The 52,451-nt window shown below is 64.6% G+C and carries 44 protein-coding genes and 1 riboswitch; of the genes, 29 read left to right on the forward strand and 15 right to left on the reverse strand.

The genetic code is table 11. The features are described 5' to 3' along the window. Positions 1-139: 139 nt before the first annotated feature. Together putA and CC207_RS26715 are read right to left on the reverse strand one after the other, a co-directional pair. Positions 140-4,090 carry a trifunctional transcriptional regulator/proline dehydrogenase/L-glutamate gamma-semialdehyde dehydrogenase gene (putA, locus tag CC207_RS09950; protein WP_062360185.1) on the reverse strand — a complete coding sequence of 1,317 codons (3,951 nt, stop codon included), beginning with the start codon at positions 4,088-4,090 and terminating at the stop codon, positions 140-142. A gap of 96 nt (positions 4,091-4,186) precedes the next feature. Beyond that, positions 4,187-4,450 carry a hypothetical protein gene (locus CC207_RS26715; protein WP_143496106.1) on the reverse strand — a complete coding sequence of 88 codons (264 nt, stop codon included), beginning with the start codon at positions 4,448-4,450 and terminating at the stop codon, positions 4,187-4,189. Here CC207_RS26715 and putP point away from each other — a divergent pair. The 9 genes from putP to CC207_RS09995 all read left to right on the forward strand — a co-directional run bounded on the left by putP (position 4,449) and on the right by CC207_RS09995 (position 15,202). After that, on the forward strand, positions 4,449-5,927 hold the full coding sequence (gene putP / locus CC207_RS09955) for a sodium/proline symporter PutP (RefSeq protein ID WP_028688306.1): 1,479 nt from the start codon (positions 4,449-4,451) through the stop codon (positions 5,925-5,927). The genes CC207_RS26715 and putP overlap by 2 nt on opposite strands. 142 nt (positions 5,928-6,069) lie before the next feature. Next, positions 6,070-6,906 (forward strand): 23S rRNA (adenine(2030)-N(6))-methyltransferase RlmJ, encoded by an 837-nt coding sequence (locus CC207_RS09960; RefSeq protein ID WP_028688305.1) that lies wholly within the window; start codon positions 6,070-6,072, stop codon positions 6,904-6,906. A gap of 196 nt (positions 6,907-7,102) precedes the next feature. Beyond that, on the forward strand, positions 7,103-8,860 hold the full coding sequence (locus tag CC207_RS09965) for a carbamoyltransferase (RefSeq protein WP_028688304.1): 1,758 nt from the start codon (positions 7,103-7,105) through the stop codon (positions 8,858-8,860). Further along, the gene (locus tag CC207_RS09970; RefSeq protein ID WP_088852028.1) at positions 8,844-9,974 is read left to right on the forward strand and encodes a glycosyltransferase; all 1,131 of its coding nucleotides are present in this window, start codon (positions 8,844-8,846) and stop codon (positions 9,972-9,974) included. The genes CC207_RS09965 and CC207_RS09970 overlap by 17 nt, the downstream gene beginning before the upstream one ends. Next, entirely contained in the window at positions 9,974-10,870 is an 897-nt protein-coding gene (locus tag CC207_RS09975; RefSeq protein WP_088852029.1) for an antimicrobial resistance protein Mig-14, read from the forward strand. The genes CC207_RS09970 and CC207_RS09975 overlap by 1 nt, the downstream gene beginning before the upstream one ends. Before the next feature lie 2 nt (positions 10,871-10,872). Beyond that, entirely contained in the window at positions 10,873-12,300 is a 1,428-nt protein-coding gene (locus tag CC207_RS09980) for a PIG-L deacetylase family protein (RefSeq protein WP_088852030.1), read from the forward strand. Next, the gene (locus CC207_RS09985) at positions 12,297-13,259 is read left to right on the forward strand and encodes a glycosyltransferase (protein ID WP_088852031.1); all 963 of its coding nucleotides are present in this window, start codon (positions 12,297-12,299) and stop codon (positions 13,257-13,259) included. Before CC207_RS09980 ends, CC207_RS09985 begins: the two co-directional genes overlap by 4 nt. A 22-nt stretch (positions 13,260-13,281) precedes the next feature. Then, the gene (locus tag CC207_RS09990; RefSeq protein WP_088852032.1) at positions 13,282-14,049 is read left to right on the forward strand and encodes a glycosyltransferase family 2 protein; all 768 of its coding nucleotides are present in this window, start codon (positions 13,282-13,284) and stop codon (positions 14,047-14,049) included. Then, entirely contained in the window at positions 14,042-15,202 is a 1,161-nt protein-coding gene (locus CC207_RS09995) for a hypothetical protein (RefSeq protein WP_088852033.1), read from the forward strand. Before CC207_RS09990 ends, CC207_RS09995 begins: the two co-directional genes overlap by 8 nt. 66 nt (positions 15,203-15,268) lie before the next feature. Here the strand turns inward: CC207_RS09995 and CC207_RS10000 are convergent, their stop codons facing one another. Next, positions 15,269-15,907 carry a phosphotransferase gene (locus CC207_RS10000; RefSeq protein WP_088852034.1) on the reverse strand — a complete coding sequence of 213 codons (639 nt, stop codon included), beginning with the start codon at positions 15,905-15,907 and terminating at the stop codon, positions 15,269-15,271. Between the two features lie 109 nt (positions 15,908-16,016). Between CC207_RS10000 and msbA the strand changes: the two genes are divergently transcribed. Together msbA and hldE are read left to right on the forward strand one after the other, a co-directional pair. Beyond that, entirely contained in the window at positions 16,017-17,819 is a 1,803-nt protein-coding gene (msbA, locus tag CC207_RS10005) for a lipid A export permease/ATP-binding protein MsbA (RefSeq protein WP_088852035.1), read from the forward strand. Between the two features lie 132 nt (positions 17,820-17,951). After that, positions 17,952-19,373 carry a bifunctional D-glycero-beta-D-manno-heptose-7-phosphate kinase/D-glycero-beta-D-manno-heptose 1-phosphate adenylyltransferase HldE gene (hldE, locus tag CC207_RS10010; RefSeq protein WP_028688295.1) on the forward strand — a complete coding sequence of 474 codons (1,422 nt, stop codon included), beginning with the start codon at positions 17,952-17,954 and terminating at the stop codon, positions 19,371-19,373. Positions 19,374-19,436: 63 nt separating this feature from the next. Here hldE and CC207_RS10015 read toward each other — a convergent pair whose 3' ends face one another. The 4 genes from CC207_RS10015 to CC207_RS10030 all read right to left on the reverse strand — a co-directional run bounded on the left by CC207_RS10015 (position 19,437) and on the right by CC207_RS10030 (position 22,828). Next, positions 19,437-20,405 carry a hypothetical protein gene (locus tag CC207_RS10015; protein ID WP_028688294.1) on the reverse strand — a complete coding sequence of 323 codons (969 nt, stop codon included), beginning with the start codon at positions 20,403-20,405 and terminating at the stop codon, positions 19,437-19,439. 37 nt (positions 20,406-20,442) lie between these two features. Beyond that, the gene (locus CC207_RS10020; protein WP_088852036.1) at positions 20,443-21,255 is read right to left on the reverse strand and encodes an aldo/keto reductase; all 813 of its coding nucleotides are present in this window, start codon (positions 21,253-21,255) and stop codon (positions 20,443-20,445) included. Then, the gene (locus tag CC207_RS10025; RefSeq protein ID WP_088852037.1) at positions 21,252-22,427 is read right to left on the reverse strand and encodes an FAD-binding oxidoreductase; all 1,176 of its coding nucleotides are present in this window, start codon (positions 22,425-22,427) and stop codon (positions 21,252-21,254) included. The genes CC207_RS10020 and CC207_RS10025 overlap by 4 nt, the downstream gene beginning before the upstream one ends. 68 nt (positions 22,428-22,495) lie before the next feature. Beyond that, positions 22,496-22,828 (reverse strand): multidrug efflux SMR transporter, encoded by a 333-nt coding sequence (locus tag CC207_RS10030; RefSeq protein WP_028688291.1) that lies wholly within the window; start codon positions 22,826-22,828, stop codon positions 22,496-22,498. Positions 22,829-22,917: 89 nt separating this feature from the next. Between CC207_RS10030 and CC207_RS10035 the strand changes: the two genes are divergently transcribed. Together CC207_RS10035 and waaA are read left to right on the forward strand one after the other, a co-directional pair. After that, entirely contained in the window at positions 22,918-23,808 is an 891-nt protein-coding gene (locus CC207_RS10035; protein WP_028688290.1) for a LysR family transcriptional regulator, read from the forward strand. Positions 23,809-23,846: 38 nt separating this feature from the next. After that, positions 23,847-25,118, forward strand: coding sequence for a lipid IV(A) 3-deoxy-D-manno-octulosonic acid transferase (gene waaA / locus CC207_RS10040; RefSeq protein ID WP_088852038.1), 1,272 nt, complete (start codon positions 23,847-23,849; stop codon positions 25,116-25,118). A 158-nt stretch (positions 25,119-25,276) separates the two neighbouring features. On the opposite strand, the gene CC207_RS10045 is transcribed toward waaA, so the two are convergent. Next, entirely contained in the window at positions 25,277-26,710 is a 1,434-nt protein-coding gene (locus CC207_RS10045; protein WP_028688288.1) for a TolC family outer membrane protein, read from the reverse strand. Between the two features lie 160 nt (positions 26,711-26,870). Next, a riboswitch (TPP riboswitch) is annotated at positions 26,871-26,977 on the forward strand. A 156-nt stretch (positions 26,978-27,133) separates the two neighbouring features. Here CC207_RS10045 and thiC point away from each other — a divergent pair. Both thiC and cytX read left to right on the forward strand, forming a co-directional pair. Continuing rightward, on the forward strand, positions 27,134-29,014 hold the full coding sequence (gene thiC, locus CC207_RS10050; protein WP_062360170.1) for a phosphomethylpyrimidine synthase ThiC: 1,881 nt from the start codon (positions 27,134-27,136) through the stop codon (positions 29,012-29,014). Between the two features lie 163 nt (positions 29,015-29,177). Beyond that, entirely contained in the window at positions 29,178-30,461 is a 1,284-nt protein-coding gene (gene cytX / locus CC207_RS10055; RefSeq protein ID WP_088852039.1) for a putative hydroxymethylpyrimidine transporter CytX, read from the forward strand. Here cytX and CC207_RS10060 read toward each other — a convergent pair. Next, positions 30,430-31,176 carry an RsiV family protein gene (locus CC207_RS10060; RefSeq protein WP_028688285.1) on the reverse strand — a complete coding sequence of 249 codons (747 nt, stop codon included), beginning with the start codon at positions 31,174-31,176 and terminating at the stop codon, positions 30,430-30,432. The two genes, cytX and CC207_RS10060, sit on opposite strands and share 32 nt — an antisense overlap. A gap of 185 nt (positions 31,177-31,361) precedes the next feature. Here CC207_RS10060 and CC207_RS10065 point away from each other — a divergent pair, with 185 nt between their 5' ends. From CC207_RS10065 to CC207_RS10105, 9 genes are all read left to right on the forward strand, one after another. Then, positions 31,362-31,979: an NUDIX domain-containing protein gene (locus CC207_RS10065; RefSeq protein WP_028688284.1), complete on the forward strand. Its 618-nt coding sequence runs from the start codon at positions 31,362-31,364 to the stop codon at positions 31,977-31,979. After that, the gene (locus CC207_RS10070) at positions 31,970-32,422 is read left to right on the forward strand and encodes a DUF1249 domain-containing protein (RefSeq protein ID WP_023630808.1); all 453 of its coding nucleotides are present in this window, start codon (positions 31,970-31,972) and stop codon (positions 32,420-32,422) included. Before CC207_RS10065 ends, CC207_RS10070 begins: the two co-directional genes overlap by 10 nt. An 86-nt stretch (positions 32,423-32,508) precedes the next feature. Next, on the forward strand, positions 32,509-33,312 hold the full coding sequence (gene cpdA, locus CC207_RS10075; RefSeq protein ID WP_028688283.1) for a 3',5'-cyclic-AMP phosphodiesterase: 804 nt from the start codon (positions 32,509-32,511) through the stop codon (positions 33,310-33,312). Between the two features lie 155 nt (positions 33,313-33,467). Next, positions 33,468-34,076, forward strand: coding sequence for a YqiA/YcfP family alpha/beta fold hydrolase (locus tag CC207_RS10080; protein WP_028688282.1), 609 nt, complete (start codon positions 33,468-33,470; stop codon positions 34,074-34,076). A gap of 33 nt (positions 34,077-34,109) precedes the next feature. Continuing rightward, entirely contained in the window at positions 34,110-36,014 is a 1,905-nt protein-coding gene (gene parE, locus CC207_RS10085) for a DNA topoisomerase IV subunit B (protein ID WP_062360164.1), read from the forward strand. Beyond that, positions 36,011-36,997 carry an esterase-like activity of phytase family protein gene (locus tag CC207_RS10090; RefSeq protein WP_069016021.1) on the forward strand — a complete coding sequence of 329 codons (987 nt, stop codon included), beginning with the start codon at positions 36,011-36,013 and terminating at the stop codon, positions 36,995-36,997. Before parE ends, CC207_RS10090 begins: the two co-directional genes overlap by 4 nt. Then, positions 36,994-37,512 carry a TIGR02281 family clan AA aspartic protease gene (locus tag CC207_RS10095; protein ID WP_028688279.1) on the forward strand — a complete coding sequence of 173 codons (519 nt, stop codon included), beginning with the start codon at positions 36,994-36,996 and terminating at the stop codon, positions 37,510-37,512. The genes CC207_RS10090 and CC207_RS10095 overlap by 4 nt, the downstream gene beginning before the upstream one ends. Before the next feature lie 10 nt (positions 37,513-37,522). Next, the gene (parC, locus tag CC207_RS10100) at positions 37,523-39,778 is read left to right on the forward strand and encodes a DNA topoisomerase IV subunit A (RefSeq protein WP_028688278.1); all 2,256 of its coding nucleotides are present in this window, start codon (positions 37,523-37,525) and stop codon (positions 39,776-39,778) included. Between the two features lie 175 nt (positions 39,779-39,953). Then, positions 39,954-40,664, forward strand: coding sequence for a membrane integrity-associated transporter subunit PqiC (locus CC207_RS10105; RefSeq protein ID WP_028688277.1), 711 nt, complete (start codon positions 39,954-39,956; stop codon positions 40,662-40,664). Between the two features lie 188 nt (positions 40,665-40,852). On the opposite strand, the gene CC207_RS10110 is transcribed toward CC207_RS10105, so the two are convergent. Further along, positions 40,853-42,304, reverse strand: a complete 1,452-nt coding sequence (locus tag CC207_RS10110; RefSeq protein WP_088852040.1) for a histidine kinase — start codon at positions 42,302-42,304, stop codon at positions 40,853-40,855. A 136-nt stretch (positions 42,305-42,440) separates the two neighbouring features. Here CC207_RS10110 and serB point away from each other — a divergent pair, with 136 nt between their 5' ends. Further along, complete coding sequence (serB, locus tag CC207_RS10115) at positions 42,441-43,655, forward strand: phosphoserine phosphatase SerB (protein ID WP_028688275.1); 1,215 nt, start codon at positions 42,441-42,443, stop codon at positions 43,653-43,655. 98 nt (positions 43,656-43,753) lie between these two features. Here the strand turns inward: serB and asd are convergent, their stop codons facing one another. Genes asd through CC207_RS10125 form a run of 3 tightly spaced genes read right to left on the reverse strand, consistent with a single transcriptional unit; the run spans position 43,754 to position 47,016 of the window. Further along, positions 43,754-44,617, reverse strand: coding sequence for an archaetidylserine decarboxylase (asd, locus tag CC207_RS27220; RefSeq protein ID WP_028688274.1), 864 nt, complete (start codon positions 44,615-44,617; stop codon positions 43,754-43,756). Between the two features lie 9 nt (positions 44,618-44,626). Continuing rightward, a complete protein-coding gene (locus CC207_RS27225) occupies positions 44,627-45,436 on the reverse strand; it encodes a rhodanese-like domain-containing protein (protein WP_028688273.1) in 810 nt (269 codons plus the stop codon). Between the two features lie 44 nt (positions 45,437-45,480). Then, complete coding sequence (locus tag CC207_RS10125; RefSeq protein WP_088852041.1) at positions 45,481-47,016, reverse strand: HDOD domain-containing protein; 1,536 nt, start codon at positions 47,014-47,016, stop codon at positions 45,481-45,483. 130 nt (positions 47,017-47,146) lie between these two features. Here CC207_RS10125 and motA point away from each other — a divergent pair, with 130 nt between their 5' ends. Together motA and motB are read left to right on the forward strand one after the other, a co-directional pair. After that, complete coding sequence (motA, locus tag CC207_RS10130; RefSeq protein WP_023630652.1) at positions 47,147-47,998, forward strand: flagellar motor stator protein MotA; 852 nt, start codon at positions 47,147-47,149, stop codon at positions 47,996-47,998. A gap of 3 nt (positions 47,999-48,001) precedes the next feature. After that, positions 48,002-49,018 carry a flagellar motor protein MotB gene (motB, locus tag CC207_RS10135; protein WP_088852042.1) on the forward strand — a complete coding sequence of 339 codons (1,017 nt, stop codon included), beginning with the start codon at positions 48,002-48,004 and terminating at the stop codon, positions 49,016-49,018. Positions 49,019-49,050: 32 nt separating this feature from the next. Here motB and CC207_RS10140 read toward each other — a convergent pair whose 3' ends face one another. Continuing rightward, complete coding sequence (locus tag CC207_RS10140) at positions 49,051-49,530, reverse strand: molecular chaperone Tir (RefSeq protein WP_088852043.1); 480 nt, start codon at positions 49,528-49,530, stop codon at positions 49,051-49,053. A gap of 146 nt (positions 49,531-49,676) precedes the next feature. Continuing rightward, the gene (gene rsgA / locus CC207_RS10145) at positions 49,677-50,708 is read right to left on the reverse strand and encodes a small ribosomal subunit biogenesis GTPase RsgA (RefSeq protein ID WP_028688269.1); all 1,032 of its coding nucleotides are present in this window, start codon (positions 50,706-50,708) and stop codon (positions 49,677-49,679) included. A 109-nt stretch (positions 50,709-50,817) separates the two neighbouring features. On the opposite strand from rsgA, the gene orn reads away from it, so the two are divergent. Together orn and CC207_RS10155 are read left to right on the forward strand one after the other, a co-directional pair. Beyond that, positions 50,818-51,360 (forward strand): oligoribonuclease, encoded by a 543-nt coding sequence (orn, locus tag CC207_RS10150; protein WP_028688268.1) that lies wholly within the window; start codon positions 50,818-50,820, stop codon positions 51,358-51,360. 92 nt (positions 51,361-51,452) lie between these two features. Continuing rightward, positions 51,453-52,064 carry a trimeric intracellular cation channel family protein gene (locus CC207_RS10155; RefSeq protein WP_023630647.1) on the forward strand — a complete coding sequence of 204 codons (612 nt, stop codon included), beginning with the start codon at positions 51,453-51,455 and terminating at the stop codon, positions 52,062-52,064. Positions 52,065-52,451: the final 387 nt, after the last annotated feature.

The raw sequence follows: 52,451 nt of genomic DNA on the forward strand, positions 1-52,451 counted from the left end.
GGGCAGGTCACGCAAGGGTTTCTTTTTGGTTGGCATACATGCACCTCTTACTCATGTTATGCCCGAACACAAAATTTCTGACACCCTCCACAAAAAAGGAGAGCCTGAGCTCTCCTTCTCCGTTCACCGACCGTCAGCGTCAGCCAATGGTCATCAGGCTGGCGTTACCACCCGCCGCCGCGGTGTTCACGCTCACCGCCCGCTCGATCACCAGGCGTTCCAGGGCGATCTGGTGATCGCCACTCGACAGCCCGTGCACGCCGACGATCGCGCCGGCACGCTTGGCCACCTGCTCGCAAACACCGCGCAGCTGGTCGGAGTGACCGTGGTGGATGACCGCGTCGAAGGCCACGTCGTCCTTGCTCCAGTCGGCCACCAGCTTGATCTTCGCCTGCAGCTCCTTCGGCAGACGGCCGCGCACGGTCTTGGCCGGCTCGCCGTCCTGGAACACCGCCGAGCTGCCCACGGCCAGTACCGCCGCCAGCTGGGCCAGCAGGTCGGCCTCGTTGTCGGCCAGGCACAGCACGTGTTCGCGAGGCAGCACAGTGTAGGTGTTGCGCTCGCCGGTCGGGCCTGGCAGCACGCGGGTGATGCCGCTCTGCGACTGCTCGGCGAACTGCTCGCACAGCGCGGCCAGGTCGCTCATCTGGCTGCTGGCCGCCCAGGTCTTGAGGGTGGTCAGCGGTTTGAGCTGCTGGTCGCGCAGGGTGGTGTCGGCCTTGCTGCGCGCATCGTCGGCCTGGAAGTGGCGGGCGATGGCGTCGGCCGGGCGGGTCGACAGCAGGCGGTACAGGTACAGCGGGCCGCCGGCTTTCGGGCCGGTGCCCGACAGGCCTTCACCGCCGAACGGCTGCACGCCGACCACGGCACCGACAATGTTGCGGTTGACGTACATGTTGCCGGCGTTGACGTTGTCCACCACCTTGGCGATGGTCTCGTCGATGCGGGTGTGCACGCCCAGGGTAAGACCGTAGCCGGAAGCGTTGATCTGCTCGATCAGCTGGTCCAGGTCCTTGCGGTTGTAACGCACCACGTGCAGCACTGGGCCGAAGATCTCGCGCTTGAGCTCGTCGAAGCTTTCCAGTTCGATCAGGGTCGGCATCACGAAGGTGCCGCGCTTGATCTCCTCGCCTTCGGCGATGGCCACCTGGTAGACGGTGCGGCCTTTGTCGCGCATGCCCTGGATGTGCTTCTCGATGCCGGCCTTGGCTTCGGCGTCGATCACCGGGCCGATGTCCACGGACAGGCGCTCCGGGTTGCCCAGGCGACTTTCGGCCATGGCGCCCTTGAGCATCTCGATCACGCGGTCGGCGGAGTCTTCCTGCAGACACAGAACGCGCAGGGCCGAGCAACGCTGGCCGGCGCTGTCGAAGGCCGAGGAGACCACATCGATCACCACCTGCTCGGTCAGCGCCGAGGAGTCGACGATCATGGCGTTCTGGCCACCGGTTTCGGCGATCAGCGGGATCGGGCGGCCCTGGTTGTCCAGGCGTCCGGCGATGTTGCGTTGCAGCAGGCGGGCGACTTCGGTGGAGCCGGTGAACATCACGCCCTTGACGCGCTCGTCACCGACCAGGCCGGCACCGACGGTTTCGCCCTGGCCTGGCAGCAGTTGCAGCACGCCTTCGGGGATGCCGGCTTCCAGCAGCAGGCGCACGGCCTGGGCGGCGACCAGCGGGGTCTGTTCGGCCGGCTTGGCCAGTACCGGGTTGCCGGCGGCCAGCGCCGCGGCCACCTGTCCGGAGAAGATCGCCAGCGGGAAGTTCCATGGGCTGATGCACACCACCGGGCCCAGAGGGCGGCAGCTGTCATTGCGCAGGTCGTTGCGTGCCTGCACCGCGTAGTAGCGCAGGAAGTCCACGGCCTCGCGCACTTCGGCGATGGCGTTGGCGTAGGTCTTGCCGGCTTCGCGCACCAGCAGGCCCATCAGCGGCTGGATGTCGGCTTCCATCAGGTCGGCGGCGCGTTCGAGGATCGCGGCGCGCTCGGCCGGTGGGGTGGCTTGCCAGATCGGCGCGGCGTTCAGTGCGCACTGGATGGCGTTGTCGACGTCGGCGACGGTGGCTTCCTGCACGTGGCCCACGACATCGCGGTGGTCGGCCGGGTTGAGTACCGGTGTGGCCGGCTGCTCGCTGGCGGCGCAGGCCAGCAGCGGCGTGGCTTTCCAGTCATTGTGGGCGGTGGCCAGCAGGGCGCAGGACAGCGACGCCAGGCGGTGTTCGTTGGCCATGTCGATGCCGGCCGAGTTGGCCCGCTCGCTGCCGTACAGCTCACGCGGCATCGGGATGCGCGGGTGCGGCAAGCCGATGCTGCCTTCCTGGGTGCCCATGCGCTCGATGCTGGCGACCGGGTCGGCGACCAGTTCCTGGATGGAGATCGAGTGGTCGGCGATGCGGTTGACGAACGAGGTGTTGGCGCCGTTTTCCAGCAGGCGGCGAACCAGGTAGGCCAGCAGGGTCTCGTGGGTGCCGACCGGTGCGTACACGCGGCATGGACGGTTCAGCTTGCCCTCGGAGATCTTGCCCACGACTTGCTCGTACAGCGGTTCGCCCATGCCGTGCAGGCACTGGAATTCGTACTGGCCCGGGTAGTAGTTCTGCCCGGCGATGGTGTAGATGGCCGACAGGGTGTGGGCGTTGTGGGTGGCGAACTGCGGGTAGATGGCTTCTGGCACGGCCAGCAGCTTGCGGGCGCAGGCAACGTAGGAAACGTCGGTGTACACCTTGCGGGTGTAGACCGGATAGCCTTCCAGGCCTTCGACCTGGGCGCGCTTGATCTCGCTGTCCCAGTAGGCGCCTTTCACCAGGCGGATCATCAGGCGGTGACGGCTGCGCTTGGCCAGGTCGATGACGTAGTCGATCACGTACGGGCAGCGCTTCTGGTAGGCCTGGATGACGAAACCGATGCCGTTCCAGCCGGCCAGCGACGGCTCGAAGCACAGGCGCTCGAGCAGGTCCAGCGACAGCTCCAGGCGGTCGGCCTCCTCGGCGTCGATGTTCAGGCCGATGTCGTACTGCTTGGCCAGCAGGGTCAGCGACAGCAGGCGCGGGTACAGCTCGTTCATCACGCGCTCGTACTGGGCACGGCTGTAGCGCGGGTGCAGGGCCGAGAGCTTGATCGAGATGCCCGGGCCTTCATAGATGCCGCGGCCGTGCGAGGCTTTGCCGATCGAGTGGATCGCCTGCTCGTAGGACGCCAGGTATTTCTGCGCGTCGTGCTCGGTCAGCGCGGCTTCGCCAAGCATGTCATAGCTGTAGCGGAAGCCCTTGGCTTCGAACTTGCTGGCATTGGCCAGGGCCTCGGCGATGGTCTCACCGGTGACGAACTGCTCGCCCATCAGGCGCATGGCCATGTCGACGCCCTTGCGGATCATCGGCTCGCCGCTCTTGCCGATGATGCGGGTGAGCGAGGAAGTCAGGCCGGATTCGTTGTGGGTGCTGACCAGCTTGCCGGTCAGCAGCAAGCCCCAGGTGGCGGCGTTGACGAACAGCGACGGGCTGTTGCCCAGGTGCGGCTGCCAGTTGCCGGTGCTGATCTTGTCGCGGATCAGCGCGTCACGGGTGCCTTTGTCGGGGATGCGCAGCAGTGCTTCGGCCAGGCACATCAGCGCCACGCCTTCCTGGGAGGACAGCGAGAACTCCTGCAGCAGGCCCTGGACGATGCCGGCACGGCCGCCGGCGCTCTTCTGGTTGCGCAGCTTGTCGGCCAGGCTCGCGGCCAGCTTGTTGGTGGCTTCGGCCTGGGCGGCCGGCAGGCGGGCCTGCTCCAGCAGCATCGGCACCACTTCCTGCTCGGGGCGGCGGTAGGCGGCGGTGATCGCCGAGCGCAGTACCGACTGCGGCAGGATGCTTTCGGCGAATTCCAGGAAGCACTGGTGGGCGTGGTCGGCGGCGACTTCGCCGGCGTCGTCGCCAGCGGCGGCATGGCCGTTGAGGTCGTTCAGGGTGGCGCCACCCTCGAGCTTCTCGAGATAGTTGAAGATCGCTTGCTTGATCAACCAGTGCGGCGTGCGGTCGATGGACTGCGCAGCTGCTTTGAGTCGCTCACGGGTCGGGTCGTCGAGTTTGACCCCAAGGGTGGTCGTCGCCATTTCTTATCCTCGTTATTGGTCACGGATGTGGCCTAAGCTGAAGGCAAGATTAGCCTGTAGGACAATTCGGGTGCAACCGGGTGCAACCCGAAATCTTCACGGTAAAGGTGCAACTCGTCTGAAGGATGTTTCCTTACAGCCGAAACGGTCTTTTTTGCTGCTTTTGCTTATGTAAAACGCTGCGTTTGCTCCGAAAAGGAGCAAAAAAGGGGCTTTATCCGAAAAACCATGGCTGGGTGCAACTTGCAAATGAAAAATGGTTGCACCTCGTTCATGTTGTTGCATAGGATTCGCCGCCTGGGTGCAACCGTCGTGCACGGCGGTCGCAAGAGATAAAAACAACGCCAGGGCACAACTCATGGGCAATCCACTAACGATCACCTTCGTGATCTACATTGCGGCAATGGTGCTGATCGGCTTCGCCGCCTATCGCTCCACCAAGAACCTTTCCGACTATATTCTCGGCGGCCGTAGTCTCGGCAGCGTGGTTACCGCGCTTTCCGCCGGCGCATCGGACATGAGCGGCTGGCTGTTGATGGGCCTGCCGGGCGCCATCTACTTTGCGGGCCTTTCCGAGGCCTGGATCGCCATCGGCCTGACCGTCGGCGCCTACCTGAACTGGCTGTTTGTCGCCGGCCGTCTGCGTGTGCAGACTGAGCACAACGGTGATGCCCTGACCCTGCCGGACTACTTCTCCAGCCGCTTCGAAGACCAGACCGGTCTGCTGCGGATCATCTCGGCGATCGTCATCCTGGTGTTCTTCACCATCTACTGCGCTTCCGGCATCGTTGCCGGCGCCCGTCTGTTCGAAAGCACCTTCGGCATGTCCTACGAGACCGCCCTGTGGGCCGGTGCCGCCGCGACCATCGCCTACACCTTCATCGGTGGTTTCCTGGCCGTAAGCTGGACCGATACCGTGCAGGCTTCGCTGATGATCTTCGCGCTGATCCTTACCCCGGTGATCGTGCTGATTTCCACTGGCGGCTTCGACCAGACCTTCGCTGCCATCGACGCGGTGAACCCGGCGCACTTCGACATGTTCAAGGGCGCGACCTTCATCGGCATCATCTCGCTGATGGGCTGGGGTCTTGGCTACTTCGGGCAGCCGCACATCCTGGCGCGCTTCATGGCCGCCGACTCGGTCAAATCGATCGCCAACGCCCGCCGCATCTCCATGACCTGGATGATCCTGTGCCTGGCCGGTACCTGCGCAGTGGGCTTCTTCGGCATCGCCTACTTCTCGGCGCATCCTGACCTGGCAGGTCCGGTCACCGAGAACCACGAGCGCGTGTTCATCGAACTGGCCAAGATCCTGTTCAACCCTTGGGTTGCCGGTATCCTGCTGTCGGCCATCCTGGCCGCTGTGATGAGTACCTTGAGCTGCCAGTTGCTGGTGTGCTCCAGCGCCCTGACCGAGGACTTCTACAAGGCCTTCCTGCGCAAGAACGCTTCGCAGCAGGAATTGGTCTGGGTCGGTCGCCTGATGGTCCTGGCCGTCGCGCTTATCGCCATTGCGATGGCCTCCAATCCGGAAAACCGAGTGCTGGGCCTGGTGGCCTATGCCTGGGCCGGCTTTGGTGCCGCCTTCGGTCCGGTGGTGTTGATCTCGGTGCTGTGGAAGGGCATGACTCGCAATGGCGCCCTGGCCGGTATCGTGGTCGGCGCGCTGACCGTGATCCTGTGGAAGAACTACGTGGACATGGGCCTGTACGAGATCATCCCGGGCTTCCTGTTCGCCAGCATCGCCATCTTCGTGGTGAGCAAGCTGGGCAGCCCGTCGAACAGCATGGTTTCGCGTTTTGAAACTGCTGACGCGGCGTATCACGCTGACAAGTAACGCCTGCTGAATCGGCGTTGTCCCTATCGCGGGGCAAGCCCGCTCCCTCGTGTCCTCGGGCATTTGTGGGAGTGGGCTTGCCCCGCGATGCTTTTTGCCGGCTGCAAGGCAAGGTAAACTTGTTGCCCCCGCAGGAGTCCTCATGAACTATCGTCACGCCTTCCACGCCGGCAACCACGCCGACGTCCTCAAGCACATCGTGCTCACCCGCCTCATCGCCCTGATGTCGCGCAAGGAACAGCCATTCGCCTACATCGACACCCACGCTGGCCTGGGTCTCTACGACTTGCAGGGCGACCAGGCGAGCCGTACCGGTGAGTACCTCGAGGGCGTGGCCCGCCTGTGGAATCGTGACGACCTGCCGGAAGCGGCCGCCGACTACCTGCGCATCATCAAGCGCCTGAACCCGGATGGCGAGCTGCGCTTCTACCCGGGCTCGCCCGAGCTGGCGCGTCGTTTGATGCGTCAGCAGGACCGCGCCCTGCTCAACGAGAAGCACCCTGAAGATGGGGCGCTGCTCAAGGAGAACATGAAGAAGGATCCGCGGGTCACCGTTCACCTGGGCGAAGGCTGGCACATCCCGCGGGCGCTTCTGCCGGTGCAGGAAAAGCGCGCCATCATGCTGATCGACCCGCCGTTCGAGCAGGCCGACGAGCTCAAGCGCTGCACCGTGGCCATGAAAGAGGCGATCGGTCGCATGCGCCAGACCGTCGCGGCGATCTGGTATCCGATCAAGGACCAGCGCTCGTTGACCCGTTTCTATCAAGACCTGACCAGCACCGGCGCGCCGAAGCTGCTGCGGGTCGAGCTGTACGTGCACCACCAGGATAGCCCGCAGGGCCTGAACGGCTCGGGCCTGGCCATCGCCAACCCGCCGTGGGGCCTGGAGGACGAGCTCAAGACGCTGCTGCCGTGGCTGGCCAAGGAGCTGGCGCAGACCGCTGGCAGCTTGCGCATGGACTGGTTGATCGCCGAATAGCCTAACGGCATGTGACCCTCGTGGGAGCGGGCTTGCCCCGCGATGGCGCCGGTGGATCCGCCGCTATCGCGGGGCAAGCCCGCTCCCACGCGAGTGCATCGCGCCTGACCATCTTTGCGTTATAATCCCGCCCTTTAGCCGCCATCCGCCCGAATGGCCGTTGGCGCACTTCATACCGATTTGAGAGGCTAGACCCTTGGCACTGACGATTCTTGGCCTGTCCGGCGCCCTTAGCCATGACCCTTCCGCGGCCCTGTACATCGACGGCAAGCTGATTGCCGCCGCCGAAGAAGAGCGCTTCGTGCGTGACAAGCATGCGAAGAACCGCATGCCCTACGAGTCGGCGAAGTTCTGCCTGGAGCAGGCCGGCATCAAGCCGTCTGACGTCGACGTGGTGGCCATTCCGTTCGCCCCTATCAGCCTGTTCGGCAAGGCCCGCTGGCATTACGCCAAGCGCTACTGGTACGCCCCGGACCGCGCCCTCGATGCGCTGCTGATGGGTAACCGCCGCTACAAGCGCTACCGCAAGAAGATCGTCTGGTGCCTGGAGCAACTGGGCTTCGATCCGAAGAAGATCAAGATCGAGCCGGTCGAGCACCACCTGGCCCATGCCTCCAGCGCCTACCACTGCTCGGGTTTCAAAGAGAAAACCGCGATCCTCGGCATCGACGGCAAGGGCGAGTACGCCACCACCTTCTTTGGCTATGGCGAAAACGGCAAGATCCACAAGATCAAGGAATTCTTCGATCCGGACTCGCTGGGCGGCCTGTATGGCGCGATCACCGAGTTCCTCGGCTTCGAGATGCTCGATGGCGAGTTCAAGGTCATGGGCATGGCGCCATACGGCGATGCCAGCAAGTACGACTTCTCGCGCCTGGCCAGTTTCGAAAACGGCGAGCTGGTGATCAACACCGAATACGCCAACGTCATCGGCCTGCGCCGCTATAAAGAGAAGGGCAAGGGCTTCTACTTCTCGCCCAAGCTGATCGAGTGGCTGGGTCCGAAACGCGAAGGCGACATCGCCGACGAGCCTTACATCCACTACGCCGCCAGCATGCAGGCGCTGTTCGAGAAGCTCGCCCTGCAGATGATCGACCATTACCTGGGCGACACGCTGAAAGAGACCGGCAAGCTGGCCTTCGCCGGCGGCTGCGCGCTGAACGTCAAGCTGAACCAGAAGATCATCGCCCGTGATGATGTAAAGGAGCTGTTCGTCCAGCCGGCCTCCGGCGACGCCGGTACCGCCGTTGGCGCGGCCGCCTACGTGTCCCACGCCCGTGGCGTGCCGGTCGAGAAGATGGAACACGTCTACCTTGGCCCTGCGTATTCTAATGAAGACGTGATCGCCGCCTGTGCCCGTCACCCGAGCCAGCCGAAATGGCGCAAGCTGGAGAACATGCCGGAGCAGATCGCCAAGATCATGGTCGATGGCAACCCGGTGGCCTGGTTCCAGGGCCGCATGGAGTTCGGTCCGCGTGCGCTGGGTGGTCGTTCGATCATAGGCTGCCCGAGCGTGGAAGGCGTTGCCGACCGCATCAACCACCAGATCAAGTTCCGCGAGCGCTGGAGACCTTTCTGCCCGTCGATGCTCGATACTGTCGCGCCGCAGATGATCAAGATCGATCACCCCGCGCCGTTCATGACCTTCACCTTCGAAGTCGCCGAGGAGTGGAAGACCCGCGTGCCGGAAGTCGTCCACGAGGACGGCACTTCGCGCGCCCAGGTGCTCAAGCGTGAGTACAACCCGCGCTACTACGACATGATGAAGGCGCTGGAAGACCTGACCGGCAACGGCGTGTCGTTGAACACCTCGCTGAACCGCCGCGGCGAACCCATGATCTGCTCGCCGACCGACGCCCTGAACATGTTCTTCGGCTCGGACCTGCAGTACCTGATCATGGAAGACATCCTGGTGGTCAAGGAAGGCGCCGCGCCGTATGACCAGCCGCTCTGAACCGCGCATCCTGCAGTTCTGCCATGGTTATGACGGGCCGTTCCTCGATTGTGCCCGTCAATACGCCAGCCTGTTCCAAGGCAGCGGCTACAAGGTCACTACCGTGTTCCTCACCGGGGCAGCGGACGCGCAGGTCGCGGCTGGCTGTGCCTCGGACGAGGTGCTGTTTCTCGAGTTCAGTTCCAAGGCCGTGCGCGGCCTGAAGCTGGGCGCGATCCGCGCGCTGCGCAAGATCGCCGCGCAGCGCAATTTCAGCTTTTGCATCGCCCACCGCTTCAAGCCGATCTATGTCGCGCTGCTCGGGACCGGCCTGCCGGTGATCGGTGTGCACCATGCCTTCGGCGACTATGAGCGCAAAGGGCGGCGGCTGTTCGCCAACCTGTTCCGCAAGCGCCTTAGCCTGCTCGGTGTGTCGGACGCGGTGCGTGACGACATGCGTCGCTGCTTGGGCCAGTGGCCGGCCGAGCGTATTCAGACCCTGTACAACCGCATCGACGTCGAGGCACTGCAGGCCAGCCTGGTGCCGCGTGACGAGGCGCGCCGTGCCCTGGGACTGGATGAGCGGGCCTGGGTGGTCGGCAACGTCGGACGCCTGCATCCGGACAAGGACCAGGCCACGCTGCTGCGCGGTTTTGCCGAAGCCTTGCCGGGGCTGCCGACCGGTGCGCGCCTGGCGATTCTGGGCAAGGGGCGTCTCGAGGCGAAACTCAAGGCGCTGGCCGCTGAGCTGGGCATCACCGACCAGGTCGACTTCCTCGGCCAGGTCCCGGATGCCCGCCGTTACTTCCGCGCTTTCGACGTGTTCGCCCTGAGCTCCGACCATGAGCCGTTCGGCATGGTACTGCTCGAAGCCATGGTCGCTGGCGTGCCGGTGCTGGCCACCGCCTGTGGCGGCGCCCGGGAAGTGGTCGAGGGTGTGGGTGTGCTGTTCCCGCTGGGCGATGCCGCGCAGCTGGCCCAGGGCCTGAAGCACATGGCCGGCCTGGATGCGCAGCAGCGCGAGGCATGCGCCGGGCATATGCTGCAGCGTCTGCAGCAGCGCTTCAGCGACCAGGCGGTGCGGGATGCCTTCTGGAAACTGCCGCAAGTCCGCGCGCTGAAGGCGGAGGCTTGATGCTCAATCATCTCAAGGCCTGGCGCGAACGCGGCTGGCAAGTGATCGACGTGGCCGCGTACAGCGACGCCTGGCAGCGTTATGGCGGCAGTGTCGCCACGCACCCGTTGGTGATCGAGCAACTGGCGGACCTGGCCGGGATCCCGGTGCGTTACCTGGGCTGGTTCCAGGGCGCCGAGCTCAAGGCCGCGCTGCCGACCTGGGGGCGCCACCTGGCGCTGTCCAAGGACGTGCTCAAGCGCGAAGGCAAGAAAGGCCTGTTCGACCTGGGCAATGCCGAGATCATCCTGCCGGCCGCCGCCGATGCCGGGGCGCCGCTGCGCCATGCCGGTCGCTACCTGTCGGAGTTGAACCAGGGGCGTTTCGCCGGCTTGAAGGCACAACCCGAGCAGTTGGCCATGGCACGTCCCCACGAGGACCTGTCGAAGAAGTTCCGCTACAACCAGCGTCGTGAGCTGCGCTTGCTGGAAGAGGCGGGCGGTCAGGTGCGACCGATCAGCGATTTCACTGCAGCCGAGGTCGCCGCGATGTACTGTGAATTGTTCCAGCGTCGCTGGGGATTCCCGGCCACCGGCGCGGCCCGCATGGCCGAGGTGGTCGAGCGCTTGCGCGAGCTGCTGGTCGGTTCGGTGCTGTTCCTCGACGGGGCGCCCATCGCCATTCAACTGGTGTATCGCGTCGAGGCGCCGCAATGGATCAGCGTTGAATATGTAAACGGCGGTGTCGATCCAGAGACCAAGGCTTTCAGCCCTGGTAGCGTACTGAGCTTCCTCAATACCCAGGCCGCCTGGGAGGATGCCAATGCCCGCGGCAAGGCGCTGCGGTTCTCGTTCGGTCGGGCCGACCGGGAGTACAAGGATCGTTGGTGCAATCCCGTCAACGTTTTCCAGGTCTGAACATGAGCGCCAATAAACAGCAACTGCTCAAGCGTCATCGCAAGCGCAAACGGGTGATCCTGCTGCTGGCGTTGGTCGTGCTGCTGCTCTCGGCGTTGTGGGCGCTATGGTTGCCGCCCGTGCTCGCGGTGTTGCTGTGGGTGGCCCATGAGGCCTGGTTTTCCGACCACCTGTTCTACGTGCCGGGCAGCGACTACCTGTACGACCTGCAAGCCAGCGAGCGCCATGCGCTGCGCAGCCAGGATGGGGTGCTGGCGTTATCGGGCGATTGCTCGCTGGACGGCAGCGAGACGCTGTTTTTGCAGGTGAGCCTGCGTGCCGGCTGGTTGGGGCGGCTGTTCGATCCGGCAGTACGCATCGAAGGTGGTGCCGTCGATTGCCAGGCTTTCGAGCGGGGTGTGCGGGGTGTGCGTTATCTAAACCTGAGTGGTGAGGCCGGGGCGCTGAGCGCCGGACGGCTGCGCTTGAGCGGTCGCCATTGCCGTATCGCGCCGGAGATGGAGTTGCTGGTGCTGCGCCACCCCGACTACCTGGCCGATACCCTGATGGTTATCGCGCCCCATGCCGACGATGCCGAGCTGGCGGCGTTCGCTGCCTATTCCAAAGCGAAGAGCAGCTGGGTCGTGACTCTCACTGCCGGCGAGATCGAGAACGAGTACTACCGTGACACCTTCGGCCTTGACCTGGCCGAGGCGGCCCGGCTCAAGGGCGAATTGCGCAGTTGGGACAGCATTGCTGTGCCGCGTTGGGCCGGCGTGCCTTCCGCCCAATGCGTGCAGTTGGGCTATTTCTGCATGCAGTTGCCCGCCATGCAGGCCGAGCCCGGGGCATCGATTCCGTCACGCGAGGCAGACTTGGCCGACACCCGGCCATTTCGTCGTTTCAATGAGGTCGCGTTGCAAAGCGACGCCGATGGCCGACCAACCTGGACCAACCTGGTCCAGGACCTGCGCGAGCTCATCGAGCGCGCGCGTCCGACAACCATCGTGATGCCTCACCCGACCCTTGATCCGCACCCGGACCATGTCTGTGCCCATGACGCCTTGCAGCAGGCGTTGCAGAGTGCCGACTGGCGACCTGAAACCCAGCTGTTCTACGCCAACCACCTGCATGACAATGACCGTTGGCCGATGGGCGATGCTGGTATGGGGGTGCCTTTGCCGCCCTTCTTCGATGCAGGCATGCCCATGCGCCCCTGGGTGCTAGGGGTGAGTGCGCAAGAGCAGAGGCAAAAGGCCATTGCTTTGGGTATGATGCACGACCTGCAGCCCGCAGCTCCGCTCAAGCGCCGAATCCGCCGATTCCTGCAGCGCTGCCTCGCCGCCCGGCGCTGGCCCGCATTCGGTGAAAATGAATTCTTCCGCAAGGCCGTGCGGCGCCACGAATTGTTGTGGGTCGGCACAATGATCGACAAGAGAGAGCCACGGTGAAAGTCCTGTTCCTGGTCCAGAAAGAGCAACGCGCCATCCTGGACCGTCTGTACGAAGGCATCGCGGCTGACTGCGAGTGCGATATCCGTTGGCTTACCGATGCCGAGCAGGCGGATCTGCGCGGTTACTTCCGCCAGCATGTGCAGGTCGAGCAGTACGACCGTATCCTGTTCTTCCTGCGGTTCAAGAAAGAGATGCGTCAGGTGCGTTTCATTCGTACGATCCCGAACCTGGTGATCCTCGAGCACGACGCCTACCAGAACTACATCCCCTGCAAATACACCGGCAAGTTCAGCGAGTACTACTGCCAGCTGCCATGGGCGCGGATCATCACCTCCGGCGCGGTGGTCACCCGACGCCTGCGCGATGAAGGCTTCGACGCGATTTTCGTGCCAAAGGGGTATGACCAGGCGCTGCTGCGCAATGAAAACCATGAGCGTGATATCGAGTTGGCGTTCGTCGGCAGCCTGCGCAGCGTGGCCTACTCCGGGCGCAAGCAGATGCTCGAGTCGATCGCGGCGGTGGAAAACCTGCTGATTACCCGTACCAAGTCCGGCGAGGAGTACAGCCGGACTCTCAGCCGCATCCGCTTTTTCGTCAGTGCCGACGTCGGTATGGGCGAGTACATGATCAAGAATTTCGAAGCCATGGCCTGTGGCTGCGTCCTGTTCGCCTATGATCAGGGCGAGGAAGAGAACCAGGCGCTGGGCTTCGTCGACATGCACAATATCGTGCTCTACCGCGACCTCGAGCAGTTGCGCGAGAAGCTCGCCCAGCTGCGTGACGATCTCGCCCTGGCCGAGCGCATCTCGCGCAATGGCCAGCAGTTGGTCGAGCAGCGCTACACCTTCCACGCGCTCGGGCAGGCCATCACCGAGGCCATGCGCGCGCCGCTGCGCCCGGCCGCGAAGCCCGGCCTGCTGGAGCGAGTGCTGCTGGCCATCGGCCTGTCGCGTTAGGCCCACATACATCGAGGAAGCCATGATATTCAGTGAAAACAGCGAGATCACACTGGTGGTGACCAGTTGTGGTCGTTTCGAGTTGCTCAAGCGCACGCTCGAAAGTTTCGACCGCTACAACACGGCGCCCATCCGTGAAGTCTTCATCACCGAAGACTCCGGTGACGAGGCGGTGCGTGGCTGCATCCCGGAACACTGGCGCGAACAAACCACCTTCATCGTCAACAATCCCAAGCTTGGTCAGTTGCGATCGGTGGACGCCGCCTATTCGCAGATCAAGACCTTCTGGGTGTTCCATTGCGAGGATGACTGGGCCTTCTATCGCCCGGGCTTCGTCGAGGATTCCCAAGCGCTGCTTGAGGCCGACCCGCAAGCGTTGCAGGTCTGGCTGCGCAGCTTCAACCATGACCTGCAGGTACACAGCCCCTATGTGTTCCTCGAGGCGCGTCAGGTGCTGCAGGGTATTGCCTTCCACAAGCTGGGCTCGCACAAGGCGGAATGGCAGGGGTTCTCGTTCAACCCAGGCCTGCGTCGATTCGCCGACTATCAGGCGCATGCGCCCTACGCATCGCACTCCGGCGAAAAGAGCTTGTCGCGGCTATACGCGGAGCGGGACCGCTACGCGTTGATCCTGGAAAACGATGCCGTGCTGCACACGGGTTTCGGCGAGCATGTGGAAATGCCGGAAGAAAAAATCAAGAAGGCACGTCGCAAGCGCATGGATCGCATTCGCTTGTTGGGTGTGCTGGTCGTTGGGCTCTTGCTTGGATGGGTGTTGAAGGATGTTTGAAGGGATTGGCAACGATAACCGCACGAGTCGGCGCTACTTCAGCGCGGCATTGATCGTGTTCCTGGCCAGCTTCGTGCTGATGGCCTCATCGAAATGGACCAACAACCTCTTCTACGCGTTCATCGCGTTGCCGGGCCTGGTATTCCTGGTGAAGGAGCGAGGCGCCGGTCTGTTGAGCGATAAGCTTGGTCTGGCGTGGCTGGTGTTCCTGCTGTGGTTCCTGGTGCCGGCGGCGATTGCCGGTGACGGGCAGTTCTATAAGCACATTGTCTACGTGACGTTGTTTGTCTTCGTCGTGGCCGGCTTGGTGAATCACGAATTCCTGCGTTCCTGGGGATTCGCTCGCGCGCTGTTCTGGGTCATCTGCCTGTATATCTATGGCTATGCGCTCTACGCCTATGCGACAGGGTTGTATGCTTTGGGCCAGCGTGTCGATCTGCTGCCGGCGCGAATGGAAAACGTGATTTACGTCAGCATCTGGCTGCTGTGCGCCCTGGCGCTGGTCATGCCGCACTGGCTGCGCAGGCAGCGCTGGGTCGAGGCCTTTGCCGCCGTGGTGCTTTCGTTGGTGGCCGTGAGCTTCGTGCTGCAGACCCGCACGGCCATGGTCGGTGCCGCCTTCCTGTTCGCGGCCTGGGCGGCCTGGGCGCTGTGGCGCTTTCCGCGAATCGCTGGCGCCTGGTTGCTGGTGTTCGCGATTTTAGGTGGCGTGGTGCTCTGGTTGATCAAGGACGCTGCTTGGGTGCATTCGGTCATCGCTCGTGGCGATTCCTTCCGTGGCGAGCTGTTCCGTGTCATGGTCGGCGAATGGCAGAACTGCGGCTGGGCCTTGGGTTGTGGCGTCGAGTTCCATACCGACAAGCTGCTGAGCGGCACCATGCCGATCCAGCACCCGCACAACATCTTCGTTGCCTTGGGTCTTTACACCGGCGGTGTCTCGCTGGTGCTGTTCCTGGTCATCGTGGCGATGACCCTGGTCCAGGCTGTGCGTTTGCGTGACTCGTGGGGCATGTACCTGGCCTGCGCCCTGGTGATGCTCAACTTCGACGGCAGCAAGCTGATTGGCAATCCGGATGAGCTGTGGCCGCTGGTCCTGCTGCCGGCAGCCATGGTGCTTGGCCGTGGCTTGCAACAGCGCCGCTCGATAGGCTGATCCCTTACGGGTTGCGAGTTTTGATAGGGAGCTGCTTGCAGCTCCCTTTTCGTTGCGGCGGACAGCTCAGGCCAGGGCGCTGGTCAGGTCCTGGCGGCGGCACACTTGCTGGCTGGCCAGGTAAGCCTCGACGAAGGCGTTGTCGCCATCGCCAAGCAGCCACTGGCGGTCTTCGCGGTAGCGAAGCATGTGGCGGAAATTGCGCAGGCGTTGCGACCTGCGCAGCGGTGAGCGGCTGGTGCGCAGGTCAGCGACGTCGATAAGCCCCAGCTCGCCTTCAGGGGTGAGTACCACGTTACCCAGGTGCGCCGAGCGAAAATACACTCCGGTGTCGTGCAGCCTGGCAATGAAGCGTCCAAGTTGCCCACGCAGCCCGCTCTGCGTGTCGGATTGCTCCAGCAGTTGGCGCAGGGTGTGGCCGGGCAGTGGTACGTAGTGCACGGCATCGCGGGCAATCTCGGCGATCCGGTAAACCGCCTTGACCTGCGGGCAGGGGATGCCGCGTTTGGCCAGGGCCTGGCAATTGTCGGCGAAGCGCCGGGCGTAGGGGTACCAGGCCGCCGAGCTGATCAGGCGCTTGCGCCGGAACAGCTTGAGCATCGAGCCGTCCCTCAGGCGCAGGACCTTGTCGCCAGTGCCGTCGGCTTCGAGGACGTGGGCGCCCTCGCGCAGGGCAAGGTAACGGGCGTGGTCAAGTGCGTGCATCAAGCCTCCGGGGCCGGGTTCGGGACAGCCGTCTATCTTAACCTGCGGCGGGCGGTGCAAGACACCGCGTGTGTTATAATCCCGACTCTTTTTGACCCGACGGATTCTCATGACAGTTCCCGAATCGTCTTCCCCTGCAAGCCTGAAGATCTACCTGCGCCTGCTGGGCTACGTCAAACCCTATATCGGCATCTTCCTGCTGAGCATCGTCGGTTTCGTGATCTTCGCCTCGACCCAGCCGATGCTGGCCGGGATCCTCAAGTATTTCGTCGACGGCCTGAGCAATCCGCAGGCAGTACTGTTCCCCGACGTGCCTTACCTGCGCGACCTGCAGTTGCTGCAGGCTGTGCCGTTGCTGATCATACTGATTGCCGCCTGGCAAGGATTGGGTTCGTTCCTCGGCAACTACTACCTGTCCAAGGTCTCGCTGTGCCTGGTGCACGATCTGCGGGTCGAGTTGTTCAACAAGCTGCTGGTCCTGCCCAATCGCTACTTTGACAACCACAATTCCGGGCACCTGATCTCGCGCATCACCTTCAACGTGACCATGGTCACCGGCGCCGCCACCGACGCCATCAAGGTGGTCATCCGTGAGGGCCTGACGGTGGTGTTCCTGTTCGCCTACCTGCTGTGGATGAACTGGAAGCTGACGCTGGTGATGGTGGCCATCCTGCCGTTGATCGCGGTGATGGTGAGCACCGCCAGCAAGAAGTTTCGCAAGCAGAGCAAGAAGATCCAGGTGGCCATGGGCGACGTCACCCACGTGGCCTCCGAGACCATCCAGGGTTATCGCGTGGTGCGCAGCTTCGGTGGCGAAAGCTACGAGGAGCGCCGTTTCGAGAAGGCCAGCCAGAGCAACACCGACAAGCAACTGCGCATGACCAAGACCGGCGCGCTGTACACGCCGATGCTGCAACTGGTGATCTACACCGCCATGGCGGCGCTGATGTTCCTGGTACTGTTCCTGCGTGGTGAGGCTTCCGCGGGCGACCTGGTGGCCTACATCACCGCGGCGGGCCTGCTGCCCAAGCCGATTCGCCAGCTATCCGAAGTCAGCTCGACCATCCAGAAGGGCCTTGCCGGTGCCGAGAGCATCTTCGAGCAATTGGACGAGAAGCCCGAAGTCGACAACGGCACCATCGAGAAGGCGCGGGTCGAGGGGCGCCTGGAAGTGCGCAACCTCAGCTTCACCTACCCGGGGACCGAGCGTCAGGTGCTCAGCGATATCAGCTTCACCGCCGAGCCCGGGCAGATGATCGCTCTGGTGGGGCGCTCGGGCAGTGGCAAGTCGACGCTGGCGGCGTTGATCCCGCGCTTCTACCACCACACGGAAGGGCAGATCCTGCTCGACGGCGTGGAAATTGAGGAATACCGCCTGCGCAACCTGCGCCGGCATGTTTCCCAGGTGACCCAGCATGTCACCCTGTTCAACGACACCGTGGCCAACAACATCGCCTACGGCGACCTGGCCGGCGCGCCGCGCGCGGATATCGAGGCTGCCGCCGCCGATGCCTATGCCAAGGAGTTCGTCGACCAGTTGCCCAAGGGCTTCGATACCGAAGTCGGCGAGAACGGTGTGCTGCTTTCCGGCGGCCAGCGCCAGCGCCTGGCGATTGCCCGGGCCTTGCTCAAGAATGCGCCGCTGCTGATTCTCGACGAGGCCACCTCGGCTCTGGATACCGAGTCCGAACGGCATATTCAGGCAGCCTTGGACCATGTGATGGAGGGGCGCACCACCTTGGTGATCGCGCACCGCCTGTCGACCATCGAGAAGGCCGACCTGATCTTGGTCATGGACCAGGGCCGTCTGGTGGAGCGTGGCACCCACGGTGAACTGCTCCAGGCCAATGGCCATTACGCCCGTCTGCACGCCATGGGGCTGGACGAGGCCGAAAAGGCCAATATCACCTGAGTCAGCGTCACGGCGGGGCCTTGCAGGCCTCGCCGGTCAATCGATACAGCATCGCTGCGGTTGGCCGTAAAGTCCTGCGCATCCCTGTGCTAATATCCTGCCCCTGTTCACTTTTCCAAAAATGGGTTGCCCATGAAGTTGTCCATGCCGCGTTTCGATCAAGCCCCGGTACTGGTGGTCGGCGATGTCATGCTTGACCGCTACTGGCATGGCGGTACTTCGCGTATTTCGCCTGAAGCGCCGGTGCCGGTGGTCAAGGTCGATCAGATCGAGGATCGCCCCGGCGGCGCGGCCAACGTGGCCTTGAACATCGCTGCCCTCGGCGCGCCCGCTTCTCTGGTCGGCGTCACCGGCCAGGACGAGGCTGCCGACAGCCTTGCCAACAGCCTGCATGCCGCCGGTGTGCGCTCGATCTTCCAGCGCATCGCCCACCAGCCGACCATCGTCAAGCTGCGGGTGATGAGCCGTCACCAGCAACTGCTGCGCATCGACTTTGAAGAGCCGTTCGCTACCGACCCGCTGTCGCTGGGCGCGGAGGTCGATGCCCTGCTTGAAGGCGTCAAGGTGCTGGTGCTGTCCGACTACGGCAAGGGCGCGCTGCAGAACCATCAGGCGCTGATCCAGGCCGCGCGCGGCAAGGGCATTCCGGTACTGGCCGACCCCAAGGGCAAGGATTTCTCGATCTACCGCGGTGCCAGCCTGATCACCCCGAACCTCAGCGAGTTCGAGACCATCGTTGGCCGTTGCGCCGATGAATCCGAGCTGGTCGGCAAAGGCCTGAAGCTGCTCGACGAATTGGATCTGGGCGCGCTGCTGGTGACCCGTGGCGAGCATGGCATGACCCTGCTGCGCACCGGCCACCCGGCCCTGCACCTGCCGGCCCGTGCCCGTGAGGTGTTCGATGTCACAGGTGCCGGCGATACGGTGATTTCCACCCTCGCCGCCGCCATTGCCGCGGGTGAAGACCTGCCGCATGCCGTCGCCCTGGCCAACCTGGCCGCCGGCATCGTGGTCGGCAAGTTGGGTACCGCCGCCATCAGCGCGCCTGAGCTGCGTCGCGCCATCCAGCGTGAAGAGGGCTCGGAGCGGGGCGTGCTGGGCCTGGAGCAGCTGCTGCTGGCCATCGACGATGCCCGTGCGCACAACGAGAAGATCGTCTTCACCAACGGCTGCTTCGATATCCTCCACGCCGGTCACGTGACCTACCTGGAACAGGCACGCGCCCAGGGCGACCGGCTGATCGTCGCCATCAACGACGATGCCTCGGTCAGCCGCTTGAAGGGCCCGGGCCGGCCGATCAACAGCGTCGACCGACGCATGGCCGTGCTGGCGGGCCTCGGTGCGGTGGATTGGGTCATCAGCTTCCCCGAGGACACGCCGGAGAACCTGCTGCGCCAGGTCAAGCCAGATGTGCTGGTCAAGGGCGGTGACTACGGTATCGACCAGGTGGTCGGCGCCGATATCGTCAAGGCCTACGGCGGCACGGTGAAGGTGCTGGGCCTGGTGGAAAACAGCTCGACCACGGCGATCGTCGAGAAGATCCGCAAGCACTGATAGGCTGCAAGTCGCGGGGTAAACCCGCTCCCACGAAACGCTGGGAGCGGGCTTGCCCCGTGTTCATTTATGCAGCGAGGTCCGCGCCCGGGCCAGCAGTTCCCGAGCCTTGTCCCCGAACCGTTCCAGGTGCGACACCGGCGCGGGCTTGCTTTCGACCAGCCCCTGCTGCTTCAGCCAATCCTTCCAGCGCACCCGCTCATCCCGCACCACCCAGCCATCCTGACGGGCGAAGCTCTCTGCCAGCCACAGTCCGCGCGTGCCCGCGGGTGTCAGTTGGTCCTTCTTCAAGGTGTACAGCTCGGCCACGGGCTGGCCGTCCTTGAGTGGCATCAGGTAGAGATCCGGCCGCTTGCGATTGAGCCTGGCCACCAGTTGATCGCCCTCCAGGCGCTCGTCGACATGAAACAGGCTCAGCGATTTGGCCTCCTTGGGCACTTGCAGGCGCAAGTCGTAGATCAGCTGCAACGACGCCGTGGGCAGATGAACATAGGCGCGTGGCCGCTCCAGCAACATCAGGTTGGCGCAATGCACCGGGCGGGCAGCGCCCGACTCGGGCGACAGCACGAACGGCAGCGCCTCACGGTAGTGCAGGGCAGCGGCATAGGGCGCTGGCAGCCAGGTGTCGTTGAAGCGTCCGCCCAGCCAGCCTTCGGGGGTTTCCAGCAGACATTCCTCGGCCACTTCCTGGATCGCTGTGTGCAGCGGCAGGTTCAGCTCGTGGGCCGGGACGTAGCCGGAAATCAGTTTGAGCACTACATCGCCACGGTCCTGTCGGCGCTGGCGGACCAGCACCCAGTAGTCGCGGCCCTGCCAGTGCAGGGTCAGTCGTACCGACACGCCGAGGTTGGCCAGTTCTGCCACGAAGTGTTCGGGGTCGGCGACCTGGATGGCCTTGCGCCGCTGCAGGGTCTGGGCGAAATTCAGCGGCATGCCGATACTCTGGTAGGTCAGGCCTTCGGGCGTGGCCTCGACGTGCAGCGGCAGGGTCTTGAAGTTGCTCGGATTCTTGCGGATCAGCGTACGCGGCACGAGGCTCCTCCTTGCGTTGGGCCCCCGCCTGGACGGCTCAGGGCCGGCCCAGGATGCGGGCGACGGTGGCCACGTTATGGGCCAGGTGCATCGGGTTGATGGTGCCGACGATGGCACTGCTCACGCCCGGGTGGGCGAACAGCAGCTCGAAACTGGCCTGCACCGGATCGACCCCGGGCGCCAGGCAGATATGCCCGCTGGCCAGGGCTTTCTTCACCAGGATGGCCTTGCCGTGCTCGGCAGCGTAGTCCAGCACGGGCCGCTCCGCCTGCTCGTTGAGGTTGTAGGTGACCATGGCGCAATCTCCTTGCTCCAACGCCTTCAGGCCGCCGGCGACGGTCTTGCCAGACAAACCATAGCCCAGGATCTTGCCTTCCTGCTTGAGTGCGGCGAGGGCTTCGTACACGCCCTCTCGCTCGAGGATCGCCAGGTCGTTGCCGTCGGAATGCACCAGCACCAGCTCGATGCGGTCGGTTTCCAGGCGCTGGAGGCTGCGTTCGACCGAGCGGCGGGTGTGGGCGGCGCTGAAATCGAAGTGCGACTGGCCGGCCTCGAACTCTTCGCCGACCTTGCTGACGATCACCCATTGGTCACGCTGGCCGCGCAGCAATGGGCCAAGGCGTTCCTCGCTGCGGCCGTAGGCCGGTGCGGTGTCGATCAGGTTGATGCCCAGTTCGCGGGCCTGGGCGAGCAGCAGGCGGGCGGTTTCGTCATCGGGGATGGTGAAGCCGTTGGGGTACTTCACGCCCTGGTCGCGGCCAAGCTTGACCGTGCCCAGGCCCAGCGGCGACACCCGCAGGCCGGTGCTGCCCAGGGGGCGGTGATGATCGTGCAGGGTCGGCAGGCTCATGGCAGCAGTTGCTCCCAGGCAGGCAGCGCCAGCGGTGGGCGGGGCAGGTTGGCGAGGTCCGGCTGGTTCTTCGGGTGGATGCCGTCACGTTCGAAGCTGGCCAGCACACGATCAGCGAAGTCCGGCGCCAAGGCCAGCTTGGTCGGCCAGCCGACCAGCAGGCGCTGCTGGTCGGCGAGGAAGGCGTTGTCCGGGCGTACCAGGCCCGATTGCGCCGGCTCGGCACGGTCGACGCGCAGGGTGGCCCAGCGCACCTGGGCCTGGTCGATCCAGGGCAGCAGGCTGGCGACTTCCTTTTGCGCCGCGGCGATCTGCGCGGCGGGCTCGCGGGCCACGCCGTCGGCCTCGGCGATGTCGCCACCCAGGTACCACACCCACTGGCCGTCGGCGGCCGGGTGGGTGGTCACGGTGATGCGCGGCTTGGGCCCGCCGCCCAGGCAGTGGGCGTACAGCGGCTTGAGGTTGGGCCCCTTGGCCAGGACCATGTGCAGCGGCCGGCGCTGCATGGCCGGTTGGTTCAGCCCCAGGGCGTGCAGCAGTGCTTCGGTGCCGCCACCGGCGCTGAGGACGATACGTTGGGCGCGGATCTCGCGGCCGTCGACCACCAGCCCGGCCAGGTCACCGCCGTCGCGCAGCGGCTCGACGCGCTCGCCGGCCAGCAGGCTGTCGCCCGCCAGCTGCGCCAGGTTGGCCAGCAGGCTGGGCACGTCGATGACCAGTTCGGCCAGGCGATAGACCTTGCCCTTGAACGCTCGGTCCTGCAGGGCCGGCGGCAGTTGCTCGCCCTTGACCTGGTCGACCCGGCCACGCACGGCCTTGCTGGCGAAGAAACTGGTGAGGTTGCCGGCCAGGGTGCCGGGGGACCACAGGTAATGGGCATCGGAAAGCAGGCGGGTAGCGGACAGGTCCAGCTCGCCGTTGCCGGCCAGCGCTTCGCGCCAGCGCCTCGGCATGTCGGCGATGGCCTCGGAGGCGCCGCTGAGGGCGCCGTGCAGGGCGTATTTGGTGCCGCCGTGGATGATGCCTTGCGACTTGATGGTCTGCTCGCCACCCAGGCTGGCGCGCTCCACCAGCACCGTCGAATAGCCCAGGCGGCGCAGCCGGGCATTGAGCCAGAGGCCTGCGACCCCGGCGCCGACGATCAGCACGTCAGTGGTAATGGCGGATGGCATGCGGGCACCTCGAAAACTGGGACAGGTGCGCAGTATACAGTTCACATGGGAACAGTGTTCCCCGTGGATCAATGCCCGGCGGTATTGGAGAACACCTGGATCACCACTACCCCGCCGACGATCATGGCCATGCCCAGCATCGCCGGCACATCCAGTTTCTGTCCGTAGATCAGCAACGCCGCGATGCTGATCAGCACGATGCCCAGCCCCGACCAGATCGCATAGGCGATGCCCACCGGAATGCTGCGCACCACCAGGGTCAGCATCCAGAACGCCACGCCGTAACCGCAGACCATCAGCAGCAACGGCAGCGGCGTGTTCAGCCCCTTGACCGCTTTCATGGAGGCGGTGGCGATGACTTCGGCGCAGATGGCGATGGCGAGATAGGTGTAGGCGTTCATGGTGCGGGTCCTCCGTTGCTGGATGGCATTCTAGGGAATCCCTGGATGCGGTAAAGTCATTACCTATCTACTTTGGAGATAGGTTGGTCATGACAGAATACTGGAGCCTCGAGCAACTGCGCCTGTTCGTGCGGGCCGCCGAGTTGCGTTCGTTTTCCGCCGTGGCCCGCGAACAGCGCAAGGCCCAGTCGGCGATCAGCAGCGCCATCGCCTTGCTCGAGACGGACCTGGGTGTAACCCTGTTCGAGCGCAGCAGCGGCCGGCTGCCGCGCCTGACCGAAAGCGGCGCCGCGTTGCTGGAGGACGCCCGCGAGCTGTTGCGTCAGTGCGAGCGCCTGGATGGTCGGGCACAGGCCTTGATGCGCGGGCAGGAGGCGTTGTTGCGGGTGGCCCAGGACGAGGCCATGCCCTACCAGCCGGTGATCGACAGCCTCGACGAGTTGGCGGCGCACTACCCCTACCTGGAAGTGCAACTGGCCAGCGGTGCCCAGGGCGATGTGGCGCGCAAGCTGGTGGAGCGGCGTGCCGACCTGGGGTTGTTCTTCCACCATGAAAGCATTCCCGCCTCGTTGGAGCGGCGCGCCCTGGGCAGCGTCGAGATGGTCACGGTGTGTGCCATCGACCACCCGCTGGCACACCTGGCCAAGGTCAGCCGCCAGCAACTGGCCCGCCACCGCCAGTTGCTGATCACCCCGCAGCAGAGTGGCTACCCGGGCGGCGAGGCGATCAGTCCGCAGGTCTGGCGCGCAGACAGTTTCTACGCCATGGCCGAGTTGCTGATGCGCGGTCTGGGCTGGGCCTGGCTGCCTCGGCATGTGGTGCAGTACCCCACCTACCAGACGCAGATGGTCGAGCTGGACAGCGAGTGGCGCCCGCCAGCGCTGGTGGCGGAGCTGGCCTGGCGGCGCGACGAACCGTTGGGCCCGGCCGCGCAGTGGCTGGCCGAGCGCTTCGCCGTGCACCTGAGGGCGATTGGCTGACAGGCCTTTTCGCGCGGTTCCTAGTAAACTCCGCCGCCATGAACAGAACCCTCTATACCTTGCTGTTTCACCTGGGCCTGCCGCTGGTCGCGCTGCGCCTGTTTCTGCGCGGGCGCAAGGCGCCGGCGTACCGTGCGCGGATCGCCGAGCGTTTCGCCTGCCAGCTGCCGGCGATGCGCCAGGGCGGCATCTGGGTGCATGCGGTCTCGGTGGGCGAGAGCATCGCCGCCGCGCCAATGGTCCGGGCCCTGCTCAAGCAGTACCCGGACCTGCCGATCACGCTTACCTGCATGACCCCGACCGGCTCCGAGCGCATCCGCGCGATGTTCGAGGGTGAGCCACGGGTGCAACACTGCTACCTGCCTTATGATCTGCCGTGGGCGGCCGGGCGGTTCCTCGGCCATGTGCGCCCGCGCCTGGGCATCATCATGGAAACCGAGCTGTGGCCGAACCATATCCACCAGTGCGCCAGGCGCGGCATTCCGGTGGCGCTGGCCAATGCCCGGCTGTCCGAGCGCTCCGCCCGTGGCTATGCCCGCTTCGCCGGCCTGACCCGGCCGATGCTCGAGGAGATGAGCCTGATCGCCGTGCAGACCGAAACCGAGGCCGAGCGTTTCCGTACGCTCGGTGCGCGCGACGAATGCGTGCAGGTGACCGGTTCGATCAAGTTCGACCTCAAGGTCGACGATCAATTGCCGCCACGGGCCAGCGCATTGCGTGAACAGTGGGCTGCCCGGCAACGTCCGGTATGGATCGCTGCCAGTACCCATGATGGCGAAGACGCGTTGATTCTTGAGGCTCATCGTGAGCTGCTGAAGGTCCACAGCGATGCGTTGCTGATCCTGGTGCCGCGCCATCCCGAGCGTTTCGCGGCGGTGCATGAACTGTGCGCCGGCCAGTTCACCACAGTGCGCCGCTCGAATGGCGACACGGTCACGGCGCAGACCCAGGTGCTGCTGGGCGACACCATGGGCGAGCTGCTGTTCCTCTATGCCCTGGCCGATATCGCCTTCGTCGGTGGCAGCCTGGTGGCCACCGGCGGTCACAACCCGCTGGAGCCGGCGGCGCTGGCGCTGCCGGTGCTCATGGGGCCGCATGTGTTCAACTTCCTCGAGATCAGCGCGATGCTGCGCGAGGCGGGGGCGTTGCAGCAGGTGGATGACGCCGAAGGGCTGGCCGGGGCGGTGCGTCGGTTGGTCGAGCTGCCACAGGATGCGCGGCGCATGGGCGAGGCGGGCAGGGCGGTGATGCAGGCCAACCAAGGGGCGTTGCAGCGGTTGCTGGATGGGCTGGCTGCGCTAATCCGCTGATCTGTGAGGCGATGCGGTCCCTGTAGGAGCCGCCTTGTGTCGCCAAAGGGGGGCGAAGCGGCCCCGGGATCTGCGCATTACTGCTAGATTGCCGGGGCCGCGGTGCGGCCCTATCGCGACACAAGGCCGCTCCTACAGCGACCGCGAGCTCCCTTGGCTCAAGGCCGGCGTTCGAAGTTCTTCGCCGCCGCCGCCGCCAGGTCCGGTGGCAGGAAATCCTTGTCCGGGTTGTAGTCGGCCTTCAGGTACCGCCCCAGGTCCTGTAGGTCCTGGGGGCTCAGGGTGCCGGCGGCCTGCTTCAGGCGCAGGTTGTCGAGAATGTAGTCATAGCGGCTGTTGTTGTAGTCGCGCACCGAGGTGTACAGCTGACGTTGCGCGTCGAGCACGTCGACGATGTTGCGGGTGCCGACCTGGTAGCCGATCTCGGTGGCTTCCAGCGCGCTCTGGTTGGAGATGATCGACTGCTTGCGCGCCTGCACCTGCTCCACGTCGGTATTCACCGCGCGGTGCAGGTTGCGGGTGTTCTCCACCACCTGGCGACGCAGGCTTTCGCGTTGCTGCTCGCTCTGGGTCAGGCGCGCATAGGCCTCGCGTACCTGAGAACTGGTCAGGCCGCCGCTGTAGATCGGGATGTTCAACTGCAGGCCGACGCTGGTCTGCTCGACATCGCCACCGTAGCGCACCCCGTTCTGCGAGGGGTTGGTGAAACCGAGGTTGTCGTTGTCGCCCTTCTGATACTTGGCCACCGCGTCGAGGGTCGGCGCATGGCCGGCCTTGCGCTGGCGCACGGTCTCTTCGGCGGCCGCCACGGCGTGGTTGGTCGCCAGCAGGTTGAGGTTCTGCCGTCCGGCGGTCTCGACCCAGGCCTTGGCGTCGTTGGGCGTGGGCACCTGCACCGGCAGGGTGTGGACCACGCCCTGGATTGCCGTGTACTGGCGGTTGGTCAGGGTGATCAGGGCCTCGAAGGCATCCTGCACCTGGCGCTCGGCAATGATCCGGTTGGCCCGGGCGGTGTCGTAGCTGGCCTGGGACTGCAGCACGTCGGTCTTGTCCGAGAGGCCGACGTCGAAGCGCTCGTTGGATTGGTCGAGCTGGCGCTTGAAGGCCGCTTCTTCGGCCTTGGTCGAGGCCAGGTTGTCCTGGGCGCGCAGCACCGCGAAGTAGTTCTCGGCGCTCTGCAGGATCAGGTTCTGCTCGGTGGCCGACAGTTCCAGGGCGGCCTGTTCGTTGACCGATTCGGCGGCTTGCAGCTGGAACCAGCGGTCGGCGCGGAAGATCGGCTGCGCCAGGGTGGCGCTCCAGGCGTTGCCGCTGCGGTTGGAGGTGACCGACGGTTCGTCGAGCTTGGTGCGGGTGTTCATCATCTCGGCGCCGGCCGAAAGGTTCGGCAGCAATCCGGCGCGGGCCTGGGGCACCACTTCACGGCGGGCACCGTAGTCGGCGCGGGCGGCGGCCAGGTCGGCGTTATTGTCGACCGCTTCCTGGTAGACGCTGACCAGGTCGGTCTTCACCGTCGTGGGCGTATCCACTGCCCAGGCCACTCCGTGGGACGCACAAGACACGGCAATTGCCAGTGAGAGTTTGCGCAGCATAGGGCAATCCTTGATCAAATTTTATTTACTGTACTGTCGGGTATCGGGCGATGCGCCAGTGTAGTGCCGCGCGCCGTCATCAACAATCCGCCACTTGTGCCATTTATCACCCCCGGATTTACCCGCTTGGCTTTGCCGGCCACTCCAGTCTAGACTGCGCATGTTCTTGTCGGGGTGCCTTGAAGCAAAGGCTGAGATCGCAGAGGTGCGGATCCCGTTGAACCTGATCAGGTTAGCGCCTGCGTAGGGAACAAGATTGCTCTCACATCCCGGGAGCCTCTTGTGCCAGGTCCGGGATCGTCACGGCTGCTTGCAGTCCACGGCACCCCATGTCCGGCACTGCACCCGTCAACACGGGTGCGTCCACGCCTTTCAGGTTCACCCCGACATTCCACCGCCTGGAAGCTGTCTGGAGAGCCTGTGATGAGCAAACAAGAAAAAACAATCAGTCTGAGCGAGTCGGCCCAAGTCGACCAACAGTCCGTGCAACCCCTGCCCAATTCGCGCAAGGTGTATGTCGAAGGTTCGCGCCCCGACATCCGCGTGCCCATGCGCGAGATCAGCCTGCACGACACCCCCACCGACTTCGGCGGCGAGAAAAACGCCCCGGTGCTGGTGTATGACACTTCCGGCCCGTACACCGACCCCAATGTCATCATCGACGTGCGCAAGGGCCTGGGCGACGTGCGTTCGGCCTGGATCGACGCCCGTGGCGACACCGAGCGCCTCGATGGCCTGAGCTCTAACTTCGGCCAGCAGCGCTTGAACGACGCGGAGCTTGCCAAGCTGCGCTTCGCCCATGTGCGCAACCCGCGCCGGGCCAAGGCCGGCGCCAACGTCACGCAGATGCACTACGCGCGCCAGGGCATCATCACCGCCGAGATGGAATACGTCGCCATCCGCGAGAACATGAAGCTGCAGGAAGCCCGCGCCGCCGGCCTGCTGGACCAGCAGCACGCCGGCCACAGCTTCGGCGCCAGCATCCCGAAGGAAATCACCCCCGAGTTCGTCCGCGAAGAGATCGCCCGCGGCCGCGCGATCATTCCGGCCAACATCAACCACACCGAACTGGAGCCGATGATCATCGGCCGCAACTTCCTGGTGAAGATCAACGGCAACATCGGCAACAGCGCCCTGGGTTCTTCGATCGAGGAAGAAGTGGCCAAGCTGACCTGGGGCATCCGCTGGGGTTCGGACACGGTCATGGACCTGTCCACCGGCAAGCACATTCACGAGACCCGTGAGTGGATCATCCGCAACTCGCCGGTGCCGATCGGTACCGTGCCGATCTACCAGGCCCTGGAGAAGGTCAACGGCGTGGCCGAGGACCTGACCTGGGAGCTGTTCCGCGACACCCTGATCGAACAGGCCGAGCAGGGCGTGGACTACTTCACCATCCATGCCGGCGTCCTGCTGCGCTATGTGCCGCTGACCGCCAAGCGCGTTACCGGCATCGTCAGCCGCGGCGGCTCGATCATGGCCAAGTGGTGCCTGGCGCACCATAAAGAGAACTTCCTGTACACGCACTTCGACGAGATCTGCGAGATCATGAAGGCCTACGACGTCAGCTTCTCGCTGGGTGACGGCCTGCGCCCGGGCTCGATCGCCGATGCCAACGACGCCGCTCAGTTCGGTGAACTGGAAACCCTCGGCGAGCTGACCAAGATCGCCTGGAAGCACGACGTGCAGTGCATGATCGAGGGCCCGGGCCACGTGCCGATGCAGTTGATCAAGGAGAACATGGACAAGCAGCTCGAGTGCTGCGACGAGGCGCCGTTCTACACCCTCGGCCCGCTGACCACCGACATCGCCCCGGGCTACGACCACATTACCTCGGGGATAGGCGCGGCGATGATCGGCTGGTTCGGTTGCGCCATGCTCTGCTACGTCACGCCCAAGGAGCACTTGGGCCTGCCGAACAAGGATGACGTGAAGACCGGCATCATCACCTACAAGATCGCCGCCCATGCCGCGGACCTTGCCAAGGGCCACCCAGGCGCGCAGATTCGTGACAACGCGTTGTCCAAGGCGCGCTTCGAATTCCGCTGGGAAGACCAGTTCAACCTGGGCCTGGACCCGGACACCGCGCGCTCGTTCCACGACGAGACGTTGCCCAAGGAGTCGGCCAAGGTCGCGCACTTCTGCTCGATGTGCGGGCCGAAGTTCTGCTCGATGAAGATTACCCAGGAAGTGCGTGAGTATGCGGCCAAGATCGAGACCGTGGATGTGACGGTCGAGCAGGGCATGCGTGAGCAGGCCGAGCGGTTCCGCCAGGAAGGCAGCCAGTTGTACCAGAAGGTGTAAGTAGACCTTGGGGGCCGCATCGCGGCCCTTTCGCGACGCAAGGCCGCTCCCACAGGTCCTGTATATGGCTCACGTCATACGCGGAGCCTGTGGGAGCGGCCTTGTGTCGCGATACGAGGACGCAGTCCTCGCCAGCAACAACTCCAATACTCCGGCGAGCCCCATGACAACACCCAGTCACTTCTCCCCCGACCATTGCGTCCCCACCCACCACCGGCAGTTCGGCGCCCGCGACCTGTTTGCGCTGTGGTTCTCCCTCGGCATCGGCCTGATGGTCCTGCAGGTCGGCGCCTTGCTTGCCCCGGGCCTGGGATTGGCCGGCTCGATCCTGGCGATCACGCTTGGCACGGCGGTGGGTGTGCTATTGCTCGCGGCGGCCGGCGTGATCGGCAGCGACACCGGCCTCTCGGCGATGGGCAGCCTGCGCCTGACCCTGGGTCGCCACGGCGCGCGCCTGCCTGCCTTGCTGAACCTCCTGCAACTGGTGGGCTGGGGCTCGTTCGAGATCATCGTCATGCGCGACGCCGCCAGCCTGCTGGGTGCCCGCGCCTTTGGCGAGGGCAGCGGCTGGAGCAGCCCGTTGCTGTGGACCCTGTGCTTCGGCGCCCTGGCCACCCTGCTGGCGGTCTGCGGGCCGCTGGCGTTCGTGCGCAAGGTCCTGCGCAAATGGGGCATCTGGCTGCTGCTGGGCGCTTGCAGCTGGCTGACCTGGAACCTGTTCGCCAAGGCCGACCTGGCCGGGTTGTGGCAGCGCCCGGGGGATGGTTCGCTGTCCCTGGCCCTGGGCTTCGACATCGTCATCGCCATGCCGCTGTCGTGGCTGCCGCTGATCGCCGACTATTCACGCTTCGGCCAGCGCGCCAGCCGGGTATTCGGCGGTACGGCGCTGGGCTTTTTCATCGGCAATGCCTGGCTGATGAGCCTGGGCGTGGCCTATACCCTGGCGTTCGCGCCGAGCGGTGAAGTGAATGCGTTGTTGCTGGCGCTGGCCGGTGCCGGGCTGGGCATTCCGCTGCTGCTGATCCTGCTGGACGAGTCGGAGAACGCCTTTGCCGACATTCACTCCGCAGCGGTTTCCACCGGGCTGTTGATCAAGCTCAAGGTCGAGCACCTGGCCTTGGCCATCGGCGTGTTGTGCACGCTGATCGCCCTGCTGGCACCGCTGGCCCAGTACCAGAGCTTCCTGCTGCTGATCGGCTCGGTGTTCGCGCCGCTGTTCGGCGTGGTGCTGGTGGATCACTTCGTGGTCCGTCGCCGTCGCCTGCCGGTGCTGGTCGAGGGCTTGCACGGGCGGGCGCTGCTGGCCTGGGCGGTGGGGGGAGCGGCCTATCACCTGCTGGCCAGCCAGGCGCCGGAGCTTGGGGCGACCCTGCCGGCACTGCTGCTGGCAGGGGGGCTGCATCTGCTGCTATCGCTCAGCCGCGGCCGGGAAACAGCTCGGGCCTGATCACGCCGTTGAGGCGCGGGTAGGGGATCTTCAGTTCGACGTGGCCCATGGAGTACGGGGCGATGGCGTAGACCTCGTACTTGATCACCACCGCGCCGTAGGTCAGGGCGATGTGCGGCGACTGCTTGAACGGCCAGGTCTTGACGAACTCGGGATCCTTGTCCATGCCGGTGCTGATCAGCCAGGCGCGGTGGGACTCCTCGGCGGTCTTCCAGAAGGTCGCTTCCTGGCCGGGCACCAGCATGTCGTCCAGGGTCAGCACCTTGTCCAGCTTTCGCGAGTAGTTGATGAAGCCGCGCCCGGGCATGCCATGGGCGCCGCCGCTGTCCAGGTAGCTGGACAGCTCGACGATCACCAGCCCGTCATGCTGCTCGCGTACCTTGGCCTGCAGGTAGCTGCTGTTGCGCTTGTCGGCGCGGGCCAGGTACTGCTGTTCATAGGCTTGCAACGAGGCCGGCGGGGTGCCGCGCTGGTTGTCCTCGGTGAGCATCAGCAGGCGTTTCTCGACGAGGGCGTCGAGCTTGGGCAGGGCGGGGAAGTGCACCACGTCGATGTTGACCAGTGGGCAGTCGCTCTCGCTGCAGCCGGGCTTGACGTGTTCCCAGGCCTCGCGCTTGACCTCGAGCGGAGCGCGGTAATTGGGCGTGAACAGGCTCTGGCAGGCGCCGAGCGCCAGTGCCAGGACGGCCACGGAAGTCAGTTTGACAAGCGTCATGTTGCCTCTTTCACAACGGTGATGATCGGCCTTGGACCGCCTGCGCGGCCTTCAGTTCGCCACTAAGCTAACAGAGAGCGGCGCGCCTGTCCCGGCTGCCTGAACGGTCGCCAGAAAGGGGTGAAACCGGGCGGCGCGCAGAGTAGGATTGCGCGATGCGGTAACCGAGGTATCAAGGAGTTTGCATGACGGACACGTTGAATACAGTGCCCACCCAGGTCGAAATCACCCGGCGTGAGCAGTTGTTCAAGGGCTTCTACAAGCTCGACAAGCTGCACCTTCGCCACGAATTGTTCGCCGGCGGCATGAGTCGCGAGTTCACCCGCGAGTTGTTCGTGCGCCATGACGCCGTCTGTGTGCTGCCCTACGATCCGCAGCGCGACGAAGTGGTGCTGATCGAGCAGTTTCGAGTCGGCGCCGTGGGCAAGATCGATAATCCCTGGCTGATCGAGATGGTCGCCGGCCTGATCGACAAGGACGAGCAGCCGGAAGAGGTCGCTCATCGTGAAGCCGATGAAGAAGCTGGCCTGACCTTCAGCGCGCTGTGGCCGATGACCTGCTACTTCCCCTCGCCAGGCGGCAGCGACGAGTACGTCCACCTGTTCCTGGGCCGTTGCATTAGTGAAGGTGCCGGCGGCCTGCATGGCCTGGAGGAGGAGAGCGAGGATATCCGTGTTCGCGTGTGGGCGTTCGAGGACGCCCTGCAGGCGGTGCGCGACGGGCGTATCTGCAACGCCGCCACGATCATCGGCCTGCAATGGCTGGCACTCAACCGTGATGAAGTTCGAGGTATGTGGAAGTGAACCTGCTGCGTGAGCGCTATCGGGTCGACCTGGTCGGGCTGCAGTCGGCCTGCGAGGCCAACTATGCCCGCCTGATGCGCCTGCTGCCGGACATGCGCACCACGCAGAGCTCGCGGCGCATCGGCATGACCCAGGGCGACCAGATGCTCGGCGTGCTGGTGCTTGAAGTGCTGCTGGCCTGTCCCTATACCACGACCCTCAAGGTGCGCCAGGAGCACAGTCTGCCCTGGCTGCCGGTGCCCGAACTGGAAGTGCAGGTCTACCATGACGCGCGCATGGCCGAGGTGGTCAGCGCCGAGCATGCCCGCCGCCTGCGCAGCATCTACCCGTACCCCAACACGGCGATGCACCAGCCGGACGAGAAAGCCCAGCTCAATCTGTTTCTCGGCGAATGGTTGAGCCACTGCCTGGCCTGCGGCCACGAACTGGAAGCGGTGCGCTGAAATTGTGATGCGCGTCGGTTTCGAGTACTTGCTCGAAACCGATCCGCCGCCATAATCGGTGCTGAATCCGTTCGAGGAGACGGCCGTTGCCGCAACCACACCCACTTTCGTCACCCGTCCATGTGGTGCAACTGACCGATGCCCACCTGTTCGCCGACCCGGCGGGCACTTTGCTGGGCCTGAATACCCGCGCGAGCCTCGGGCATGTGATCGACCAGGTGCGTCGCGAGCAGCCGCGTATCGACCTGCTGCTGTGCACGGGCGACCTGTCGCAGGACGCCAGCGCCGCCTCCTACCAGGCCTTCAGCGAGCTGACCTCGAAGTTGGAGGCGCCAGCGCGTTGGCTGCCGGGTAACCATGACGAGGCCCAGGTAATGCAGGCCGTGGCGCCGGAGCTGGTGCAGGCGGTGACGGACATTGGTCAATGGCGCATTGTCATGCTCGATTCGGCAGTGGTCGGTGCCACCTTCGGCGTGTTGGCGGACGACCAGTTGGCCGTGCTGGATCAGGCGCTGAACAGTGCGGGCGAACGCCATTGCCTGGTGTGCTGCCATCACCAGCCGGTGGATATCGGTTGTGCGTGGATTGCGCCGATCGGGTTGCGAAACGCCGATGAACTGTTGCAGCGCCTGCGCGGTTATCCACAGGTGAGGGCGCTGCTGTGGGGGCATATCCATCAGGAATGGGACGAGGTGCGCGACGGCGTTCGTTTCCTTGCCACGCCTTCAACCTGCATCCAGTTCGCGCCGCGTAGCGAGGAATTCAAGGTGAGCGAGGAGCAGCCGGGCTATCGCTGGCTGCGGCTGCACGCCGACGGACGGTTGGAGACCGGGGTGGAGCGGGCGCGCGATTTCGAGGTGAAACTGGATTTCGACAGTCCGGGCTACTGAGTCGGGGGACCGCTTTGCGGTCCTTTCGCGACACAAGGCCGCTCCCACAGAGATCGTGCCCCCGGTTGTTTGAAGAATTTGCTGCGAAAATCCCCACGCTGCGCCAATGCCCTTTGAACACGCTACACTGCGCGTCTTTGCGTCCGGGGGGCAGCATGTCGGGTTCCATCCTCTATATCCATGGCTTCAACAGCTCGCCGCTGTCGAAGAAGGCGCGCCAGCTCGAGGCGGTGATGCAGCGGATCGGCCTGTCCGACCAGCTGCGTGTCCCGGCCCTGCATCACCACCCGCGCCAGGCCATCGCCCAGCTGGAGGCCGCCATCGATGAGCTCGGCGCCCCCTTGCTGGTCGGCAGCTCACTCGGCGGCTACTATGCCACCCATCTGGCCGAACGCCATGGCCTCAAGGCCTTGTTGGTCAACCCGGCGGTCGGCCCGCACCGCCTGTTCGACGGCTACCTGGGTACCCAGCGCAACCTTTATACCGACGAGGCCTGGGAGCTGACCCATGATCATGTGGCCGCCCTGGCCGAACTGGAAGTGCCGCCGCCGCAGGACGCCGCCCGCTATCAAGTGTGGTTGCAGACCGCCGATGAAACACTGGACTATCGCCACGCCGAGCACTATTACCGTGCTTGTGCCCTGCGTATCCAGGCCGGTGGCGACCACAGCTACCAGGGCTTCGCCGAGCAAATCCCGGCCCTGCTGGCGTTCGCCGGTATTGCCCGTGGGCAGTATGCGGCGCTGGATTTTTCTGTATTTTGACTTTTGCATTCACCTGACTGACGACGAGAACCCATGGCCAATCCCAGCGCTAGCGCCTATAACGCAGACGCCATCGAAGTCCTCTCGGGCCTTGACCCGGTCCGCAAGCGGCCGGGCATGTACACCGACACCAGCCGGCCCAACCACCTGGCCCAGGAAGTCATCGACAACAGCGTCGACGAAGCCCTGGCCGGCCACGCCCGCTCGGTGCAGGTGATCCTGCATGCCGACCACTCGCTGGAGGTCAGCGACGATGGCCGCGGCATGCCGGTGGACATCCATCCCGAGGAGGGCGTTTCCGGCGTCGAGCTGATCCTCACCAAGCTGCACGCCGGCGGCAAGTTTTCCAACAAGAACTACCAGTTCTCCGGCGGCCTGCACGGCGTCGGTATCTCGGTGGTCAACGCCCTGTCGAGCCAGGTGCGGGTGCGCGTCAAGCGCGACGGCAACGAATACCAGATGACCTTCGCCGACGGCTTCAAGGCCAGCGAGCTGGAAGTGGTCGGCACCGTCGGCAAGCGCAACACCGGCACCAGTGTGTACTTCACCCCCGACCCGAAGTACTTCGACTCGCCGAAATTCTCCATCAGCCGCCTCAAGCATGTGCTCAAGGCCAAGGCCGTGCTGTGCCCGGGGCTGTCCATCAGCTTCGAGGACAAGGGCACCGGCGAGAAGGTCGAATGGCACTACGAGGACGGCCTGCGTTCCTATCTGGTCGATTCGGTCAGCGAGTACCTGCGCCTGCCCGACGAGCCGTTCTGCGGCAGCCTGGCCGGTAACAAGGAGGCCGTGGACTGGGCCCTGCTGTGGCTGCCCGAAGGCGGCGACAGCATCCAGGAAAGCTACGTCAACCTGATCCCCACCGCTCAGGGCGGCACCCACGTCAACGGTCTGCGTCAGGGCCTGCTGGACGCCATGCGTGAATTCTGCGAGTTCCGCAACCTGCTGCCACGCGGGGTCAAGCTGGCGCCTGAGGACGTCTGGGAGCGCATCAGCTTCGTGCTGTCGATGAAGATGCAGGAGCCGCAGTTCTCCGGCCAGACCAAGGAGCGCCTGTCGTCCCGCGAGGCGGCGGCATTTGTCTCCGGCGTGGTCAAGGACGCCTTCAGCCTGTGGCTCAACGCCCATCCCGAACTGGGCATGCAGTTGGCCGAACTGGCCATCAGCAACGCCGGCCGTCGCCTGAAGGCAAGCAAGAAGGTCGAGCGCAAGCGCATCACCCAGGGCCCGGCGCTGCCCGGCAAGCTGGCCGACTGCGCAGGCCAGGATCCGATGCGCGCCGAGCTGTTCCTGGTCGAGGGTGACTCCGCCGGAGGTTCTGCCAAGCAGGCGCGGGACAAGGAATTCCAGGCGATCCTGCCGCTGCGCGGCAAGATCCTCAACACCTGGGAAGTCGATGGCGGCGAGGTCCTGGCCAGCCAGGAAGTGCACAACATCGCCGTGGCCATCGGTGTCGATCCGGGCGCCACCGACCTTTCGCAACTGCGCTACGGCAAGGTCTGCATTCTCGCCGACGCCGACTCCGACGGCCTGCACATCGCCACCCTGCTGTGCGCGCTGTTCGTCCAGCACTTCCGTCCGCTGGTCGAGGCCGGGCACGTCTACGTGGCCATGCCACCGCTGTACCGCATCGACCTGGGCAAGGAGATCTACTACGCCCTGGACGAAGCCGAGCGCGATGGTGTCCTGGACCGTCTGGTCGCCGAGAAGAAGCGTGGCAAGCCGCAAGTCACCCGATTCAAAGGCCTGGGCGAGATGAATCCGCCGCAGTTGCGCGAGACCACCATGGACCCGAACACCCGGCGCCTGGTCCAGCTCACGCTGGACGACGTGCAGGGCACCACCGAGATCATGGACATGCTGCTGGCCAAGAAGCGCGCCGGTGACCGCAAGAACTGGCTGGAAACCAAAGGCAACCTGGCCGAGGTCCTGGTTTGATTCGTCCGTTGCTCATGGCCTGCCTGGCGTTGTTCGCCCTGCAGGCCCAGGCCGGCGACTGGCCGCAGCTCAAGCTCAGCGGCGAGCACGTGGTCGATGGCATGCGCGGCGGCAACCTGTCGGGCCTGGCCTGGTGCCGGGGCGCATTGTGGGCGGTGTCCGACCGCGATGACGACCGTATCTACCGCCTGGACCAGGAGGGCGCGGCCTGGCAGGCCCAGCCGCTGACCTTCACCCCGCCACCGGCCCCCGATACCGGGTTGCCCTGGGGGTTGAAGTCGCGCAACTGGGCATCGTCGTTTATTCGTGGCGGCGCGCTGGATTTCGAAGGTATTACCTGCGACCAGGCAGGCAACCTGTTCATCGTCAGCGAGGCCCAGGCCGCGGTGCTGCAACTGCCCCTGGAAGGCGAGCCGAACTGGCTGAGAATCGACCAGGCCATGGTGCGCCAGGCGCGAGCCAGCGGCATGCTGCTGCATTTCAACGCACTGTTCGAAGGACTGGCGATCAACCCGGCGGGCGATCGCTTGTGGCTGGCCGCCGAGCGTGAGCGACGCGGGCTGCTCGCCGTGCAGCGCCAGCAGTCGGTATGGACCTGCGGGCGCGGTTGCGTGCTGCTCAGCGAAGCCGGCGTGGAAATGCAGCCGCCGCAGTTCCCCGAGGCACGCCCGGTTTCCCGCGACTTCGCCGACCTGGCCTGGTTCGAGGGCAAGTTGTTCACCCTCGAGCGCAACGCTTATCGCATCTGCCGACGCGACGCTGACAGTGGCACCGTGGAGCGCTGCTGGTCGTTCGCCGCGGACGCCCTGGTGGAATCGCGTCGCTATTCACAGCCCTATGGCCTGGCCGAGGCGCTGGTGATCGACAAGGACGGCGCCTGGATCGGCGTGGACAACAACGACCGGCCACGGGCGGACGGTGAAGCGCGGCCGGTCGTCTGGCGCTTCGGCGCGCCGGCCGGCGGCTGGAGTGCCAAGCCATGAGCCAGCCAGCGGGCAAGCGGGCGGGCAGGGTGCTGATGATCGTTGCCTGGGCGGCGGCGATGTTTTTGGCCACGCGCTTTTTCGGCCAATGGGAGGCGCGTCAGCAGAATCCCAACGCCGTGGTGCAGAGCGAGCAGGGCGACGGCTTCGTCGAAGTTCGCCTGCTGAGCAACGGCCAGGGCCATTTCGTCGCTGACGGCGTGATCAATGGCCAGGTGGTGCATTTCATGCTCGATACCGGCGCCACCGATGTGGCGATCCCCGAGGCGCTGGCCCGCGACCTGGCCCTGGCCCGTGGCGCCCCGGTGCAACTGAGTACCGCCAATGGCCGCACCGAAGGCTACCGCACCCGGCTCGACAGCCTGCAACTGGGCGACATCCACCTGCGCGACGTGCGCGCTTTGGTGGTGCCGGGCCTGGATGGCCAGGCCGTGTTGTTGGGCATGAGCGCCCTGAAACAACTTGAATTTACCCAGCGCGGCGGCACCATGCTGCTGCGCCAGAACCTGAAATGACGAGGCTCGCATGAGCGACTTACTGGACAGTCTCGAAGGCGTCGAACGCCGTTCCCTGGCCGACTTCACCGAACAGGCCTACCTCAACTACTCCATGTACGTGATCATGGACCGCGCCCTGCCGCACATCGGCGACGGCCTCAAGCCGGTCCAGCGCCGCATCGTCTATGCCATGAGCGAGCTGGGTCTGGACGCCGACTCCAAGCACAAGAAGTCGGCACGTACCGTCGGCGACGTGCTCGGCAAGTTCCACCCCCACGGTGACTCGGCGTGCTACGAGGCCATGGTGCTGATGGCCCAGCCGTTCAGCTACCGCTACACCCTGGTCGACGGCCAGGGCAACTGGGGTGCGCCGGACGATCCGAAGTCGTTCGCCGCCATGCGTTACACCGAGGCGCGCCTGTCGCGCTATTCCGAAGTGCTGCTCAGCGAGCTGGGCCAGGGCACCGTCGACTGGGTGCCGAACTTCGACGGCACCCTGCAGGAGCCAGCGGTGCTGCCGGCGCGCCTGCCGAACATCCTGCTCAACGGTACCACCGGCATCGCCGTGGGCATGGCCACCGACGTGCCGCCGCACAACTTGCGGGAAGTGGCCAGCGCCTGCGTGCGCCTGCTCGACGAGCCCAAGGCCACCATCGAGCAGCTGTGCGAGCACATCCAGGGCCCGGACTACCCCACCGAGGCCGAGATCGTCACCCCGCGCGCCGATATCCTCAAGCTCTACGAGACCGGCAAGGGCTCGATCCGCATGCGCGCGGTGTACCGTGTCGAGGACGGCGACATCATCGTCACCGCGTTGCCGCACCAGGTCTCCGGGGCCAAGGTTCTGGAGCAGATCGCCGCGCAGATGCAGGCCAAGAAGCTGCCGATGGTCGCCGACCTGCGCGATGAGTCGGACCACGAGAACCCCTGCCGCATCGTCATCATCCCACGTTCGAACCGCGTCGATGCCGCCGAATTGATGCAGCACCTGTTCGCTACCACCGACCTCGAGAGTACCTACCGGGTCAACGTCAACATCATCGGCCTCGACGGCCGTCCGCAGCTGAAGAACCTGCGCGCGCTGCTGCTGGAGTGGCTGGAGTACCGGATCGGTACCGTCCGTCGCCGCCTGCAGCACCGCCTGGACAAGGTCGAGAAGCGCCTGCACTTGTTGGAAGGCCTGCTCACCGCGTTCCTCAACCTGGATGAAGTGATCCATATCATCCGTACCGAAGAGCACCCCAAGCAGGCACTGATCGCCCGTTTCGACCTGACCGAAATCCAGGCTGACTACATCCTCGAGACCCGCCTGCGCCAGCTGGCCCGTCTGGAAGAGATGAAGATCCGTGGCGAGCAGGACGAGCTGCTCAAGGAACAGAAGCGCCTGACCACCCTGCTGGGCAGCGATGCCAAGCTGCGCAAGCTGGTGCGCAGCGAGCTGATCGAAGACGCCGAGACCTATGGCGACGACCGTCGCTCGCCGATCGTCGAGCGTGCCGAGGCCAAGGCGCTCTCGGAAAACGAGCTGATGCCGACCGAACCGGTCACCGTGGTGCTGTCGGAGAAGGGCTGGGTGCGTTGCGCCAAGGGCCACGATATCGATGCCACCGGGCTTTCCTACAAGGCCGGTGACGGTTTCAAGGCCGCCGCCGCCGGACGCTCCAACCAATTCGCCGTGCTCATCGACTCCACCGGCCGCAGCTATTCGGTGGCGGCCCACAGCCTGCCATCGGCGCGCGGCCAGGGCGAGCCGCTGACCGGTCGTCTGACTCCACCGCCCGGCGCTACCTTCGAGTGCGTGCTGCTGCCGGAGGACGAGGCCCTGTACGTGGTGGCCTCCGACGCCGGCTACGGCTTCGTGGTCAAGGGTGAGGACCTGCAGGCCAAGAACAAGGCCGGAAAGGGCCTGCTCAGCCTGCCCAACGGCGCCAAGGTGATGACCCCGCGCCCGGTGGCCGACCGCGAGCAAGACTGGCTGGCCGCGGTAACCACCGAAGGCCGTCTGCTGGTATTCAAGGTCGCCGACCTGCCGCAGTTGGGCAAGGGCAAGGGCAACAAGATCATCGGCGTTCCGGGCGACCGAGTAGCCAGTCGTGAAGAATTCGTCACTGACCTGGCAGTGATCAGTGAGGGGTCGACCCTTGTATTGCAAGCTGGCAAGCGTACCCTTTCTCTGAAACCAGATGATCTCGAGCACTACAAGGGTGAGCGTGGTCGCCGCGGTAGCAAATTGCCACGTGGTTTCCAGCGCGTGGATAGCTTGATGGTGGAAACCCCCGCCTGAGTGCATGGGCTGTCTGATGCGGCGCTTTCGGCGCCGCTTCAGGCGGAAATGCTGGAGTCTGGCGGCTAATTCGCGGATGATAGGGCCCGCGTGGCGCCGGCGTGGCCGGGTGCCCGGATGAATCTACATGTGTATCACTGCGGTCAGTCTGGAGACGACCGCCTGGATGGGATGAATGAAATTTCTGCGCCTTCCATTTGCGTTGCTGGTGACCGGCTTGCTGGGCCTGAGCGGATGCAGCATGCATCAGCCGGTCGCCTTGTATCAGCTCGACAGCGGTGAACCCGGCCAGCCGACCCAGGCGGCGGGCATGGCGGTGGTGCTCGGCCCGGTATCGGTGGCCGACTACCTGCAACGTGAGACCTTTCTACAGCGGCAGGTCGATGGCAGTCTGACGGCAGCCACCGATGGCCGTTGGGCCGGCAGCCTTTCGTCGGATATCGACCAGTTGCTGGTGCGCCAGCTGGCCTGGCGCCTGGACAGCCAGCGCGTGGTGCTGGCGCCGGCGAGCGCCGGCTTCACGCCGGACGTGCAGGTGCTGCTGTCCATTACCCGCCTGGACTCGGGCAAGAACCAGCCCGCGATCCTGGACGCCCAGTGGCGTGTGCTGGACCGCCGTGGCCAGGTGCGTGACAACCGCATCGTCCACCTCGAGCAGCCCCATGCGGGCAGCGAGTCTGCGCAGGTCCAGGCTCAGGGGCAATTGTTGCAGAAGCTGGCCGAACAGCTGAGCACCGCCGTTAAACCACTGGCCAACCAGCCGGCCATCGCCGAGGAGACGCCACGCAAGCCGGCGGCGCCGGTGCAGGTGAAGAAAGAGCCTGAGAAACCGAAGATTCCGATGGCCTCGCCGATTCGTACCGATATGGAAGTGTTCCGCTTCTGATATCCGCAGCCACAAAAAAGCCCGCAGCGATGCGGGCTTTTTTGTGTCTTTGGTCGGGAGGCTTTATCAGATCTGCGTGGGAGCGGGCTTGTCCCGCGATAGGGCTTGCCAGGGCAGCAACATTGCCTGCCCCGACGCTATCGCGGGGCAAGCCCGCTCCCACGCAAGTCCTAGATGAGCGGTGGCGCTCAGGCGCGGCGCTCGTGCATCCGTGCCAGCTGGCGTTCCAGCATCGACGGGTAAGGCTCCATCAGGCGTTCTACACAGCACGCGCCTTCCGGGCTGGCAATCGGCCGAATACGCGCACGCTGGCGCACCAGGGCGTCATCGCTGATGCGGCGCTCCACCAGCAGCAGGTTGCGGCTGTGCTGCGACAGAGCCAGGGCGTCCTGGGCCTGTTCGGTCATTAGCAGGTCGACCTGATCCAGGCCTTGCAGGTCGTCAGCCAGCACCAGACCCAGTTGCAGCTGCAGGGTGATGCCGCTGTCGGCCACCTCGATCTGCAGGGCGTGGCCCAGGGCACGCAGCAGCTCGCCGCAGCAGATGGCATTGGTCAGGTAGTCCTCGCCGCTGTCGCGGCTGTGGAACAACAGCAGGGTGCTGCCGTCGTTCAGGGTGTGGACTTCGCCTTCGTACAGCGATGCAGCCTGCTCCAAACAGTCGCGGTAGCGCTCCAGCAGCTCGGTCAGGCGGGTGCGTGGCAGGCGGCGCAGTTGCTCCTGGGAGCCCAACTGCACGGCCAGCACGGCACTGAACTGCGGCTCGTCGGACTCGACGATGACAGGCTTGGCCGGAGCGCTTTGCTCATCCATCAGGTCGGCGAAGGCGTCGTCGTCCTCGTCGTGCCCGGCAGTCTGTACCATCGCCTTGGCCCGTGGGGCGACCTTGGCAACTGGCGCGTCGTCGAAATCGTCTTCCTCGTCCTCTTCTTCAGGCTCAGGTGGCGGCGGTGGGGCGAGGCGCGCGTGCAGTTGGCGCGCCAGATCGCCGACTTCGTCCTGGCGGTCGATGCCCGGCGTGTAAGGGTGCGGGTCACGCAACCACACGCGCAACTGCAGCAGCGGCGTCGAGATAAAGCGGCCAAGGCGCAGGCTGAGGGTCAGGGCCAGGGCCAGCAGGATCGCGGCGAGGATACCCATGCTCTGCAAGCTGATCAGCATCGGTTGCTGGAACTGGTTCATGTCCAGGCTGATGCGCAACTGGCCGGCGGTCACGTCCTGGAAGGTGATCTTGGTCTGGTAGACCCCTTCGGTTTCGCCCAGCAGGCTGTTGCGCGGGCGCTGGCCGGCCTCGGCGAGGATGCGGTTGTCCACGCTGTAGATGGCCGCATGGGCCACCAGCGGGTTCTTCACAAGGTTGCCCAGCAGCACGTTGAGGCTGAGGATGTCGTTGGACACCAGCAGCTCGGTGGCCGAGGTGGCGGTCTGGGTGGTCAGGCTCTGGCCGACGGCATCGGCCTGCTCGTGCATGGCCTGCTTGAACTGCAGGCCCATCACGCAGGCATAGATCACCAGGGCCAGGGCCACCAGGAAAATGTTGTGGCTGGCAATGCGCAGGGCCAATGGAATTCGGCGCTGGCTCAGGGCTCGGTAGATCATCAGGAAGAAGTTGTCGGGTTTTACGGGCGTGGGCCGGTTCACAGAGCGCGGCTCTTTATGGCGAGAAAGTTGCTGCGCAGTATAGCGACACGCGTTTTGTCGGCAAAGTATCGTTGGCGCCCGGCGGTCATGGAAAATCGGTAGAATGCGCATTTTTCATCGAGTTGGAGCCCCGGTCTTGCGCGAAATCGTCCTGATCAACATCACTGGTGAAGACCGTCCGGGTCTCACTGCGGCCATCACCGGCGTCCTGCTCCAGGGCGGTGTGAGTATTCTCGACATCGGCCTCGCTGTCATGCACGGCACGCTGTCGTTCGGCATCCTGGTCGACATCCCCGATAACGAAGTGGCCACGGCGCTGCTGCAGAGCGTGCAGTCCAAGGCTCACGAACTGAACTTGCAGGCCCGCTACACCCCCATTTCCGAGGCCGACTACCAGCACTGGGCCGACAGCCAGGGTGAGGCCCGCCACATCGTTACCCTGCTCAGCCGCCGGATCACCCCGCAGCAGTTGCAGCGCGTCAGCGCCATCATCAGCGAGCACGACCTGACCATCGAGCGCATCGAACGGCTGTCCGCCCGCGTGGCGCTGGACGCCCAGATCGACAAGGGCAAGGCCGCGCTGGAAATCTCGGTGCGTGGCGAGCCGAACGACGGCCAGGCCCTGCGTGCGGCGTTCTTCGCGCTGTCCGAAGAGCTGAGCATCGACATCGCCTTCCAGAAAGACGACCTGTTCCGCCGCAACCGCCGTCTGGCGGTGTTCGATATGGACTCGACCTTGATCGAGGCCGAAGTCATCGACGAGCTGGCCAAGGCCGCCGGCGTCGGCGAACAGGTCGCGGCGATCACCGAGCGTGCCATGCGTGGCGAACTGGATTTTCGCGCCAGCTTCAAGGAGCGCATGGCCTTGCTCAAGGGGCTGGACGTGAGCGTGCTCGACCAGATCGGTGCTTCGCTGCGCCTGACCGAGGGCGCCGAGCACCTGTTTGCCGAACTCAAGCGCCTGGGCTACAAGACCGCCATCCTCTCCGGCGGTTTCACCTACTTTGCCAAGCAGGTACAGGCGCGCCTGGGCATCGACTACGTATTCGCCAACGAACTGGAGGTGGTCGACGGCAAGGTGACCGGGGTGGCCGTCGAACCGATCGTCGATGCCCAGCGCAAGGCCGACCTGCTGTTGCAACTGGCCAGTCAGGAGGGCCTGCAGCTCGAGCAGACCATCGCCGTTGGTGATGGGGCCAACGACCTGCCGATGCTGTCCCAGGCCGGCCTGGGCGTGGCCTTCCGCGCCAAGCCGCTGGTGCGCCAGTCGGCCAAGCAGGCCATCTCGACGCTGGGCCTGGATGGCGTGCTGTACCTGCTGGGCGTGCGTGATCGCGAAGCGCGCGGTTGATCTTGAGCCCAAGGAGGGCGAAGCCCTCCCAGCAATCCCAAGGCAAAAAAAGGCCCTGCATGACTTGAATCATGCAGGGCCTTTTGCTTACCGGATAGTCAGGCCTGGGTCGGCTGCGCCAGCAGCTCACCCATGCGCACCGCGGAGCCGGCACCCAGGCTCTCTGCCCACTTCACCTGCTCCGGCCCGAACAGCACGATGGCGGTGGAGCCCAGCTTGAAGCGGCCCAGTTCGGCGCCCTTTTCCAGGTGGATCGGTGCACGGCTGGCCTCGTCGTAGCGGAAGGTCTTCAGCTCGCGCTTCGGTGGCGTGACCAGGCCGGCCCAGACGGTCTCGATCGAGGCGACGATCATTGCGCCGACCAGCACCACGGCCATCGGCCCACGCTCGGTGTCGAACAGGCAGACCACGCGCTCGTTGCGGGCGAACAGCTCAGGTACGTTTTCCGCGGTGGTTTGGTTGACCGAGAACAGCCGACCCGGCACATAGACCATCTCGCGCAGGGTACCTGCCAGCGGCATGTGCACGCGGTGGTAGTCCTTGGGCGACAGGTAGATGGTGGCGAATTCACCGCCCATGAACGGTGCGGCCAGGGCCGGATCGCCGCCCAGCAGCTCCAGGGCGCTGTAGCCGTGGCCCTTGGCCTGGAAGATGCGGCCGTGCTCGATCGGACCGAGCTGGCTGACGGCGCCATCGGCTGGGCAGAGGATCGCGCCGGGGGTTTCGTCCAGCGGGCGGGCTCCCGGCTTGAGGGCGCGGGTGAAGAAAGCGTTGAAGTGCTCGTAGGCACTGAGATCTTCGACCAGCGCCTCGGACATGTTCACCTGGTAGCGCTTGGCAAACCAGGCGGTGAAGGCGTTCTTGAACCAGCGTGCGCGGCACTCGGCGACGCAGCCGGCCAGCCGCGACAGCAGGTGGTGCGGCAGCAGGTACTGGCTGATGATGAACAAGCGGGATTTCATTGAGCGTCCTTAAACTTCGACGGGCGTGTCGGGGTGATTGCCCCATTCGCCCCAGGAACCGGCATAGCCCTTCACCCGTGGATAGCCGAGGGCTTTGGCCACGAGGTAGGTGAAGCCGGAGCGGTGGTGGGTCTGGCAGTGGGTAATCACTTCCTTGTCGGGGGTGATGCCCAGGTTTTGCAGGACGTCGGCGATGTCCTTGCGGATGCGCAGGTGGTTGTTCAGGTCCATGCCGGCGGTCCACTCGAAGTTGATCGCGCCGGGAATGTGCCCGCCCTTGGCCGCCAGCACCTTCTCGCCGCTGAATTCCAGTGGCCCGCGTGCGTCCCAGATGACCAGGTCGGCGGCGCCCAGGCGGCTTTGCAGGTATTCGCGGGTAGCGGTGGGTTCGCCATGCAGGTGCAGGCTCACCGGGCCGCCGGCGACTTCGGGCGTTTCGGTGGACAGCTTGTCCGCCGGCCAAGCCTGGATGCCGCCATTGAGGTAGTGGTATCCCTTGTGGCCGATGACGTCGAGCAGCCAGATGAAGCGCCCGGCCCAGCCGCCGCCCTCGTCGTCGTAGACCACATACACTGCATCGTCGCGGTGGCCGAGTTCACCGAACAGTTTCTCCAGGTCGGCACGGGCCGGCAGCAGGCCGGGTGCCGGGGGCTGGCCCAACTGGGTGCGTTTCGGGTCGACGAAGCGGGCTCCGGGGATGTGCCCGCTGCCATAGCGGTTGGCGCTGGTCAGGTCGACCAGGATCAGCCGCGGCGAATCCAGGCGCGGCAGCAGGTCCTCGGCTTCGATCACCAGGGACAGGCCGGAAAAGTCAGTCATCCACGTTCTCCAGGGTGGAAAGAGGGGCGATTGTAGCGCAAGGGTCAGGCATTGCGGGTGGCAAACACGGCCAGGGCGCGCTCCACGCATTGCGCGGTCTTGCCGAACGCCTGCACGCTGACGTCGGCCAACGGCTTGCCGTCCTGGTCGGCCACCGCCAGCATCAGTACCTGGTCGCCCACCGCCAGCGAGCGCAGCAGCAAGTGCTCGCCGCGGAAGAAAGCGCGCAGCGGTGCCGGCAGCAGGGCACTGAACTGGGCATGGTTGTCGGGTGTCAGGCGTAGTTGCCCGGCTTTTGCCATCAACTTTTGCAACAATTTGTTCTGCACGACGGGCAGCGCCATGGCGGCGGCCTCGCGTGGCAGGCCGGCGGTCTGCTGCACGCGCAGGTAATCGGTGGTCTTGTCCAGGCTCAGCAGCATGATGCGTTGCATGCCGCAGGCCAGCAGGGCGTCGCGGGCCTGGGTGGCCAGGTGCACGGCATTGCTGAACGGGCTGGGCTGGGCCAACAGTTCCTGGCACAGCGCGCGCCAGCGGCCAAGATCCTCGGTGCTGGGTGGCGGCGGAGTAAGCATGTCCGGGTGCGGTCTGCGCTGGTGCCAGGGCCAGATCAGCGCCTCGGCCGGGTGGAACAGCGCATCACGGGCGTGATGACGGGCACTGGCCGCGGCTTGTTGGTGAACCTGCTGCTGGACATCGTCCAGGGTGGTCTGCAGGTATAGCGCGGTGAGCAGTTGCCAGCGCAGCAGGTGCGGGTTGTCCCAGCCTACCTGGGCGGCCAGGGCGAGGCCGTTGGCCAGCAGCACGGTGTTGGGTGGCTGGTTGAACCAGCGACGCAGCGCTGGCTCGTCGTCCAGGCGCTGCTGCTGGACCAGCGGGTCCTGTTCGCGGGCGATGTTCAGCACCTGAGCCAGTTGCTCGCGCTCGTCCATCAGCAGGCGATAGCCCTGGGTCACCCACTCGGGCAGGCGCCAATGCTCGGCCATGGCCTGGCATAGTTGCATGAGGCGCACGCCGAACAGTTCCCGTTCGACCTCGGCGGCGTCCTCGCTCTTGTGGATGACCCGCAGTTCCCAGTTATCCAGCAATTTGGGGTAAGCCAGGGCCAGCGGCCACAGCGGCGAGAGGAACAGCAGGCTGCCCCAGTGGATTTCCTGCCACAGCCGCGCCAGCCGGCTGGCGAACAGGCCGTTGGCCTGTTGGGTGGCGTGTTGGCTGATCAACAGGAACTGGCGCAGCACCGGCGGGATCTCGTCGGCCGGTATCGACGGCAGCCGCGCCAGCAACTGGCTGGTGCGGGCCAGCCCCAGCCGATTGAGGGCGATTTCCAGGCTTTCGGCAGGCTCCGCCAGGCTGGCGTTGGCCGGGTGGTTGGCCTCGCGCAGCACGCAGAGCACCAACGCGGGGCTGTCCTGCATCAGTTCGGCGATGTCGCGCAGGGAGCGGCGGCTGTCGTTGATGGCCTGTAGAACGCGGTCGTGGCTGTCTTTCGGCACGGGTACTCGAATCCCGTCGAGCAGCTTTACCCAGGCCTCTAGACTCGACGGAACCTGACTTGGCACCTTGGTTTCAATTGGCATATTGACATCAGTCCGAACTGGCTTTTCGCAATGAGTGGCTATAGTCTGGCGCAGTTCTGCCGATAAGTAGAAGAAGAGTTTTCAAGCTTCCGTTCCCTACCCTGACCACGACAGCAAGTGCTTCCAACTTATGGCTAAAATTATCGGCATCATCGTCGTATTCGCGAGCGTGCTCGGCGGCTACGTGCTTTCCCACGGCAAGATCGCGGCACTGATCCAGCCGTTCGAAGTGCTGATCATCGGCGGCGCGGCCTTTGGTGCGTTCCTCCAGGCCAACCCTGGTTACATGACCATGCATGTAATCAAGAAGTCGCTGAAGATGTTCGGCACCCGCTTCACCCACACCTTCTACCTCGAAGTGCTGGGCCTGGTGTACGAGATCCTCAACAAGAGCCGTCGTGAAGGCATGATGGCCATCGAGGGGGACATCGAGGACGCCGCGGCCAGCCCGATCTTTGCCAAGTACCCGGCCGTGCTGGGCGATGAGCGCATGACCGCGTTCATCTGCGACTACCTGCGGATCATGTCCACAGGCAATATGGCGCCCCATGAGCTCGAAGGCCTGTTCGACATGGAGCTGCTGAGCATGAAGGAAGAGCTGGAGCACCCGTCCCACGCGGTGACCGGCATCGCCGACGGCATGCCCGGCTTCGGTATCGTCGCGGCGGTACTGGGTATCGTGGTGACCATGGCCTCGTTGGGCGATGGCGACCAGAAGTCCATCGGCCTGCACGTGGGCGCGGCACTGGTCGGTACCTTCTTCGGTATTCTCGCTGCCTACGGCTTCTTCGGCCCGCTGGCCAACGCCCTGCGCCACGATGCGAAAGAGGAACTGAACGTCTACGAGGCGATCAAGGCCTCGCTGGTGGCCTCGGCCTCCGGCATGCCGCCGTCGCTGGCGGTCGAGTTCGGTCGCAAGGTGCTGTACCCGGCGCACCGCCCGAGCTTCGCCGAGCTGGAACAAGCGGTACGCGGTCGCTAAGCCATGGAGAACAATCAGCCCATCATCGTCAAGCGCGTCAAGCGCTTTGGCGACGGCCATCACGGCGGCGCCTGGAAAATCGCCTTCGCCGACTTCGCCACGGCGATGATGGCGTTCTTCCTGGTGCTCTGGCTGCTGTCGACGGCCACGCCCGAGCAGAAGATCGCCATCGCCGGCTACTTCAAGGATCCGATCGGCTTCTCCGAGAGCGGCACGCCCTACATCATCGACCTGGGCGGTTCGCCGCAACTGGCGCCGGAAAAGACCATCAACCCGGAAGTGAAGTCCGAACCGACGCCCGACACCAGCCTGCAGCTGGACAAGGACAAGGTCGAGACCATGGCCGAGCAGGTCGAGCGCGAGCGCCTCGAGCTCTTGCTGCAGGAGTTGCAGAACAAGGTCGAGGAAAACCCGCAACTGCAGAAGTTCAAGGACCAGATCCTGTTCGAGATCACCCAGGACGGTCTGCGCATCCAGATCATGGATGCCGAGAACCGGCCAATGTTTGACCTGGGGAGTGCACGACTGCAGCCCTATTTCGAAGATATTCTGTTGGCCATGGCCGACACCATCAAGGCGGTCCCGAACAAGATCAGCATCAGTGGCCATACCGATGCCAAGCCGTATTCCGGTACCGGCGATTTCGGTAACTGGGAGCTTTCGGCCAACCGCGCCAACGCGGCGCGTCGTGCATTGGTCGCCGGTGGCTATCCGGACGAGCAAGTGGCCCGTGTGGTCGGTTATGCATCGTCGTCGCTGTTCGACCGTGCCAACCCGTTTAACCCGGTCAACCGCCGTATCGACATCATCGTCCTGACCAAGAAGGCGCAACGCGATATCGAAGGTGAGCAGGGCAAGCCGGACGCAGCGCCACCTGCCGCTGAAGCACCGCCTACGGGTGCTGCGCCAGGTGCGGCCGCGACACCGGGCGATACGCCGATGCAGCCGCGCGAGCTGCGCCAGAAGCTGAACATCTTCGAGGATGGCGTGTTGAAGATGGATGAGGCCAAAGACCAGTAATTGACAGGGGCCGCTTTGCGGCCCCGATGCATTCAGAACCCCCGCCTGATCTTGGCCTTGAGATCGGCATGGAAGAAATCTGCATTGTCCCTGTCCGACACTACGCCGTCCCCGGCCGGTGAAGCCATGGCCCGGCCAAAGGTCTGCTCGTCATGATAGGCGCGCACGAACAGGTCTATATGCGCTCGTTCCCGCATTACTGGCCACTTGCGCAGGCCCTGCGGCAGTTCAGTCGAGTCAGGGTGGTAGAAAGTCACCCGGCGATCCGCCATGGCCGCTGCGCCCAGTAACCAGGCCGTCCACAAGTCTTCGGTATAGGCCTCGCAGAGCACTCCGATCCAGTGAGTGGCATCGGCCATGTGTTGGCAAAAGCTGCCTTGCAGGTCGTCGTGGGTCTGTCCTTCACTGTCGAAGGGGACGAGTTGGGTGGGAATGCCTTCTAGTAGCAGGCGCTCGTTTAAGATGAAGGCATCGAGCCGTTCGTTCTGGTGGTAACTGATGAATACCGGCATCTGTGCTGCCCTCCCTGATCAATGCCGACGACAAAGTCATGACCATCAGGGAAAACCGTGGGAGGGACAATAGGAGACCGCGAAACCGGAGCGGTCCTACCTGTTCCGGTAAAATTTCCTACGATGCTGGCGTGCTTGCCGTCACTTCAATAGGTGTCTTCTGGCAAACTGGCGATGATCGAGCGGTAGCTGTTCATTCGCTGTTGCGTGACGCTGCCGTCTTCCAGGGCCTTGAGCAGCGCACAGCCAGGCTCGCGGTCATGCTTGCAGTCGCGGAAGCGGCAGTTGCCGATCAGTTCGCGGAATTCGATGAATCCATCCTCGACATCATCACGGCTGACATGGCCCAGGCCGAATTCGCGGATGCCCGGCGAGTCGATCAGGTCACCGCCATTGGGGAAGTGGTAGAGGCGCGCGGTGGTAGTGGTGTGGGTGCCCTGGCCGGACCATTCCGATAGGTCGCCGACACGGGTGCCTGCATCAGGCAGCAGGCTGTTGACCAGCGAGGACTTGCCCACGCCCGACTGTCCGACGAACACGCTGATATGACCATCGAGCGTCTGCTGCAAGCGCTGCATGCCATCGCCCTGGTGCGCCGAGACTTCCAGCAGCGGGTAGCCCAGGCCGCGGTAGACCTCGAGCATGGCATTGAGAGTCGGGGCGTTCTCGTCGTTGATCAGGTCGGCCTTGTTCAGCAGTAGCAGTGGGTGGATGCCGGCATGCTCGGCGGCGACCAGGTACCGGTCGATCAGGTTGGGGTGCGGTTCGGGCGCAGGGGCGAAGACAATGACGATCAGGTCGACGTTGGCTGCCACCGGCTTGAGCTGGCCATGATTGTTTGGCCGGCACAGCTCGGTGCTGCGCGGCATCTGCGCGACGATCACGCCGATGCCCTGGTTGCCCGCGCGCCAGACCACACGGTCGCCGGTGACCAGCGCCGGCAGATTGGCCCGCAGGTGGCAACGGAAGACCTGGCCGGCGGCCTCGCCGTCCTGGGCCTCGACCTCGACCTGCACACCGAAGTGGGCGATCACCAGGCCCAGTTGTTCCGGCCCTAGATCGCCACCCTCCAGTTCCTGCAGCACGTGCTGCTCGCGTTTGGCGGCGCGGGCGGCGCGCTCGCCCTGGATCTTTTCGATGCGCCAGTTCTGGCGGCGATTGAGCTGGCGTTTGGCCATGAGGGTTCCGTGTCGGCGGGGCAGAAAGAAAACGGCGGGCAGTTTAGCACGGCACGCCCACGAGCCGCCCCGCTAGGCTAATATGACGGGCTATTCGAGGAGCCTTTTCATGCAGAACCCACAGAATCTGATCTGGATCGATCTGGAGATGACCGGCCTGGATCCGGACAACGACGTCATCATCGAGATGGCCACCATCGTCACCGACAGCGAGCTGAACACCCTGGCCGAAGGCCCGGTGATCGCCATTCACCACAGTGATGAGGTGTTGGCGCGCATGGACGAGTGGAACACCCGCACCCACGGCGCCTCGGGCCTGACCCAGCGCGTGCGGGAGAGCAAGGTGAGCATGGCCGAGGCCGAGGCGCAGACCATCGCTTTCCTCGAACAGTGGGTGCCGAAGGGCAAGTCGCCGATCTGTGGCAACAGTATCTGCCAGGACCGTCGTTTCCTGTATCGCCACATGCGCGAGTTGGAAAACTACTTCCACTATCGCAACCTCGATGTGTCCACGCTCAAGGAGCTGGCCGCGCGCTGGGCGCCGGAAGTGCGTGACAGCTTCAAGAAGGGCAGCACCCACCTGGCGCTGGACGATATTCGCGAGTCGATTGGCGAGCTGCGCCACTATCGCGAGCACTTCATCAAGGTCTGACCTTGTCGTGCGCCGACGATCGTCGGCGCGCCCCCTTTTGGTGCCCCGCGCGACTGGGTAGACTGCGCGCCTTTCCCGCACGGACCTGCACCATGTTGCTGATGCTCTACCTCATCGCGATCACCGCCGAAGCCATGACCGGCGCCCTGTCCGCCGGCCGCCGCGGCATGGACTGGTTCGGCGTGGTGCTGATCGCCTGCGTCACCGCGCTCGGTGGTGGCTCGGTGCGTGACGTGCTGCTTGGGCACTACCCGCTGACCTGGGTGAAGCACCCGGAGTACCTGGTGCTGACCAGCTTCGCGGCGCTGCTGACGATTTTCATCGCGCCCTTGATGCGTCACCTGCGGTCGCTGTTCCTGGTGCTCGACGCGCTGGGGTTGGTGGCGTTTACCCTGATCGGCTGCATGACCGCGCTGGAGATGGGGCAGGGGTTCCTGGTTGCTTCGATCAGCGGGGTGATTACCGGGGTGTTTGGCGGCATCCTGCGGGATATCTTCTGCAACGATATTCCGCTGGTGTTTCGGCGTGAGCTCTATGCCAGTGTGTCGTTCGCGGCGGCTTGGTTCTACCTGGGGTGCGTTTACTTCAAGGTGCCGGCGGAGCAGGCCATGTTGCTGACATTGTTTGGTGGTTTTCTGGTGCGGTTGTTGGCGATTCGGTTTCATTGGGAGATGCCGAAGTTTCATTACAACGATCAACAGTAAATTAGCGCTGCCCTTTGAGGGGTTCAATTATCCCTGTGGGAGCCGGCTAGTCGCCGAGAACCTATAACTTAGCTACACTGCCAGTGGCCCAATAGTTGGTTCATGTCTGTTGATCTTGATCTTGATCTTGATCTTGCTTCTAAGCGCGCGATAGTTCAGGCAACGCCAATTGCGACTTCAGGAGGCCGAGCGGAGTTCTTGCGGAGGGAGGTGACGGGCATGGATGCCCGTCAAGCGCTGCGCCCCAGGATGGGGCGTTCAGCGCGGTCCTCCCGGGAGCAAGAACGGAGCGAGGGAACCCCGGAGCGAAGCGTAGGGGCCGGATGAATGGAGCGAGGATTTTTTGGTGACTTTTTGATCCTTCAAAAAGTTACCCGCCGTAAGGGC

It is taken from the genome of Pseudomonas sp. DrBHI1 (assembly GCF_002205115.1).
Taxonomy (GTDB): Bacteria; Pseudomonadota; Gammaproteobacteria; order Pseudomonadales; family Pseudomonadaceae; genus Aquipseudomonas; species Aquipseudomonas mosselii.

Coding starts and splice junctions, on each gene's coding strand:
- putA (WP_062360185.1), bottom strand. CDS start 4,090: ATGGCGACGACCACCCTTGGGGTCAAACTCGACGACCCGACCCGTGAG.
- putP (WP_028688306.1), top strand. CDS start 4,449: ATGGGCAATCCACTAACGATCACCTTCGTGATCTACATTGCGGCAATG.
- CC207_RS26715 (WP_143496106.1), bottom strand. CDS start 4,450: ATGAGTTGTGCCCTGGCGTTGTTTTTATCTCTTGCGACCGCCGTGCAC.
- CC207_RS09960 (WP_028688305.1), top strand. CDS start 6,070: ATGAACTATCGTCACGCCTTCCACGCCGGCAACCACGCCGACGTCCTC.
- CC207_RS09970 (WP_088852028.1), top strand. CDS start 8,844: ATGACCAGCCGCTCTGAACCGCGCATCCTGCAGTTCTGCCATGGTTAT.
- CC207_RS09975 (WP_088852029.1), top strand. CDS start 9,974: ATGCTCAATCATCTCAAGGCCTGGCGCGAACGCGGCTGGCAAGTGATC.
- CC207_RS09980 (WP_088852030.1), top strand. CDS start 10,873: ATGAGCGCCAATAAACAGCAACTGCTCAAGCGTCATCGCAAGCGCAAA.
- CC207_RS09990 (WP_088852032.1), top strand. CDS start 13,282: ATGATATTCAGTGAAAACAGCGAGATCACACTGGTGGTGACCAGTTGT.
- CC207_RS09995 (WP_088852033.1), top strand. CDS start 14,042: ATGTTTGAAGGGATTGGCAACGATAACCGCACGAGTCGGCGCTACTTC.
- CC207_RS10000 (WP_088852034.1), bottom strand. CDS start 15,907: ATGCACGCACTTGACCACGCCCGTTACCTTGCCCTGCGCGAGGGCGCC.
- msbA (WP_088852035.1), top strand. CDS start 16,017: ATGACAGTTCCCGAATCGTCTTCCCCTGCAAGCCTGAAGATCTACCTG.
- hldE (WP_028688295.1), top strand. CDS start 17,952: ATGAAGTTGTCCATGCCGCGTTTCGATCAAGCCCCGGTACTGGTGGTC.
- CC207_RS10020 (WP_088852036.1), bottom strand. CDS start 21,255: ATGAGCCTGCCGACCCTGCACGATCATCACCGCCCCCTGGGCAGCACC.
- CC207_RS10025 (WP_088852037.1), bottom strand. CDS start 22,427: ATGCCATCCGCCATTACCACTGACGTGCTGATCGTCGGCGCCGGGGTC.
- CC207_RS10030 (WP_028688291.1), bottom strand. CDS start 22,828: ATGAACGCCTACACCTATCTCGCCATCGCCATCTGCGCCGAAGTCATC.
- CC207_RS10035 (WP_028688290.1), top strand. CDS start 22,918: ATGACAGAATACTGGAGCCTCGAGCAACTGCGCCTGTTCGTGCGGGCC.
- waaA (WP_088852038.1), top strand. CDS start 23,847: ATGAACAGAACCCTCTATACCTTGCTGTTTCACCTGGGCCTGCCGCTG.
- CC207_RS10045 (WP_028688288.1), bottom strand. CDS start 26,710: ATGCTGCGCAAACTCTCACTGGCAATTGCCGTGTCTTGTGCGTCCCAC.
- thiC (WP_062360170.1), top strand. CDS start 27,134: ATGAGCAAACAAGAAAAAACAATCAGTCTGAGCGAGTCGGCCCAAGTC.
- cytX (WP_088852039.1), top strand. CDS start 29,178: ATGACAACACCCAGTCACTTCTCCCCCGACCATTGCGTCCCCACCCAC.
- CC207_RS10060 (WP_028688285.1), bottom strand. CDS start 31,176: ATGACGCTTGTCAAACTGACTTCCGTGGCCGTCCTGGCACTGGCGCTC.
- CC207_RS10065 (WP_028688284.1), top strand. CDS start 31,362: ATGACGGACACGTTGAATACAGTGCCCACCCAGGTCGAAATCACCCGG.
- CC207_RS10080 (WP_028688282.1), top strand. CDS start 33,468: ATGTCGGGTTCCATCCTCTATATCCATGGCTTCAACAGCTCGCCGCTG.
- parE (WP_062360164.1), top strand. CDS start 34,110: ATGGCCAATCCCAGCGCTAGCGCCTATAACGCAGACGCCATCGAAGTC.
- CC207_RS10095 (WP_028688279.1), top strand. CDS start 36,994: ATGAGCCAGCCAGCGGGCAAGCGGGCGGGCAGGGTGCTGATGATCGTT.
- parC (WP_028688278.1), top strand. CDS start 37,523: ATGAGCGACTTACTGGACAGTCTCGAAGGCGTCGAACGCCGTTCCCTG.
- CC207_RS10105 (WP_028688277.1), top strand. CDS start 39,954: ATGAAATTTCTGCGCCTTCCATTTGCGTTGCTGGTGACCGGCTTGCTG.
- asd (WP_028688274.1), bottom strand. CDS start 44,617: ATGAAATCCCGCTTGTTCATCATCAGCCAGTACCTGCTGCCGCACCAC.
- CC207_RS27225 (WP_028688273.1), bottom strand. CDS start 45,436: ATGACTGACTTTTCCGGCCTGTCCCTGGTGATCGAAGCCGAGGACCTG.
- CC207_RS10125 (WP_088852041.1), bottom strand. CDS start 47,016: ATGCCAATTGAAACCAAGGTGCCAAGTCAGGTTCCGTCGAGTCTAGAG.
- motA (WP_023630652.1), top strand. CDS start 47,147: ATGGCTAAAATTATCGGCATCATCGTCGTATTCGCGAGCGTGCTCGGC.
- motB (WP_088852042.1), top strand. CDS start 48,002: ATGGAGAACAATCAGCCCATCATCGTCAAGCGCGTCAAGCGCTTTGGC.
- CC207_RS10140 (WP_088852043.1), bottom strand. CDS start 49,530: ATGCCGGTATTCATCAGTTACCACCAGAACGAACGGCTCGATGCCTTC.
- rsgA (WP_028688269.1), bottom strand. CDS start 50,708: ATGGCCAAACGCCAGCTCAATCGCCGCCAGAACTGGCGCATCGAAAAG.
- orn (WP_028688268.1), top strand. CDS start 50,818: ATGCAGAACCCACAGAATCTGATCTGGATCGATCTGGAGATGACCGGC.
- CC207_RS10155 (WP_023630647.1), top strand. CDS start 51,453: ATGTTGCTGATGCTCTACCTCATCGCGATCACCGCCGAAGCCATGACC.